Origin of the sequence: Sporosarcina sp. NCCP-2222 (genome assembly GCF_023168145.1) — a bacterium.
Taxonomy (GTDB): Bacteria; Bacillota; Bacilli; order Bacillales_A; family Planococcaceae; genus Sporosarcina.
This window is the reverse complement of sequence record NZ_BQYK01000004.1, coordinates 1-43994: the sequence shown is the minus strand read 5'-3', so window position 1 is coordinate 43994 and position 43994 is coordinate 1. Positions and strand designations below refer to the sequence as shown.

At 42.4% G+C, this 43994-nt stretch carries 46 protein-coding genes and 1 pseudogene; 35 read left to right on the top strand and 12 right to left on the bottom strand.

Features of this window, described 5'->3' with window-relative positions; genetic code table 11:
- The 6 genes from NCCP2222_RS09840 to NCCP2222_RS09815 form a co-directional block, all read left to right on the top strand.
- On the top strand, positions 1 to 568 hold a 568-nt coding region (locus NCCP2222_RS09840; RefSeq protein WP_248511915.1), incomplete at its 5' end, for a hypothetical protein.
- 19 nt (positions 569 to 587) lie between these two features.
- Positions 588 to 965 carry a hypothetical protein gene (locus NCCP2222_RS09835; RefSeq protein WP_248511913.1) on the top strand — a complete coding sequence of 126 codons (378 nt, stop codon included), beginning with the start codon at positions 588 to 590 and terminating at the stop codon, positions 963 to 965.
- Entirely contained in the window at positions 958 to 1092 is a 135-nt protein-coding gene (locus tag NCCP2222_RS09830; RefSeq protein ID WP_248511911.1) for an XkdX family protein, read from the top strand. The genes NCCP2222_RS09835 and NCCP2222_RS09830 overlap by 8 nt, the downstream gene beginning before the upstream one ends.
- 77 nt (positions 1093 to 1169) lie before the next feature.
- Positions 1170 to 1718, top strand: a complete 549-nt coding sequence (locus tag NCCP2222_RS09825) for a hypothetical protein (protein ID WP_248511909.1) — start codon at positions 1170 to 1172, stop codon at positions 1716 to 1718.
- A gap of 56 nt (positions 1719 to 1774) precedes the next feature.
- Entirely contained in the window at positions 1775 to 2170 is a 396-nt protein-coding gene (locus NCCP2222_RS09820) for a phage holin family protein (protein ID WP_248511907.1), read from the top strand.
- Between the two features lies 1 nt (position 2171).
- Complete coding sequence (locus NCCP2222_RS09815) at positions 2172 to 2909, top strand: peptidoglycan recognition protein family protein (RefSeq protein WP_248511905.1); 738 nt, start codon at positions 2172 to 2174, stop codon at positions 2907 to 2909.
- A gap of 93 nt (positions 2910 to 3002) precedes the next feature.
- On the opposite strand, the gene NCCP2222_RS09810 is transcribed toward NCCP2222_RS09815, so the two are convergent.
- Both NCCP2222_RS09810 and NCCP2222_RS09805 read right to left on the bottom strand, forming a co-directional pair.
- Positions 3003 to 4154 (bottom strand): hypothetical protein, encoded by a 1152-nt coding sequence (locus tag NCCP2222_RS09810; protein ID WP_248511904.1) that lies wholly within the window; start codon positions 4152 to 4154, stop codon positions 3003 to 3005.
- Positions 4151 to 4594, bottom strand: coding sequence for a Panacea domain-containing protein (locus tag NCCP2222_RS09805; RefSeq protein ID WP_248511903.1), 444 nt, complete (start codon positions 4592 to 4594; stop codon positions 4151 to 4153). The genes NCCP2222_RS09810 and NCCP2222_RS09805 overlap by 4 nt, the downstream gene beginning before the upstream one ends.
- Before the next feature lie 256 nt (positions 4595 to 4850).
- On the opposite strand from NCCP2222_RS09805, the gene NCCP2222_RS09800 reads away from it, so the two are divergent.
- Together NCCP2222_RS09800 and NCCP2222_RS09795 are read left to right on the top strand one after the other, a co-directional pair.
- Positions 4851 to 5192 (top strand): YolD-like family protein, encoded by a 342-nt coding sequence (locus NCCP2222_RS09800; RefSeq protein WP_248511902.1) that lies wholly within the window; start codon positions 4851 to 4853, stop codon positions 5190 to 5192.
- Positions 5193 to 5260: 68 nt separating this feature from the next.
- Positions 5261 to 5563, top strand: a complete 303-nt coding sequence (locus NCCP2222_RS09795) for a hypothetical protein (protein ID WP_248511900.1) — start codon at positions 5261 to 5263, stop codon at positions 5561 to 5563.
- Positions 5564 to 5970: 407 nt separating this feature from the next.
- Here the strand turns inward: NCCP2222_RS09795 and NCCP2222_RS09790 are convergent, their stop codons facing one another.
- Positions 5971 to 6474 carry a hypothetical protein gene (locus tag NCCP2222_RS09790; protein ID WP_248511899.1) on the bottom strand — a complete coding sequence of 168 codons (504 nt, stop codon included), beginning with the start codon at positions 6472 to 6474 and terminating at the stop codon, positions 5971 to 5973.
- Between the two features lie 186 nt (positions 6475 to 6660).
- Here NCCP2222_RS09790 and NCCP2222_RS09785 point away from each other — a divergent pair, with 186 nt between their 5' ends.
- The 5 genes from NCCP2222_RS09785 (at position 6661) to NCCP2222_RS20870 (ending at position 9834) form a co-directional block, all read left to right on the top strand.
- On the top strand, positions 6661 to 6804 hold the full coding sequence (locus NCCP2222_RS09785; protein WP_371811577.1) for an XtrA/YqaO family protein: 144 nt from the start codon (positions 6661 to 6663) through the stop codon (positions 6802 to 6804).
- On the top strand, positions 6801 to 7505 hold the full coding sequence (locus tag NCCP2222_RS09780) for a hypothetical protein (RefSeq protein ID WP_248511898.1): 705 nt from the start codon (positions 6801 to 6803) through the stop codon (positions 7503 to 7505). The genes NCCP2222_RS09785 and NCCP2222_RS09780 overlap by 4 nt, the downstream gene beginning before the upstream one ends.
- Positions 7506 to 7648: 143 nt before the next feature.
- Positions 7649 to 8170 (top strand): hypothetical protein, encoded by a 522-nt coding sequence (locus tag NCCP2222_RS09775; protein WP_248511897.1) that lies wholly within the window; start codon positions 7649 to 7651, stop codon positions 8168 to 8170.
- A 1309-nt stretch (positions 8171 to 9479) separates the two neighbouring features.
- On the top strand, positions 9480 to 9719 hold the full coding sequence (locus NCCP2222_RS20875; RefSeq protein ID WP_375709182.1) for a DUF5052 family protein: 240 nt from the start codon (positions 9480 to 9482) through the stop codon (positions 9717 to 9719).
- Positions 9691 to 9834 carry a DUF5052 family protein gene (locus tag NCCP2222_RS20870; RefSeq protein WP_375709179.1) on the top strand — a complete coding sequence of 48 codons (144 nt, stop codon included), beginning with the start codon at positions 9691 to 9693 and terminating at the stop codon, positions 9832 to 9834. The genes NCCP2222_RS20875 and NCCP2222_RS20870 overlap by 29 nt, the downstream gene beginning before the upstream one ends.
- Before the next feature lie 211 nt (positions 9835 to 10045).
- On the opposite strand, the gene NCCP2222_RS09770 is transcribed toward NCCP2222_RS20870, so the two are convergent.
- On the bottom strand, positions 10046 to 10573 hold the full coding sequence (locus NCCP2222_RS09770; protein WP_248511896.1) for a GNAT family N-acetyltransferase: 528 nt from the start codon (positions 10571 to 10573) through the stop codon (positions 10046 to 10048).
- Between the two features lie 320 nt (positions 10574 to 10893).
- Here NCCP2222_RS09770 and NCCP2222_RS09765 point away from each other — a divergent pair, with 320 nt between their 5' ends.
- The 3 genes and pseudogenes from NCCP2222_RS09765 to NCCP2222_RS09760 all read left to right on the top strand — a co-directional run bounded on the left by NCCP2222_RS09765 (position 10894) and on the right by NCCP2222_RS09760 (position 14623).
- The gene (locus NCCP2222_RS09765) at positions 10894 to 12492 is read left to right on the top strand and encodes an SIR2 family protein (RefSeq protein ID WP_248512541.1); all 1599 of its coding nucleotides are present in this window, start codon (positions 10894 to 10896) and stop codon (positions 12490 to 12492) included.
- Between the two features lie 461 nt (positions 12493 to 12953).
- Positions 12954 to 13190: pseudogene (locus tag NCCP2222_RS20865) on the top strand (YolD-like family protein); the annotation flags it as partial.
- 407 nt (positions 13191 to 13597) lie between these two features.
- Positions 13598 to 14623: a Gfo/Idh/MocA family protein gene (locus tag NCCP2222_RS09760; protein WP_248511895.1), complete on the top strand. Its 1026-nt coding sequence runs from the start codon at positions 13598 to 13600 to the stop codon at positions 14621 to 14623.
- Between the two features lie 548 nt (positions 14624 to 15171).
- On the opposite strand, the gene NCCP2222_RS09755 is transcribed toward NCCP2222_RS09760, so the two are convergent.
- Complete coding sequence (locus NCCP2222_RS09755; protein WP_248511894.1) at positions 15172 to 15450, bottom strand: hypothetical protein; 279 nt, start codon at positions 15448 to 15450, stop codon at positions 15172 to 15174.
- Between the two features lie 436 nt (positions 15451 to 15886).
- Between NCCP2222_RS09755 and NCCP2222_RS09750 the strand changes: the two genes are divergently transcribed.
- From NCCP2222_RS09750 to NCCP2222_RS09740, 3 genes are all read left to right on the top strand, one after another.
- Entirely contained in the window at positions 15887 to 16639 is a 753-nt protein-coding gene (locus NCCP2222_RS09750; protein WP_248511892.1) for a polysaccharide deacetylase family protein, read from the top strand.
- An 89-nt stretch (positions 16640 to 16728) separates the two neighbouring features.
- Positions 16729 to 16971 carry a hypothetical protein gene (locus tag NCCP2222_RS09745; RefSeq protein ID WP_248511890.1) on the top strand — a complete coding sequence of 81 codons (243 nt, stop codon included), beginning with the start codon at positions 16729 to 16731 and terminating at the stop codon, positions 16969 to 16971.
- Positions 16972 to 17083: 112 nt separating this feature from the next.
- A complete protein-coding gene (locus NCCP2222_RS09740; RefSeq protein ID WP_248511888.1) occupies positions 17084 to 17569 on the top strand; it encodes an amidase domain-containing protein in 486 nt (161 codons plus the stop codon).
- A 38-nt stretch (positions 17570 to 17607) separates the two neighbouring features.
- On the opposite strand, the gene NCCP2222_RS09735 is transcribed toward NCCP2222_RS09740, so the two are convergent.
- Complete coding sequence (locus tag NCCP2222_RS09735; protein ID WP_248511886.1) at positions 17608 to 18444, bottom strand: DegV family protein; 837 nt, start codon at positions 18442 to 18444, stop codon at positions 17608 to 17610.
- 169 nt (positions 18445 to 18613) lie between these two features.
- Between NCCP2222_RS09735 and NCCP2222_RS09730 the strand changes: the two genes are divergently transcribed.
- Positions 18614 to 19192, top strand: coding sequence for a nitroreductase family protein (locus NCCP2222_RS09730; RefSeq protein ID WP_248511884.1), 579 nt, complete (start codon positions 18614 to 18616; stop codon positions 19190 to 19192).
- A gap of 677 nt (positions 19193 to 19869) precedes the next feature.
- On the opposite strand, the gene NCCP2222_RS09725 is transcribed toward NCCP2222_RS09730, so the two are convergent.
- Positions 19870 to 21270, bottom strand: coding sequence for a dipeptidase (locus NCCP2222_RS09725; protein WP_248511883.1), 1401 nt, complete (start codon positions 21268 to 21270; stop codon positions 19870 to 19872).
- Positions 21271 to 21432: 162 nt separating this feature from the next.
- Between NCCP2222_RS09725 and NCCP2222_RS09720 the strand changes: the two genes are divergently transcribed.
- The 3 genes from NCCP2222_RS09720 (at position 21433) to NCCP2222_RS09710 (ending at position 24986) form a co-directional block, all read left to right on the top strand.
- The gene (locus NCCP2222_RS09720; protein WP_248511882.1) at positions 21433 to 22686 is read left to right on the top strand and encodes a hemolysin family protein; all 1254 of its coding nucleotides are present in this window, start codon (positions 21433 to 21435) and stop codon (positions 22684 to 22686) included.
- A gap of 164 nt (positions 22687 to 22850) precedes the next feature.
- Positions 22851 to 23396, top strand: a complete 546-nt coding sequence (locus NCCP2222_RS09715; RefSeq protein ID WP_248511878.1) for an RNA polymerase sigma factor — start codon at positions 22851 to 22853, stop codon at positions 23394 to 23396.
- 138 nt (positions 23397 to 23534) lie between these two features.
- Positions 23535 to 24986, top strand: coding sequence for a phospholipase D family protein (locus NCCP2222_RS09710; protein ID WP_248511876.1), 1452 nt, complete (start codon positions 23535 to 23537; stop codon positions 24984 to 24986).
- A gap of 48 nt (positions 24987 to 25034) precedes the next feature.
- Here NCCP2222_RS09710 and NCCP2222_RS09705 read toward each other — a convergent pair whose 3' ends face one another.
- Both NCCP2222_RS09705 and NCCP2222_RS09700 read right to left on the bottom strand, forming a co-directional pair.
- Positions 25035 to 25220 (bottom strand): SE1832 family protein, encoded by a 186-nt coding sequence (locus tag NCCP2222_RS09705; protein ID WP_248511874.1) that lies wholly within the window; start codon positions 25218 to 25220, stop codon positions 25035 to 25037.
- A gap of 24 nt (positions 25221 to 25244) precedes the next feature.
- Positions 25245 to 26291 (bottom strand): CMP-N-acetylneuraminic acid synthetase, encoded by a 1047-nt coding sequence (locus NCCP2222_RS09700; RefSeq protein WP_248511871.1) that lies wholly within the window; start codon positions 26289 to 26291, stop codon positions 25245 to 25247.
- Between the two features lie 265 nt (positions 26292 to 26556).
- Here NCCP2222_RS09700 and NCCP2222_RS09695 point away from each other — a divergent pair, with 265 nt between their 5' ends.
- The 4 genes from NCCP2222_RS09695 to NCCP2222_RS09680 all read left to right on the top strand — a co-directional run bounded on the left by NCCP2222_RS09695 (position 26557) and on the right by NCCP2222_RS09680 (position 32228).
- Positions 26557 to 28488 carry a cation:proton antiporter gene (locus NCCP2222_RS09695; RefSeq protein WP_248511869.1) on the top strand — a complete coding sequence of 644 codons (1932 nt, stop codon included), beginning with the start codon at positions 26557 to 26559 and terminating at the stop codon, positions 28486 to 28488.
- A 90-nt stretch (positions 28489 to 28578) separates the two neighbouring features.
- Positions 28579 to 29142, top strand: coding sequence for an NADPH-dependent FMN reductase (locus NCCP2222_RS09690; RefSeq protein WP_248511867.1), 564 nt, complete (start codon positions 28579 to 28581; stop codon positions 29140 to 29142).
- A 215-nt stretch (positions 29143 to 29357) separates the two neighbouring features.
- Positions 29358 to 30926, top strand: a complete 1569-nt coding sequence (locus NCCP2222_RS09685) for a putative bifunctional diguanylate cyclase/phosphodiesterase (RefSeq protein WP_248511866.1) — start codon at positions 29358 to 29360, stop codon at positions 30924 to 30926.
- A 15-nt stretch (positions 30927 to 30941) separates the two neighbouring features.
- Positions 30942 to 32228, top strand: a complete 1287-nt coding sequence (locus tag NCCP2222_RS09680) for a diguanylate cyclase domain-containing protein (RefSeq protein WP_248511865.1) — start codon at positions 30942 to 30944, stop codon at positions 32226 to 32228.
- A 26-nt stretch (positions 32229 to 32254) separates the two neighbouring features.
- Here the strand turns inward: NCCP2222_RS09680 and NCCP2222_RS09675 are convergent, their stop codons facing one another.
- A complete protein-coding gene (locus NCCP2222_RS09675) occupies positions 32255 to 33613 on the bottom strand; it encodes an MATE family efflux transporter (RefSeq protein ID WP_248511858.1) in 1359 nt (452 codons plus the stop codon).
- Positions 33591 to 34061, bottom strand: a complete 471-nt coding sequence (locus NCCP2222_RS09670; protein WP_248512540.1) for a GNAT family N-acetyltransferase — start codon at positions 34059 to 34061, stop codon at positions 33591 to 33593. The genes NCCP2222_RS09675 and NCCP2222_RS09670 overlap by 23 nt, the downstream gene beginning before the upstream one ends.
- A gap of 84 nt (positions 34062 to 34145) precedes the next feature.
- Here NCCP2222_RS09670 and NCCP2222_RS09665 point away from each other — a divergent pair, with 84 nt between their 5' ends.
- Complete coding sequence (locus tag NCCP2222_RS09665; RefSeq protein WP_248511856.1) at positions 34146 to 34982, top strand: MerR family transcriptional regulator; 837 nt, start codon at positions 34146 to 34148, stop codon at positions 34980 to 34982.
- A gap of 75 nt (positions 34983 to 35057) precedes the next feature.
- On the opposite strand, the gene NCCP2222_RS09660 is transcribed toward NCCP2222_RS09665, so the two are convergent.
- Positions 35058 to 35570, bottom strand: coding sequence for a GNAT family N-acetyltransferase (locus NCCP2222_RS09660; RefSeq protein ID WP_248511854.1), 513 nt, complete (start codon positions 35568 to 35570; stop codon positions 35058 to 35060).
- Between the two features lie 204 nt (positions 35571 to 35774).
- Here NCCP2222_RS09660 and NCCP2222_RS09655 point away from each other — a divergent pair, with 204 nt between their 5' ends.
- The 7 genes from NCCP2222_RS09655 to NCCP2222_RS09625 all read left to right on the top strand — a co-directional run bounded on the left by NCCP2222_RS09655 (position 35775) and on the right by NCCP2222_RS09625 (position 43836).
- Positions 35775 to 37940 carry a DNA topoisomerase III gene (locus NCCP2222_RS09655; RefSeq protein ID WP_248511853.1) on the top strand — a complete coding sequence of 722 codons (2166 nt, stop codon included), beginning with the start codon at positions 35775 to 35777 and terminating at the stop codon, positions 37938 to 37940.
- 142 nt (positions 37941 to 38082) lie between these two features.
- Positions 38083 to 38664, top strand: a complete 582-nt coding sequence (locus NCCP2222_RS09650; protein WP_248511852.1) for a hypothetical protein — start codon at positions 38083 to 38085, stop codon at positions 38662 to 38664.
- A 799-nt stretch (positions 38665 to 39463) separates the two neighbouring features.
- Positions 39464 to 39952, top strand: coding sequence for a Cys-tRNA(Pro) deacylase (gene ybaK, locus NCCP2222_RS09645; RefSeq protein WP_248511851.1), 489 nt, complete (start codon positions 39464 to 39466; stop codon positions 39950 to 39952).
- A 282-nt stretch (positions 39953 to 40234) separates the two neighbouring features.
- On the top strand, positions 40235 to 40873 hold the full coding sequence (locus NCCP2222_RS09640) for a YczE/YyaS/YitT family protein (RefSeq protein ID WP_248511850.1): 639 nt from the start codon (positions 40235 to 40237) through the stop codon (positions 40871 to 40873).
- 130 nt (positions 40874 to 41003) lie between these two features.
- Positions 41004 to 42086 carry a hypothetical protein gene (locus NCCP2222_RS09635; RefSeq protein WP_248511848.1) on the top strand — a complete coding sequence of 361 codons (1083 nt, stop codon included), beginning with the start codon at positions 41004 to 41006 and terminating at the stop codon, positions 42084 to 42086.
- A 72-nt stretch (positions 42087 to 42158) separates the two neighbouring features.
- Positions 42159 to 43349 carry a glycine C-acetyltransferase gene (locus tag NCCP2222_RS09630; RefSeq protein WP_248511846.1) on the top strand — a complete coding sequence of 397 codons (1191 nt, stop codon included), beginning with the start codon at positions 42159 to 42161 and terminating at the stop codon, positions 43347 to 43349.
- 202 nt (positions 43350 to 43551) lie between these two features.
- On the top strand, positions 43552 to 43836 hold the full coding sequence (locus NCCP2222_RS09625; protein WP_248511844.1) for a DUF6958 family protein: 285 nt from the start codon (positions 43552 to 43554) through the stop codon (positions 43834 to 43836).
- Positions 43837 to 43994 lie beyond the last annotated feature (158 nt).

Here is a 43994-nt window from a genome sequence, read left to right as displayed (position 1 = left end):
GGGTACAGTACTGACTATCAGAGGGGCGTCACCATCAGGAGCACTTCAGATATTCACCCCACACGACTTAAGCTATGGCTCAAGCCCCCTGATTAGGAGAGGCAATGGCAATATTAATCAATGGCTGCCATGGCAATCAATAGTGAATGTTGCTGCGAAAGCATCCATGACTGCTATTCAGAGTATAGCACCAACCAATATTTCAGTTATGGCATTAGACACAAAATTATTCGACACATCTAGGCTATGGGATGCCTCAGTTAGTGGATTCAGGATCAGAGAAGCAGGGAGATATGCGGTAGTAGGAACTGGACTGCTTAGTACTGCCAATTGTTCTAAAACCCTACGGGTGTACGCTTATCAGTCAGGTACGGGTACATCTAAGGGTAACGTCATTAATTCGTCTTATGACTCTGCTGACCCATCCCTTCGTCTCTCGCTAAACGTAGTGGGGGTTTTCGACTTGGAGGAGAACGACTTTGTAAGACTTCTAATGTCTCATACATCTACCACCACTCTTAATACCGTATTTGCGGGCAGCTGTGAACTTGCAATTTATAAAGTATGATGGAAGGAGGCAAGTAGCCATGCAAACGTGTAAGTTAGAAAATGTAAACCCCGACAGACTATCTGATGATCTATTGAGGGAAGGTATTATTCCTATCAGCATCACATCTGATTTGGAGGAGGGTAAGCACATTGCCACAAATGCTACTCTAGTACTCGATGACGATGTAGATATGGCTGTCGTGAAGGCAATAGTCGACGTGCATAACACCGACCCTACTCCAATTCCACCAACAGACGATGAGATTCTTGGACGGCAAATGACCGAGCGCGAACTTGAAGCGATGGAGCAGGGTCAACAAATCACGGACCTAGAAATTGAGACGATGCTGCAGGGTCAGCAATTGACCGATTTTGAATTACGCTTATTTGAAATGGAGGCGACTCGTAATGTTTGAATCACTGAAAGAACGCTATGAAAAGAATTGGTGCCGCAAGGACCAACTGGCTCGGTTTGTTCAATTGGCAGCAATAACGCCGGAGCAATATGAGGAGATTACAGGGGAACCTTATAGCGCTATATAGAGGGGCATGAGACCAAAAGAAGGGAAACAGTACAATGTCATTGAATATTACTCTTAACAGGAACAGGAGTGATTAATTTGATGACTGAGGAGGAAGCAAAAAAGGACTTTTCCGATCCGTTAAGAAGACTAGCAAATAATCATTATGCTATGGAAAAGGCGAGAGAGAGATTACGTGTCGCTATTGAAGCAAAAGATAATAAGGAAATATATACAGCGATAGGGGAATTACTATTATGGGTTTTGACTACGGAGGAATGGCATTGGAATCATGATAAGCCTTTCAAGAAAAGACGGAATATAGATGACAGAGGACAGCTTCTTTTTGGATTAAGATTTGCCTACAATGCAATGAAACATAATATGAATTTCTATGAGATTCATTTCGGTCGTTCATCTGGATTTACTTTTCCTTTTTCGTTTCCAGTCCGTTTCGCTATCAAAAATATTCTTTGGATTAAAGCTGACGAAAAGTTTGAGCTAAGCAAAGAAGATCGGATATTTAATGAAAAGAGTTATAAAGAACAATTGTTAAATTACAAAAGATATATAGAGGGGAAAGATGTATCTATAACCTTTGACAAAGCTATGGAATTTCTGCATGAAGAATATGAACGAATCAAGTAAGAACGTCCATCCCGGGCGTTTTTTATATTTACCAAAAAACATGAAGGGTGAGATATATGCAAATGATTGAATGGCTATCGAGGTTTTTGGAGACGGATAATACAAAGTTGATTTACATTCTAGCTCTGATCATGGGAGCGAATATCATTGATTTTACAATCGGCTGGCTCAATGCCAAGCTGAATCCGAGAATGAAGTTTTCAAGCGCAAAAGCGATTTACGGCATTGCCCGTAAGTTGCTTTTATTTATTTTGCTTGTCTATTCGATCCCGGTTGCGTTGCTTATGCCGGACCCATTGGGTATTAGTGCATTGTATGTCCTGTACATTGGATATTTGGCGAGTGAGATTAATTCGATTCTAAACCATTTTAAACTGGCCGAAGATGACAAGACGATGGATCCGTTTATTGATTTCTTCAAGGCATTCTTAGCCAAGAAGGGTGGGAAGTGAGGTGGTTGCCCTTAATTATGAAACGAAGCATATTGGTAAGAACAAATTTAGTCGGCCAGGCTATAAGCTGTTTCCTGTTAAAGCATTCGTTCTGCATTACACGGCAAATCATGGGGGTACAGCAGAAAATCATTTCTCCTATTTTAACAATTTGAAAGGACGTTATGCATCAGCACATATTTTTGTGGATCGAACCAAGTCGCTTGAAATCATTCCGCTAAGTGAAGTGGCTTTCCATGCCAATGAACGTAAGGAGGGGCCGTTAATTCCTTCACTGAAAGCAACGGCCGGATATTATCCCGGAGGTAATGCTAACCTAAACACCATTGGCATTGAGATGTGTATGGAGAAAGACGGTACAATCCATCCGGATACAATTGCACGGACCATTCTGGTCATCCAAAAGCTACAGAAGCAATTCGGCGTGCTGCCGATCTATCGTCATTATGATATTACTGGCAAGAGATGCCCGGCACCTTTTGTATCGGATGAAAAGCTATGGACGAAGTTTTTTGTTGATGTGAAAAAGGAGGATGACGAATTGAAATTCTCTAGTGGTACACTAAAAAAGGAATGGGAAACGTTTCTTGGTAGCAAGGCACAGCGCGAAATAGCAGTGAAAGCCGCAGTCGAAGCAGGGTACTCTGCAAATTGGATCAAGAATTTTGAAGAGGGCAAAGCGGAAAATGGCGATGTGGCAGCCCTTGCTATCGGCGCCCTGATTAAAGCTAACAAGTAATGATTTGAAGCATTGCATTAAATTTGATAAGATGAACCCACATCGAAAGATGACTGTAAAAGGCGCTCCGTCCATTATGGATAGGGGCGCCTTTTATTGTGACTTGTCCTCTTTTTTCTTATGAATTAATTCGTGTATTTCAGCTGAAATGGATACAATGTTTTCTTGTTCATCCTCCTTAAGGAAGGCTGAAAATGACGGCAAAAGTTTTTGGGTAGAAAAAGCAAAAAACATATAAACAGCCCATAATGCAGGCAACAGCCACCAGAGTCCAGACCAAGAAAATGTAATATGCAGATTACTAAGCTTCATAGAAAAGCCTATTAAGGCAATAAAAATTAAAATCGCGTGGGAAATTACCAGAGAAGGATGTTTTTCAAGCAAGTTTCCATCTTTTTTAGAACTGCTACTTAGACTACGTTCAGTTAATTTAGAAACTCCATTCAATAAGAAGAACAAAATTAATAACACTGAAGAAGCGCCAATAGAACTTATTATTAGTATTGTAGAAAGTGGTAGAGCATATGCATTATCAAAGATATTTGCAAATCCTTGTATAGCTCCAAATGCTCCCATTAGAATGGCGGCAAAAATACCTAAGATAGTGATGAATTGCGTTAACATACTACGGGATTGTGTATCAGCCTCTGATTTTAATTTTTCGTAACGCTCTATTAACTGACGTTGTTCTCTTCTTAATACGTCAATCTCTTTCATCTGAATACGCATTAATGTATACTTCTGGATCAATGCCAAATTGATATGGCGCAATATTTTAAAATACATCTTCTCTAAATCGTGTTTGGCTTCATCGGTAAGCTCGGGACTTTCTTGAGCAGTTTTCTCTTTAGTTGTACCTACTTTTTTTGCAAAATACTCAGCACCACGTATATAAAGGTCTTCAGTAAATTCATCCAAATCTTCCGGTTGAGTATGTTCAAATACACTTTCTGTAATTTTGTCATAAGGAATAATAAAATGATCGAACGTTGTACTCTCTAATGTAGACATGAATTGCTCAAATTTATGATCTAGTCGTTTTGATTGCAGGCCATCCTTATTGATAGAACTTGCCGCAGTTTCTAAGTCCTGTAGAGTTTGAATATTCAAGCCCTCGAATTGCGCAATAAATACTTTGGAAATACCTTGCCTGTCGTTTTTAGGTAACTTCCTATCGTTAGAAAACGTTTTAATCAAATCTTCAAAAACAATGAAGAAACGTTCTTCAGTATTCGTATTTTTCATATGGCAAAATCATTGGCGATTTCCGGTAGAGTGTAACTGTCCACATAGTTTCTACTGAGAATATCGTCTTCATAATCAGCCCAAGAAGGCAAATCATGCGAAATTTTAACTAAATCAAAAACATCAATTTGCAAAAGTTTAGCTATGTTATCATCCCATTCTATATACTCCGGGCTGTATACACCCTCAATCTCATTTGTAATGTCCTGATCCCTAAATCTGTTATAAGTATAATACAACGATTCCACCACAGGTCCATATTTCCACTTTTCGAATGGTATATCATACGTTTCTTCAGCCAAATCATCGATACCGTGATTCCTCATATGAAAACCTAATGTAAAAAACATTACTTTTTGCAGTTGCAGATGTGTAACTGCAAAACCACGTCTGTTAGCTACAGCAATAATATGATTGGCCAACTCTCTCATGCTAGCCATAACAAACTCTCCTTTCAGATAATTCTGTTATATATCTTACTCTCTTAACTATACAATATTTCAATAGAAATTAGTATAGATTTAAATGAAGTGTCATAAATCAATGTTTGCTTTCTATTTCTTATATACACATATTACTAGAGAAATAAGCATTAAGTCAAGAACATTTGTTCCTATTTTGGTTTTAAGAATCCTTTTATTGTCTTTGATAAAGGAATGTATGTTCCGTAAAATGTGTGTAAGGAGGATGAAATATATGAAGCGATACGGGAAGATTAAAGACCGAGGTGAAATTAAATGGACTGCCATGATGCTGCCGGAACACATTGCCCAGTTGCGTGACTGGCAAGCGGAGGACGACAAGGTTGAGCGGCCAGAATTAACCGAATGGGACTTGGTAGCCCTGCAGGAAGAACTTGAACTGGCATTCAAACGTAAATTCCAGGCCAGGATCCAAACATGGAGGGACGGCCGAATAATTCCACATCGTGGCATCGTAGAGGAAATCGACATACATAAACAAGTAATTATTCTGGCTGATCCGTTTGGGGACGTCCGAATAGATGTAAAAGACATTATTTCAGTTCAATGTATATAATAATCTGAAAATAAAGAAGGATATCCTCTGATGTTGTCGAATGTAGGCACAAAGGGGGTGTGTTCAAAATGTACGCAGAAATCATTAAACACTTAGATGGTGAATTTGTAACTCTTTTTGAAAGTGAGGATGAAGACTTAAATCATGCAACCATCTTAGTCACTAGTAATGAGATGAGAAAAAAAGACGAGCTTGTATTCTTAAATTTTTACATGCTTGCTGATGGTGATTTGTCACATGGCCTAGCTACATTCGGTTTTGATAATGCATCTGAAGCGTGGGAGTTTCTTAAGAAAGTTCCTGATATGTCAGCGATTGATTTTATGTCACAAGCACTGGGCATGGTTCCTCGTTTTGAGATGGTCGATTAATCGAGATAAGTATGTATAAAAAAGAGGGGGCAAATGCCTCCTCTTTTTCGCCGACAGTACGCCGACCATTTGCCGACCATTCTAATGGCGTATAACTTTTTACAATATGGTACAATACACTTAAGATATTGTTAAATCAATGGTTCTTGTCCATAAACCATTATGAAAAATAACACGTTTGGACTCTGGCAGTGTGAAGGTCACCGGTTCGAACCCGGTATGCTCCATAATTAAAGGAACCTTGTCAAACTAACGTTTGATGGGGTTTCTTTTTTTATGTTCAATTGGTTTTGGGCTGACTTGTGGTTGTCGCATGTCCAGAGTGTGCCTGATTGATAAAATTTCGGGAAAATACCTCAAGGTTGATATCTCTAACTCTAATTATGTCAAACAACAAACAAAAGAATTTATTCATTCCATCTGTACACTTGATAGTCAAAGGAATCCAATTTACTAGTCCATCTATTACCAGAGAGCTCAGGTAATAGATCTCTGTGATGTCCCCAATTAAGAATGTGAAGATTTTGTATTCCAACATCACGAATTGTACTTACACCGCTTGCGTTATATGCAGGTTTGTGAACATATATCAATAAACGTTCAGCCAAATCAATTTCTAAGGACCATTCATTACCACAAGGAGTTTTAGAACCATGCATTCTTCCAATATAAACTTTCGTGTTATTAGAATCATTGGTGTCTATCCAATTCTCCTGGGGGATTCTTATTCCAAATGTTTGACGGTCTGCCTTACCGATATACAACAAAACATCATTTCCATAGGTCGTATGTTTGCCATAGATCTGATATACACCGTAATCAGTTTCTGTGTTCATTAAGGAAGGAAGATCAGATAACTTAAATGGACCATCCCAATGAATTTGGATTAATTTAATTTCTATAGAATCCATTCAAATCCCAGCTTTCAAGTAGTTTTGAAAATTAACCTATAATTGTTTAGTTTACCGTTCGATTCGTTAAAAAAAGACCAGGACTGTCCCTCCTGATCCGACCAAATTAATTATAGCATGGAGGGACATTTTATTAAAATGGCAGATGTGCAAATAGACTTACTAGGTAAACTAATTCTTGATACAATGGTATTGCCTGCTAACTGTGTTGTGGTAATTTCGGAGGGTAAGGCAAAGGTGAGAGAATTACCAGAGCATGGTGAATATAAGATTGTGACGCATCAGGGGAAGGTAAAGAGGATGCGGAGGGAAGAAGGCGAGGAATTTTGAAAGATGAACATGATTTAAACATTTTTTTCTATGTTATTATAGGTTCTTTGATTTTAATTATATTGTGCTTGGCACTTTTTATTAATATAAATAGTTTTTCAATTGAAACTATATTTATAAATGGAAAAATATTTGGTTTGAGTGATGGGTTTTGGGGTGCTTTATTCGGAGCGTTAATAACTGGATTAATGGCTATTAAGGTTAGCAACGGCGAGCATAAAAGAAGAATTGCCGACAAAGATGCAGATTCGAAAAAAGTCCTCTTAGTATTAAAAGAATATGCGGAAGATTTGCGTAGCGACACTGTCAAAATTTTTGATGTATATAATAAAGCTAAGGACGTATTTGATCCTTATCAATATATTGAGTTTGAATACGATGAAGAGGGAAGGGAACACGTAATAAACTTTCCTCCCCCGCAAATAGAAGATGAATATGCGGAAAATATAAAACCGTATAAAAATGAATTGCTTAAACTGAGTAAAAATATTCAATCTTTAATAGAAGAGATACAAAAAATTGATATTCAACAACTTGATATTGATTCATATAAGGATGTATTGGCATTTAAACAAAACAGTCGGAAAATAATTGAGCCATGGATAGAATACACCCATTCGATAGGCGGCAGCATAAACACTTTTGAAGAATTCGAAGTAATAGAAAAGATGATTTCTGACTTTTATGACTCGGTTTCTTGAATATTAGTCCTCTAGCCAACCTGGAGGATAAAGATTATTACAGCATTAAGCCGTGTCATTTGTTGTCCTCAGGAACACGGGGGTTATCATATTGTTACGTTTCATAAAAAGATAAGCGGATGGTGAGGGGGGAGGAAAAAGTTTTGAAATACATTACACAGGCTTTTTTATATGTATTTGAATTGTTTCTTGCAATATCTATAATGTTCTGTATCGGTAATTTAATAGCTCAAAATAAAGTATTTGCATGGACTGAAAATATAATCAGCTATGATTTCTTAGGGAAATTTTTGTTGCTTTATGGAATTTACCAAATAGCCATTTTCGTATTAATAAGCCTTTTTGATTCAGCAAGAAGAGATGCGACACTCAATAAAATAAAAATTATAAAACTAGGCATAGTTAGAAGTGAGTTTAAAAGGACTTACGATGAAATGAATGTGTTCTATTATAATTATAAAAACAACAATTCAATATTAATAAATAAAACTGACAAAAATGATATTGAGGAAATTTATCAGATTTATCGGCAATATATTGAAGGCACTATTGATAAAGAGGTATATGACTTTTACTTGAAAAATAAATTAGTTTTACTGGAAGATAAATATGAATTTTATAATTTAGCTTGGAGACTATCCTTAATTTTGAGGTTATGTAAATAATATGACCCTCTGGCTAACCAGAGGACAACGATTGATTACAGCATTACGCTGTGTCATTTGTTGTGTTTATTAGTATGGGGATATCAAATTGTAACACATCTGCAGAAGGTTAACCGGATGCGGAGGGAGGAGGGGAAGAATTTTGATTGAAGAAACCGCGGGCAAAGAAAAAAATTTAAGTACCAAGGAAGAAAGGGTGAAAAAAGTTTTCTAAAGCGGTTATATCCTATATTTGAAGACAATTTCGTTTTATCATCCGAAATTTGCGAATGTCATGTAAAAAAAATTTCAAATGAGTATAGTGAAGAACAATTAGAGTTAATTGTTCAGATGCTAGAAAGAGAAGTAAAAGTAAAGGAATTTAACAGAACTTTCTTCTTGTCTACACTAACTGCTATGTTTGCTTTATCAACTGTGATGTTCACACTGTTAAGTAATGCTATTACAGCTAGATCCGAAATAGATCCATCGGTAGCATCAGTTTTAGGATTAGCGGCATTCGTACTAAGTCCGATTATAATTATAATCTCATATAACAGTTTTGTTAGTGATAAATCTTATAGAAGAACTAACAGATTGTTACTTTTTGTTAGTATAGCAAAGAAATATAAACAAGATACCAATATCTTATAAGTCCCCCTGTCCAACCAGAGGACAGCATTTGATTACAGCATTGCGCTGTGTCATTTGTTGTCCTCTTTTTTTCATAAAAAGGTAGTGAGGATATGAGGACGTTTCAGGACCAACTGATTGAAAAAGGGCTCTCACAGCCCGCAGGACAGAAAGAAAGCAGAGTACCATGAGACAATGGGCAAGCAGGAGGAACAGTTCACATCGATGGAGTGGGCTGAATTAATGGGTACAAATCGCCCGACATACGGACGGAAAAAGGGCGGAGCATTTAGACAGAGATAGGAGGGGCTTTCATGTTAAGTTGGGCGGATAAATTGATTCAAGAGTACAACGGGGCGTCAAGAGTTGATCCGAAGAGCGGATACCATAAACAGGACTAATCCTATTGAGAGGGAAGACTTGAAACATATTAATAACATGATTGAATCAAAGACGTTTTCACTTGATTGGATGAAGACCGGACGGCAGCCAGGAACATATAGAGGAGCAGATGAGAGGGCGGTTTATCAATGACGTTCCTATGAAAACATCGATTTGATTCCGGATATGGCGGAGCATTTGGAAAGTGATCAACCGAAGGAACTGTACATGTCGAAAGAGAAAAGGGTCATTCTTGCTGATATCCCCTCTTCCTTTTCGCAGCGTGAGCGGATCTGTTATTTGTTGCACGTAGGCCATAAAAAATCATGCTCAAAAGGACAGTGAAGGAAACACGACAAAGAAATCATCTGTACTTAGCTTAACCGTTGGAGGAGAGTCGGTCCTTCATGTTGGAAGTAGCTTAATCCTACATGAAACTGGTTTAACAGATGTCTTTGAAGAATATGCAAAAACGGTTGACGTGCAAAATATGGATCGCTTTATTTCCTTTGTGAATCGCATGGTCAATGATATGGAAGAACATAACATCCGGTAAAAGTAAGGTTATCCTAATCCGGTCACAATTAGGAAAACCATTGGCGACATTCCTAGGTGTCCTAGGTGATGATTTTTCGTATTTTGCAACGGATATCGACAAATCAACCGGGTGACGACGGCCAATTGGATTAAGAACTTGGAAGAGGGTAAAGTTGAAAATTGCGATGTGGCTGCCCTTGCTATTGGCACTCTGATTAGCGCTAATAAGTAATAATTTGAAGCATTGCTTTAAATTTGATAAGATGAACCCACATCGAAAGATGACTGTAAAAGGCGCTATGTCTTTGGTGTAGCGCCTATTTCAACTTAATAATTTACGCTATTTCACTTTTCTAGCATTGATAAAACACAATCAACATCCCGCCATTCGTAAGTCAACTCATTTAATACGACTCCACCAATTTTTATTGGTTTTGTTCTATGCAACTTAGCTCCATAATGCTCATAAAAATAACGTGTGTTATTCTCTTCAAGTACATCTACATATGCGTTTTTTATCCCCAATTGCTTTAAATGAATAAAAAGCTGTAGTAGTAATCTCTTACCAATCCCTTTTCCTTGATACTGATCAAGTAAGTAAATAGACGTTATGTCGCTAGAAAAGGGAACGGGATTTGTCTCTCTTTTCCAACAATCTGCAAAACCAACAATCTTCCCATCAGCATTTTCTGCTATAGCAATATAATTATCTTTCCTTAACACATTTTGAGTCCACAATTTTGTCCTTTGTTCATATGACAGGTTGTTCAAAAAGTCATTTGGGATAATGTCTTTGTATGTTGTTTTCCAACTATCGACATGAACTTTTGCTATTCCCTTCACATCACTAAGAACCGCTTTTCTAATTCTCATAAAGTTTGCATCCCCCTTACTGCGTTAAATATATAGTTCAACAAATAATTCAGTACACCTTTTATAACTGTGTTTATTTTTAATTACCTTTAATTTAATAGTGGATAAATCACCAACTTCGTATAACGCCCTGTCCTTAATTGGATGGGGTTTCACAATAAAATATATATCTGAATTTCTGAATTTCTGCTATATTATAGGTGATTATAGACCTATACTAGATAATTAAATAGAACATATTTTCTGATTGGGTAGGTCTATTAATGAATACATGGTATTCTATTACAAATAACAAATAGATTGGAGGTATTTCAGTGACTATGATTCTCGACAAGTTAATGAGTGAAAATGAATTTCCTGTTGTTTTTATTGGAGCGGGATTATCAAAAAGATTTTTAGAAAAATTTCCAGATTGGACAAGTTTGCTTGAGGAATTTTGGAATCAATTGGGATATGAAAACTTTTATGGCGAGTATAATAATATTAGAGATGAAATGGCGGAAGAAAATCCGAGCTATTCAGAAAAAGAAATAAATCATTACTCTAATATTCGAATGGGGACAATTTTGGAAGCGAATTACAACAAAGCTTTTAATAGAAACGAAGTATCAATTAAGGGGTTTACACCAAAAGATGCATTCCAAACTAGAATCTCTCCATTTAAAAAAGCTATCTCCGAAAGATTCGGGAATTACACAGTCAAGCAGGACGCTCATGGTGAATTAGAGGCTTTTAGAAAGATGTTGCTCAAAACTCAAATTATATTAACTACTAATTATGATGAGTTTATTGAGAATACGTATAATTCAGCGAGCAAGTATAATATAACCAAATATATTGGTCAAAAGGGATTTTTTCAAGAAACCTTTGGATTTGCTGAATTATATAAATTACACGGATGTGTCGAGAGCCCTAATGATATAGTCATTACAGAAAATGACTATAGTAATTTTGATAAAAATTCCGTATTGATAAGTGCAAAAATTATTTCGATGATGCTGCATTCACCTATTATTTTTATTGGGTATTCATTAACGGATATTAATGTAAGAAATATCATTAGTGAATTTACTCGATCTTTAAATGAAGAGGAAATTCAAATACTGGAAAATCGATTGGTCTTAATTGAAAGATTAGAGGGAGAAAAAGGATTTATTGAAGAGAATATCAACGATAAGGATTTGGGTTGTAAATTAAAAGTAGTTAAAACTGATAACTTCGAAGAAGTATTTAAGAAGATCAGCAAAATAAATCAAGGGATAGCCCCAACTGAAGTAAGAAAATATCAGCATGTGATTAAAGAGTTAATAATTGATCGTGGTAAAAAAGGAACATTAAATTCTTTACTCCTCTCTCCGGAAGAATTAGATGTGTTAGAGGAAGATATATTAAATAAAAACATTACTGTTGCATTAGGAGATTCTAAGTATATTTTCCAAATCCCCGATTTAATTAGCTATACAATTGATTACATTTCAGACAAAGATGAAATCAGCACAGAAATAAGAATGAGATTTGCAATTTTACAAAATGCAACCGCACGTTTTCCGATAAATAAAATACTAGATACTAATCTAATCAACGGTAGTAGCTTACATCCAACCGAAAAAGAAAAGCTTATTCAAAAAATCAATACATTTTCTGATTTCGATAAACAATATGGCACCATAGTAACTGCCTCTGTTTTCAACAGAAATACAGATCAGTTGCAGAATATTATTGGAAAAGGTTTCAAAAAAGAAAATGAATATGAAACAATATCTTATAATATTCAACGTTTAGACTTGGCTGAAGTGAAAGACTACTTACTTGAAGAACTAACCGAATTAAAAGAGGTCGGAGAAATTAAAATTAATACCCAATTAAGACGGTTGCTCCTATTGTATGACATTTTAAAAAACAAAAGAGGCAACGCCTAACCACTAAGTGTGATTGCCATTGCCTCTCTGCACTTACTATAATATTATACGCTTATTGTATATATTGTGCTTGGGCGTGTCAATAGAAATGTTTATTTTGCACCTCAAGAGAGGTGCTTTTTTTATTTGTCTTCACACAGAACGTTAGTTCTCTTATATTATATGTTAGGAGCGAACTAATGTACGTTAATTAATGTCGACGGAATTATTAGCAGACGCCGGATCAAAGTGCTGAGAGTAGGTGAAGAGTCCGTTAGAGCCTACTGTAATTTGTGCGAAACTAGACGGCCGTTTACTTCGGAATTTTTTAGTGCTCATTAGGGGACAAGAGAGAAGAGTAATTTAATGAATATAGACATGTATTGCACGGAAGCATGAAAGAGCGTGGAAACATTAAATGAACATCATTAATGCTGCCGGAACATATTGCTCAATTGCGTGACTAGCAAGCGGAGGACGATCGTGTTGCACGCCAAGAATTAACTGATTGGGACTTGGTTTCTTTGCAAGAGGAACTTGATCTCGCTCATAAGAGGAAATGCCAGGCGCGAATCCAAACATGGAGGGACGGTCGAATAATTCCTCATCGCGGCATAGTAGAGAAAATCGACATACATAAACAAGCAATCATTCTAGCTGATCCATTTGGAGACGTGCAAATAGATGTGAAAGACATTGTTTCAGTGCAATGTATATAATAGTATGAAAATAAAGAAGGATATCCTCTGATGTTGTCGAATGTAGGCACAAAGGGGGTGTGTTCAAAATGCATGCAGAAATCATTAAGCACTTAGATGGTGATTTTGTAACTCTTTTTGAAAGTGAGGATGAAGACATAAATCATGCAACCATCTTAGTCACTAGTAATGAGATGAGAAAAAAGACGAGCTTGTATTCTTAAATTTTTACATGCTCGCTGATGGTGATTTGTCACATGGCCTGGCTACATTCGGTTTTGATAATGCATCTGAAGCGTGGGAGTTTCTAAAGAAAGTCCCTGACATGTCTGCGATTGATTTTTTGTCACAGGCACTGAGCATTGTTCCTCGTTTTGAGATGGTTGATTAATCGAGATAAGTATGTATTAGAAAAGAGGGGACCAAGTGTGAGAGTAGGGATAATAGGTGGTGGTTTTGGATTGAACGTTCAAGCCCCAATAATCAAAATGCACCCTATGTTGAATTTAGTTGCTGTCAGCACAATGTTCCGTCATGAGCTACCTCTAGAATTGATTGGGGAGGATAATTCTCCTACTCATTATAGAAATTGGACTGAGATGCTGAATAATGAGGAACTTGACCTTCTTTTTATAAGCAGCATGCCAATTTATCATTTTCAAATGGTTGAATATGCTTTAAAAAATGGAATAAAAAATATTGTATGCGAAAAGCCCTTTACATTGAATAGCAATGAATCCAGGCAACTGTTAAATCTATCTGAACAATATAAAGCAAAAGTAATAATAGATTTTGAATGGCGATACCTCCCTATACGACAAAAAGCCAAAGAACTAATAACGAACAACAATGTAGGGAAGCTCCTTCATATTGACTATAATATCTCACATGCTCAATATCAGGTGCTACAAACATCCAAAAGAGGCTGGATGGGGGAAAAACAAAAATTTGGCGGTATGTTAGGTGCATTAGGAACGCATATGATTGATTGTTTAAGATGGTTGGCCCAGGATGAAATAGTATCTATCAACGGATTAGTGCATACTCACGTTCCAATAGGTGCAGGAGAACAAAGAGATGCAGACGACGCATTTTTTATTAACGGAAAGATGAAAAAAAATTCTACTTTCTCTGTACAACTATTAACTGGGATTAATCATGGGTTCGGTTCTCATTTAAAGGTTTTTGGAGATGAAGGAACAGTAAGTTTAATAAATGATAAACAGATTTTTTATGGGAAAGCAAAAGAACAATTAGAAGAAATAGTTGTTCCAAATCCAAGTGAAGCCCCCTTGCATTTTTCTTTGGAGGCAAAAGCGTATTATCCCTCATTTTATCCATTTATAGAAAAGGTATATGAGTATATTGTCTATAATAAACCAGATAAAGACTTACCATTAATTGAAGATGGACATGAAAATCAAGTGGTAATTAAAAAAATATTAGAAATCTAAAAAAGTGCTCGTTAGTTTATTTTTAGAGGATGCCTTGTTAAACGTGTGCTTTACTAAAAGAAAAAAGGGTTTTACATATTAGATACGACTAATATGTAAAACCCTTTAATTTTTCTATCTTTTAAAATCAGTTGTTCATGATAAATTTTACCCTCTCTTTTTAATTGCAATGTTTGCCATGTGTTTCACATATGTGTCCAACAGGAGAACATTGTTAATAATTATGTGTCCTTGATGATAGTACGTGATACCTGAAAGGTAAATAATAGCTGTCATAGAGCCATTTTGATATAAGCTGATTTTTACTGGCAGCGAAGAGATTAACGCTGGCAGTGTGAAGGTCACCGGTTCGAACCCGGTATGCTCCATTGTTAAAGGAACCTTGTCAAACTAACGTTTAATGGGGTTTCTTTTTTTATGCTCATTTGGTTTCCGGCTGATTTGCGGCTGCCGTATGCCCGATTGATAATGTTTTTTGGGATAGACTTTACTTGGTAGTTCGTTATCCTTTGCCATATTTGATTCACCGTTTTTAAACGTATTTTTACTTAGACTTTCTTTGGCTTTATTAATTCTTGCATGTACTCCATGAGGAAGCCTTTAAGGTTGCGATACTCCCGTGTCTGAGAATAGAAAGGTGTCATATCAAATTCATCGAACTCAACAATTATACCGGAATCAGTTGCACGTACAGATACTGAAGTAATATAGCCCAGTGAGTATCCTTCATTATCATCACCGAACATAACGACAGTATACGGCTTGTCGGCCTTTAAAAAGTCGTCAGCCATCTCCAAGCTAAATAAAAAGTGAGGTTTATTCTTCATTCTTCTTGATAGACTATTGCGATCCTCTGCATTATGAAATAATTGCAGTTCGTGTATTGTTTCGTCGTATAAGTATTTTTTTATTTTTATCGTATTTCCTCCTATATGGATACGGTAATCAATCGGCCAAGTCAGTTAAATGTACCCTGTTAATACTCATAAGGTCAGACGTGTGTCTGAGAAATCAAATATATTTTTCATCGGATATTAGAGTTCTAGACCTGAAATTGTGTGGACTAGTTATTAAAAATCCTATTTAGATCAACAAATGTATTTTTGATTTCCCTATATTATACAGTCCTCTTTATACAGGCATGAAAGGATTTTACTAAAACCGTGATAAAAGAATAAATGTCTAACAATACAAGTTGCATGCATCGTTTCTCCACAAAGACGAATACTAACCACAAAATAACTTTTGTTTGGGAGTGGGGTCTTGAAACGATTTGTATTGCCACTAATCATCCTCATTATCGTTTTCGGAGTATATGGCAGAACGTTTGCGGACAAAGGAAGGAAGCATTATGAAGAGGCCGGACAAATTATATGGGAAATTAACACCGAAGAAAAAGTGATCGCATTAACGTTTGATGACGGACCCCATCGGAAACATACAAGGGAAATATTAGATCTTTTGAAAAAATACGAAGCGAAAGCAACGTTCTTTATTGTGGGTGCCAATGCCGAGAAGAATCCGGATGTAGTGCTGCGGATGTATGAAGAGGGACATGAGCTTGCCAATCATACGTATTCCCATAAAAGTCGAATGAATGTGTCGCAATTAATACAGGAATTGAAAAGAACGGATGACGTTATTTATTCCATAACGGGACAATCCTCCACATTATTCCGCCCAGTCGAAGGACAGTATACCGATGAGATTGTCCAGGCCGTTTCTAGAGAAGGCTACAAAATGGTCATGTGGTCTTGGCACTTGGATACATTGGATTGGAAAGATCCGGGGGTCGATAAAATTGTCGGCTTTGTATTAAACGGTGCCAAAGAGGGCAATGTTGTGCTGTTCCATGATGGAGGAGGTAACCGTAGACAGACAGTGGCAGCATTAGAGAAGATTCTCCCCGCTCTCGCAGAACAGGGATATACGTTTATAACAATTTCGGACATGATGAAAATTAAAGAAAATAATATGGAAGAGAAAGAAGACCGTCAAATTGAAAACACCAAATAAATACCTCTCCTTCCTTCCAGGATTGAAAATTGAAAAAGGGGTAATAATGAAATAGGCACAATAATTGTTCCAAGAAAAGAGGGTATCGTATGAGTCGGAAAATGACGAGTGAGGACCAAGCGGTTTTGGAAAATGCCCCGATAACGTACTATTTCACGATGATTTTCGCTGCCTTTGGAACAATGTTGGCCTTCTACTACTTACTCCAGGTGATGGAGAAGGTCAACGTTTTCCTCTTTTTCCTTTCAGTTTGTGGAGGTGGCATCCCGGTCGGTTTCATCGGGGTGTTCATTGACTATAAGATGTTGCAAAATCGTTTGAAAAAAAGATGATTGCGCAACGAATGAGAAGGAGCCTCCTGTCAGAAGGCTTCTTTTTAATTACCTTGAATAAATCGCATTCCAAGCCTTTTCAGTTCATAAGATGGGCTGAGGGGGCGTTTTTATGTATAACAGGGAAGCGGCTGTCGCCTATGCGAATAAATGGTGGAATGGCCGAAATCCGGATTTCCATTCATTCGACGTGGACTGCACCAATTATATCTCTCAATGTCTGCTGGCAGGCGGAGCGCCGATGTATGGATATCCCAATCGTGAACGTGGCTGGTGGATGCAAGGAGGGACATGGAGTTTCAGTTGGTCGGTCGCCCATTCCATGCGCTGGTTTTTAGGCGGATCGAAGAAGGGACTGACTGCCAGGCAAGTCGGTTCGCCCGAAGAATTGGATTTGGGTGATCTAATTTGTTATGACTTTCAAGGCGACGGGCGTTATGATCATACGACGATTGTGACGGCGAAGGATGGCGAAATGCCGCTCGTCAATGCCCATACGTACGACGCTTATCAGCGGTCATGGGATTACAAGGATTCCTATGCGTATTCTCCGAATGCAAAGTACTTATTTTTTAAAGTGAACGATCATTTTTCCTAAAGTGAAAGGGAGCTCTCCAGCTAGGAGGCTCCTCTTTTTTAATCAAACCATAAAATGGCCAGTGTGCCTTCTCCTGCGTGAACGGCGAGAGTGGAACTTATATCACCAATTTCTACAGTAAGCTGAGGATTGCTTTGTAGAAGCATTTGCTTCAGCTGATCCGCTTGATCTGGAACATTGCCGTGCATCAAATAAATGTGGGAAGGTTGGCTTGCGGACGCTTTATCCACAAGATATTGAAGCGCTTTCTTTTCAGATCGAACTTTATCGAACACTTCAAGTGTACCAATGTCCGATAGTTGAATGATCGGCTTTACTTTTAACAGGCTGCCCAGGAAAAATTGCACGCCGCTCATCCGGCCGCCTTTATACAGCTGATCGAGCTGACCAATGAGAATATAATTGTTCATCGTTCCGGCCATGGATTCGAGCTGTTGCTTTATTTCTTCCACTGATGCACCAGAGTCATGCATCGCCATCCCTTTTTGAATCAAGCCTGTAATTCCGTAAGAAAGGGATAGAGAGTCAATGAAAGTGATTGGGAAATTCGCCATCTCGGCACCTGCCATTGAAGAGGCGAGGGTGCCGCTCAATTTCCCTGAAATATGAACGGCGATCGCTTGTTCATAATCATTTGCCAGCTGTTTAAACTGTTCAGCAAACTCACCAGCTGACGGCTGGGACGTTTTTGGGAATTCAACCGCACCTTTAATGTTTTCATACAGCTCGGAAGGCGACAAATCAATTCCATCCACAAATTGTTTGTCCCCGAAATGTATATTAAGCGGAATCCAATAGAAATCCGGATGTTCTTTTAATTCTTTTGGAATGTAAGCAGTACTGTCCACAATCCAAGCTAATGGTTTTTTTGCCATAGGGGCCATCCTTTTTTAGTTTATTTACGAACGTAGGAATATTATATCATCGAAAGTAATTTGTTTGAATAGTAATAGTTTTAGAGAGAGGAGACAGTACGTTGTTTTCCTCGGAAAGCGGCAATAGTGTATAATGGTCGCTAGTATGGTAAAAAGGGGAGTTCAATAGATGAATGAACAAGCGCTATCAGTCAGAGATGCAATCGTTAATCGCCGGTCGGTTAAAAATTTCAATGGTCAACCGGTCGATGTCGATGATATATTGGCGGTACTTGAGGACGCACGGTGGGCGCCGAATCACGGCAACCGAAATCCTTGGAGAGTGATTGTGGCGGCCAATCAGGAGCACGTGAAATTGCAAGAACTGTTGAAGGAGTACGGAGTTCCGAAATGGAAAGAGCTATCCGAGGAAGACTTAGAAAAACAGATGAAGAAATTCACTACTCCGGGTGCTGTCGTATTCGTCGTCGTGCCGGAGGATGTCCGCCAAAAAGAGAGGTTGGAAGACTTTGCAGCAGCCAGCACGTTTATTCAAAACGTGATGTTGCTCGCATGGGATAAAGGCATCGGCACTTGTTGGAAAACACCGCCTTTCATCGACAATCCGAAATTCAGAGAAGCACTTGGTGTCAAGCCAGAGGAGCGCATCATCAGCATGTTGCAATTTGGTTATTTCGACGACATTCCAAAAAATCGCGTACGCAAACCGTTGGAAGATATCGTAACCTTCTTCGGAAAAGAAGAGTAATAAGAGGAGCATCCAGGCGACTGGATGCTTTTTTGAATGTGGAAAAGAAGAGAGTGTGATGGAGGGGGAATGGGAAAAGGGGATGCTCGGTGATGAACCGATTGGGCATAGGGGTGCGACGATTAAGTTATTGACGTTCAATTCGACTTAATGGCGTTCAGCGGGAGTTATTGGCGTTCAATTCGACTTAATGGCGTTCAGCGAGTTATTGGCGTTCAATTCGACTTAATGGCGTTCAGCGGGAGTTGGCGTTCAATTCGACTTAATGGTGTTCAGCGGGAGTTAATGGCGTTCAATTCGACTTAATGGTGTTCAGCGGGAGTTAATGACGTTCAATTCGATTTAATGGCGTTCACCCGAAGATATGCTAGGGTGTGCAGCGGTTATGTGCAGTTACAGTGGAAGTAGACTTGCTATATCTGGAAAATCTCCGTGCTAACCAGTATCTTCCGTGGCGCCAAATAAACGTTCCCCCGTGCCAAAAACCCGTTCTGCTGCGCCAAATCCGCTCGCCTCCGCGCCAAATCACCAGTCCAACCCGCCAAATCCTCACCTCGCTTCGCCAAATACAACAGACAAATAATACTCTCAAACTTTACTGCATCAAATGCCCACCACCATGACCAACAAACCCATAGAAAAACCGGGTTCGGCAAGTGTGCCAAACCCGGTATCGGTTATTTCTTTAATTCATCGACAGGCAGTTCAGCGAGTTCGTAGTAATAGTCGCCGATGACGCGAAGCCCTTTGTCGAAGTTTTCAAGATGGAAGTGTTCGTTTGGTGCATGGAAGTTTTCGCTCGAAAGGCCGAATCCCATGAGGACGACTGGCAATCCGAGGATTTCATCGAATGCGGCGACGATAGGGATCGAGCCGCCCATGCGTGTGTAGGCAGTCGGCACGTTGTACACTTTTTCGTACGAGCGGCCTGCTGCTTGGATGGCTGGGTGGTCAAATGGTGTGATGAACGGCTTGCCTTTGTCGAATTCGCTCACTTCTACCGTGACGCCTGCCGGTTTATGCTTTTCGATATGGGCTTTCAGCTTGGCGACGATATCTTCCGGGTCCTGATCCGGTACGAGACGGCACGTGATTTTTGCGCCGGCTTCGGATGGTAATACGGTCTTGATGCCTTCGCCGGAGAAACCGCCGAAGACGCCGTTCACTTCAAGAGTCGGGCGAGTCCACGTGCGCTCCAAGTAGGAGTAGCCTTTTTCGCCAAATAGTTCAGGCACGCCGATTTCCTCTTTCAATGCTGCTTCGTCAAAATTAAGTGCCGCATACGCTTCTCGTTCTTCTTCAGCCAGCGGGCGGACGTCTTCGTAGAATCCATCGACTGCAATGGTGCCTTCCTGATCATGGAAGGAGGCGAGGATTTCGGAGATGGCATGAATCGGATTTTGTACGCCGCCCCCATAAATGCCTGAATGCAGGTCGCTTTTAGCTCCGCGCACATCGATCTGTACGCCTGCCAGTCCGCGCAATCCATAGCAGATAGCCGGTTTGCCAGGTCCGTACATGCCGGTGTCGGAGATGACAATGATGTCTGCCGCAAGTTTTTCCTTATTCTCTTCAATATACTTCTCCAAGTTCGGGCTGCCGACTTCCTCTTCCCCTTCAATGATAAACTTTACATTGATGGGCAACTGTCCACCGTTTTCATGCATCAAAGCTTCTACTGCTTTCACATGCATGAATACTTGTCCTTTGTCATCGCTTGCGCCGCGGGCATACAGCTTATTGTCCCGGACTTCCGGCTCGAATGGACCGCTTTCCCATAAATGCAATGGGTCGACCGGTTGGACATCGTAATGGCCATAAATTAATAATGTTGGCTTCCCTTCGGCATGCATCCAGTCGCCATAGACGACAGGGTGGCCGTCCGTCGGCTCGATGGACACGTTCTCCAAGCCCGCTTTTTCGAATGAATCCTTTAGCCATTCAGCTGCTTTTTGCATGTCCGCCTTGTGGTCGGACAACGCGCTGATGCTTGGGATGCGCAGAAAATCCTTCAATTGGTCCAAATGGTCGTTCCGCTTTTCAGTGAAAAACGTGTCAAGCGATTCTAAATGAGTCAAAGGTATCCCTCGTTTCTAAGTATTTCGGATCTAAAAATAGTATAACAGAAAATAGAGAAATGCGAGTCAGGCAAGCAAGCGAAGACGAGGATATTATGGTATGATATGTATCATTCAACACAAGAACGGATGCATGGAAAACAAGTTCGGGAGGAACCGCTTTTGTTTATTGCACTAGGATTCTTTTTATTCATGTCGTTTTTCCTTTCAGGGAGTGAAACGGCGCTGACCGCTGTGAACCGGATGAAAGTCCAGCTGCGGGCAGAGCAAGGCGAAAAAAAATCAATCAAATTACAAAAACTGATATCGAAACCAGACCGGATGATCACCGCCATCCTCATTGGCAACAATGTGGCTAATATTATGATGCCGACCATTGTAACGATGATTGCGATCGATAAAGGGCTGAATGTTGGTCTGATGACCGGGATATTGACAGTCATCCTCATTGTGTTTGGGGAAGTGCTCCCTAAGACGATCTCAGCCACATTCGCGGATCGAATTGCGTATGCTGTGGCACCGACGATTTCTGTGGTTGTCAAAGTAATGACTCCTTTGACAGCGTTGCTTGCTTTGTTTACGAACATCTTTATCCGTATCATTTCCAAAGGCGCTGTTACAGAGGCGACATTGACTAAGGAAGAGCTTCGTTCAATGGTGGATATCGCATCGACGGAAGGGACGTTTGAGCAAGACGAATCACTGCGTTTAAAAGGTATTCTGGATTTTCCGGATAAAGACGTTTCGGATGTCCTGGAGACACATCGTACGGATGTAATCGGGCTTCCGATCGAAGCGAACTATGAAGAAGTGCGGGATACAATTTTAGAATACTTCTATACGAGATATCCTGTTTATGAGGAAAGCATTGATAAGGTGATTGGGGTCTTTTATTCCAAATCGCTGATAGAATGGTCCATGCATCCAGAGAAGAAGCTTTCTGAACTCATCGACCACAATCCGTTGTTTGTTGTGCAGACGGCCAGTGTCGAGAAAGTATTTAAATTGATGTTAGCGAAGAAGAAGCATTTAGCCATCGTGTTGGATGAGTACGGCGGCACGCTCGGTATTGTGACGCATGAAGACATTATTGAGGAAATGATCGGGCAGGACATTGAAGACGAAACCGACATTGACGAGGAAGTTCTGGTCTATGAATCAGATCATCACCAGTTGATCTGTCACGGCCGGCTTGAAATTGTCGAGGTCATGGAGCTGCTTCACGTCGGGTTGCCGACAGATCATGAAACCATTGGCGGCTTCGTTATGCAGGAGCTCGGTCATGTACCAGAGCCTGGCGAGAGATTTACATATGAAAATCTATTTTTTGAAATTGAAGAAATGGATCGAAGTCGTATCGTGAAGATGAAAATAACGAAACGACAGGAAGAGCATGATATGAGTCCGGACGATTGAGTGTCCGGGCTTTTCTTTGTCGAAAAGTCAGGAGAGGGCTTGCTGTCACATTTCTGTCACGACGCCTTACACATTTGTAAGTGTGTTGAAAGGGAAAGCGATAGTTTGTAAGACGAAAATATTTGATAATGGTTCCAAGAGATACAACACGGAGGGCGTTATCAATGAAAATCGACTTAGCTGAACTACACGATCAATATGGAAAATACATATATCACTTATGCTTGAAACTGACACGCAATAAAGAAGAAGCGGAAGACTTGATGCAGGATGTCTGGCTGAAAGTCGTTCGTTACAGCGGCAAGATGGACAGTGTCGACCGCATGAAAGCATGGCTTACGACGATTTGCATGAACACATTTCGGGATCGTTACCGGAAAGATGTGCGTCGCAGTAAACACGTAATGAACCAGCCTGATACATTGGACGTTCCGATCTTGGATTTGGTTCCAAGCGACAACATGACTCCTGTGGAAGTAGTGGAGCAATCCGATATTCAAAAAATCGTTCAATCGAAAATTGGTGAGCTGGATGCCATTTACCGAAAAACAATCGAGTATTTCTATGTGCATCAGTATTCGTTGATTGAGATTGCCGATATGATGAAAGTGTCGATCGGTACGGTGAAATCCCGTTTGTTCCGCGCGAAGAAATACTTGAAGGAATTAATGATGGACGACTCCGCAGCACGTGAGTACGTCATGGCGTAAGAATATATAACGAGTGCAGACCTGGTAAAAGGGTCTGCACTCGTTTTTTATCTTCCTCGGGAGATTATGCTAGTTTGCAAGCGCCTGCTAACGGGAACTTGATAGTCATAGTTCGTTAGTTGGGACGGGGAGGATCAGATGAAAAGTTGGAAGAAACGGAGCAAGTGGAAAAGCCCCTTGTTCTTACTAATATTACTATTTGTCATGCTTTATGTAGCGGTGATCGCTTGGCATACATATAAGCCGCTGCCGAAAGGGATTCCCTATGAAGGGGAACTGCACCGGACGGATGATGTAGAAATGTTCACCGACCTGACGTATGCTCAAAACAAGAAGGGCGATGGCATGGTGCATGAGCTGTCCATCTTCGATGAAGTATACAAAATGATTGATGAGGCAGAGTCCTTTATTGTTTTGGATTTCTTTCTGATGGATCATTATTCGGATGAAAAAGTGGAGTTTCCTAAAATCGCGGAAACCTTGACGGCGAAATTGATTCAAAAAAAGCAGGAGAATCCTAATATGGATATTGTGTTCATTACCGATCCGCTTAACACGGGATACGGTTCCTACGATTCTAAGTGGTTCACAAAGCTCGAAGATGCGGGCATCGAAGTCGTCTATTCTGATTTGGATAAACTGCGGGATTCCACACCGATTTATTCTGGTCTCTACCGGACAATTTTTCGCTGGATCCATGTGGAGAAAAAGGGGTGGATCCCGAATGCCATGGCGAGTGAGGCCCCTAAGATGACGCTCGCTTCCTATATGAAATTATTGAACGTCAAAGCGAATCATCGAAAAACGATGGTGACGGATAAGGCGGCTCTCGTCACGTCCGGAAATCCGCATGATGCAAGTGGGTTCCACGGCAATGTGGCATTGAAAGTGAGCGGTGCGGTGATCAATGACATCCTTGAATCGGAAGAAGCTGTCGTGCGGTATACAAATGGCGGTTCATTGCCGAGGGCGGAGGCCGTTGAATCAAAGGAAGGCCAATATGCAGTCCAATATGTAACGGAAAGAAAGATACTCGATGCATTGCTTCAAGATATCGGCCGCACGAAAAAAGGAGACCGGATACGGATGGGAATGTTTTTCGTTGCCATGCCGGAAGTTGTTGAAGCTATCGAGGATGCAGTCGATCGCGGTGTGGAAGTGCAGATGATTCTGGATCCGAACGAAAACTCATTTGGTAATGAAAAATCTGGATTGCCCAACCGCCCTGTGATGCAAAAGATGATGGATGAAACAGATAAGAAGATTCAAGTACGCTGGTACAACACAGTGATCGGTCAATATCATACAAAATTAGTCTTTGTGGAAACAAAGCAGGGCACGTATATTACGAACGGTTCTGCCAATTTGACGGACCGAACACTGAATAATTATAACCTGGAAGGGAATTTGCGGGTCATCGCTCCGAATGATAGTCAGCTTGTCCGCCAGTTAAATGCATATTTTGACCGGCTGTGGAGCAATGAAGATGCCTTGTACACCCTCGATTTTGAAGAATATCAAAATGAATTCACGTTCTTCCAACGAGGTATTTATCGTTTGCAAGAATTGTTAAAGCTGACGACGTACTAAGAGTTTCCAGATTAAAAAGGAAAAACCGTCCACGGACGGTTTTCTTTTTTACGAAATACTCTCCAATTGCTTGTTCAATTCGGCTAATCGGGTTTCCATAGTAGCAAGGCGCTGTTCTGCTTTGTACACGGAGTCAGCGTGGCCGGTTGATTCCAGTTTTTCGATATCACCTTGAAGGCTGATGTAATCCATTTTTAGTTCGGCGATGGCTGCTTCGAGTTGTCGTTTGTCCATTCGGCTCACTCCCAATCTTTTTCTTTAGTGTAGCATATCGGACATCGCTTTTCCGCGTTTCGGATATTCCAACAAGTAACGGATCGCTTCCAGAACGGTATCTTTCCCGTTTCCTAAATTGAGGTTCGTTTGCCTGCGGATTGCGCGTTTGCGGAGCGGTTCGTGAAGGAGCGGTTCCATGATGGCATTCAGCAGATTGGATTGTTTCACTTTGCGTCCAAGGCCCAGGTGGATGAAACCGTGGTGCTCTTTTGGGAAGCCGAGTCCAAGCTCGAATTCATTTTGTGCTAAGACGATGCACGGAATGCCCATGACAGCCACTTCGTATGGCATATAGCCGGAGCCGCAGAGAATGACGTCCGCAGTTGAATAAAGCTCGGCCGTATCATAGGGGGGCTGTACAATATTCGTGTTCCGCCGTCCAAGCGCCATCATTCGCAGCGTGCTGACATCATGGGGGTATAGTTCACCGACCAACACAGACACTTTAAGCGGGATCTGCAACTGCAGGACATGACGTAAAGCCCGGTAGCTCAGATTGCCTGGATCTTCTTCTCCGAATGAAATGACAAGATGCGGCAATGGGGCAGGCCGGTCTTTCTGCAGGCCAATCTTTCGATACGAGTCAAATGGGTCATCCGCCATGTACAAATTACGTTCCATAACGTAATGCTCCATTACATTTTCGCTTTCTTCTTCATACAATGTTTGCAAGACAAGATCCGCCAATCGGCCGCCGTCTCCAAAATCGTCAAAATGAATGAGGGAAGAAACGGATTCTCTGATTTTGTCAACTTCCTCCTGGATTGTGGAACCGCTGTCGCGTAAAAGTAAAGCTGGTTTGATGACTGAAACGGTATCAGCAAGTGTCGTATTCCGACCGATTGTGATTTCCTGGAAGCCTTCAGGCGCAGCTGGTGATGTGGGACCCGTCAGGAATAGGACATTCGCTTCTTCTGACAGGATTTTAGCCAGGATGGCCGCTCTGCGTGCGGGATAGGTCCCTTTAGCATCTGTTCGGGCTACATGAATGGCAATGGTTTTCTTTTCGCGTGTTTCTATTGGAATCACCCTTTCTATGACCTATGAATCCATTACTCTCCCTTTCACCCTATGATTTGAAAAAAGCAGTTATGTGCAGATTCCTGAACCTGAATGGAACGGCTAGGAATGATTTCGCTGAATTGTCCAGTTAGAACGGACGATTTCCAATTACAAATTGAAGATACAGTTCAAGAAGTGCAGGGAGTGTAGATGCAAGAAGACATTCCATTCCTGATGGATGTTCCGTTGTATGGTAAACTGGTTTTTATTCTCGAAGGAGAGGGGGATTCCTTTGTTTGATTCCTTACTATTCGATTTGCTGCTTGTCATATTGATTGGAATGCTCTCGCAATGGATTGCATGGCGATATCGGATGCCTGCGATTGTTGTCATGTCGGTCGCTGGATTGCTGGTAGGCCCGATTTTTGGCTGGATTGATCCTCAAGAGACGATGGGGGAACTGTTCAGTCCGATCATCACATTTGCGGTTGCCATTATTCTGTTTGAAGGCAGTTTGAACTTAGATATCCGGGAAATCCGAGGCTTTAGCAAGCCAGTTGGCCGTATTGTGACCATCGGGGCATTCATTGCCTGGATTGCCGGATCGCTGGCCGCCCATTATTTGGCTGGCCTATCATGGGAGGTCGCGTTCATTATCGGAGGGCTGTTCATTGTCACAGGGCCGACGGTAATTCTGCCACTGCTCAGGCAAGCTCGGCTGAAGCCAAGGGTGGCAGCTATTCTCAAGTGGGAAGGAATTGTTGTCGACCCGTTTGGCGCCCTCGTTGCCGTCTTCGCTTTTGAATTTATTAAATTCCTGCAGGCGGAAGTGTCTTTGAAATCGCTGTTGCTCTTCTTTACTGCTTCTGCTTTTGCCGTGTTGCTCGGTTGGGCAGCTGCCCGATTGATGGGGCGAGCATTCGAACGGGGGAGCATACCTGAATTTCTAAAAGCGCCGATCCTCTTCGTCGTTGTGCTGTTCACCTTTGTCTTTTCTGATGAAATCATGCATGAAACCGGCCTGCTCGCTGTTACGGCGATGGGGATGACAATGGCAAATCTGCGTATGACAACATTAAATGATGTCCGGCATTTTAAAGAAAATATTTCAGTTTTATTGATCTCCGGAATTTTTGTCATGTTGACTGCTTCTCTCGATACCCGGATTTTAGTCGATATTCTAAATCCGCATATCCTGTTGTATGTGGCGGCGATGCTGTTTGTCGTTCGGCCACTATCCATTTGGGTTTCGACGATTGGTACCGAATTGACATGGAAAGAAAGAACGCTTGTCGGCTGGATTGCTCCCCGGGGAATTGTCGCCCTTACGGTGTCCGGCTACTTTGCCTCCATCCTAGTGGACAATGGCTATCAGGACGCAGAAATGCTGACTGCCTTGACGTTTGCACTTGTTCTGAGCACCGTCGTGCTGCATGGTTTCTCAATCGGCTGGCTGGCAAGAAAGCTGAATTTGACGACAACGGATGAATCCGGTGTGCTACTTGTCGGCGGTTCGAAGTTTGCTTCTGCCTTTGCAAAATCGATTCAGGATAACGGTCATGAAGTCCTGATCCTCGATCAGTCCTGGGAGGCTCTGGCAGAAGCAAGAAAACGCTCCATTCCCAGCTACATAGGGGATATTTTAACCGAACAGATTGAGTACCATATTGATTTAACGCCATTCCGTTACATGGTCGCGATGACGGAAAGCGATACGTACAATGCCCATGTTTGCGCCGATTTCGCGCCGGATCTTGGGCGGCATCATCTTTTTCAAACGGCCTTCCATGCCGGGAATGAATCATCGAGCCTCAGTATTTCAGGCGGCCAGACACTATTTAGTCCGCCTGTTTCAATATATGAGTTGGACGAACGAGTGAATGAGGGGCATCTTATCCGAAAGACATTGATTACGAAGCAATATAGTTATACGCAATATTTGCGAGAACGGGATGATACATCCATTCTCCTTTATATTTTGCGTTCGGATGGAAATGTGGAATTTTTCACTGCCAAAAGGGAACTTCAGGCGACTGCCGGGGATTCCGTTCTGGCACTCACTTCTCCGGCTAAGAATATTGCACGGATCAAGGAGAGGTTGTTTGAGGAAAATGGAGAGTATCCAATTACAGACAGTGAAATTGAAGAACTGTTTAAAGAAGATATAGGGAAAGAAAAGCCGCAAATACCGGGGGAAGCTCCGCGTTCTTCTCAAAAAGAGTAGAGCCGGGCGGTCAGTAAGCTCAATTTCGGGAAACCTCCCCTATTCTTTGGTACGATGGGTAATGGAGAACAGCTAAGGAGGATATGCCTAGTGAAAGTTTTGTTTGTGGACGGGACCATTATCGGCAGCAAAACAGGAGCGGTGCTTGAAACCGTACGATCGTATATCGACGGTACGGGATGCGGCTATGAGCTTGAACTGATAAGGTTTGCGGATTATGACCACCAATTTGTCGACGGTCGTCCGTTCGATCAATATAATGATGATATGAAAAAACTGGTCCGGAAATTTGAAGAGGCGGATGCCTATATTATTGCAACGCCAATCTTCCAAGGTTCGATTCCAGGCGTCCTGAAAAATGCGTTTGATATGCTTCATCCGCATGCCATGCGGTATAAACCGGTATCCATTGTGGCAAATGGCGGCACCTTCCAGCATCATCTTGTCGTTGAGAACCAGCTGAAGCCGATTTTGGATTACTTCCGGTGCATGGTGACACCGAATTATGTGTATACTCATACGAGCCATTTTGATAATGAAAACAATATTATCGATGTAGACGTGCAAGAACGTTTGCAAGAGCTTGCGCGTGTATTTATCCAGTACGCAGAAATGAGCCGGCATCTATCGAAAGACGCTTTGGATCAAGACTAAGAAAATCCCGCTATTCCATTTAGGATAGCGGGATTTTTTTGAGAAATACAATTGATACATTAGTCCTTGTTTTTCCAAAATTTATTTAGGAAAAATATACTGATTTTATTTATTTTATATAGTATTATATTAACTATATATTGAAAGAATCCGTTTTTTAATCCTTTGTTTGGATATTGTAGCATTGTATAATAATAGAAATGGAGCAGCGGGGTATGGGAATAAAAACTAAGGGCTTTTTGGATGGCAGGCTATGGATTTTCATTTTGGCGGTCATTATCGTGCCAAACATGCTGGAAGAGTTGCTAAGTCAAATCTTTAAATGGAAATTTGATAATGACCTCTGGTATGAAATTGTGGATACTACTGTGTTTCTCATCTTTGCCACTCCGATTTTTATCTATTTGATTAATCGGATGGATGTATATGCGCGAAGGCTGGAATACCAATTGGTCGTTAACTCGCGGGTAAGTGACCAATTGAGAAGGATGAATGATGAGCTTAGTTATAATGCGAACCATGATGATTTGACTATGCTGCCAAACCGAAGACAGCTCTTTCGCAAATTGGATCAAATTACAAATGAAGATCGAGTGAATGCCGTCTTATTCCTGGACTTGGACCGCTTTAAAGTCATCAATGACACGATGGGCCATTTATATGGCGATATCTTTATTCGGCAAGTGGCAAAGCGCCTTCGCGAGCATTTGCCTCAAACGTTTGAAGTGTTTCGTCATGGCGGAGATGAATTTGTCGTACTTCTGAATCATACGAATCAGTATGAAGCGGAAGGGATATCAGCAGATCTTCTCTCCATATTCAGCGAACCGTTCATTATTAATGGAGAAGAAATTTTCACAACAGCAAGTATCGGCGTGAGTCTGTTCCCTAAAGACGGACGAGATGCAGAGACGTTACTGAAAAATGCGGACAAGGCGATGTATGAGTCCAAAGAAAAAGGAGGCAATACATACAGCTTTTATTCCGCCCAGACGGCTGTCGGCGATGTCCGGAAGATGAAACTAGAAAATGGCTTGCGAACTGCAGTTGACTCAGGCCGGCTAGAGCTTCATTTTCAACCAATAGTGAAGCTGTCCACTGAACGGATGGAAGGGGTGGAAGCGTTAATTCGCTGGAATCATCCAGAACTTGGATTTATTCCACCCAATGAGTTTATTTCAATCGCCGAAAAAACAGGAGCAATCATTCCAATCGGCAAATGGGTTCTTGAAGCTGCATGCAGTCAAGTGAAAGCTTGGCAACTCGCAGGACACCCTCATTTGAGTGTGGCAGTGAATGTATCAATCCGCCAAATCAATGAACCGGGATTTGTAGAATTCATTGAAGATGTCTTAAAGAGGACAGGCTTGTCGCCAGATCACTTGGATATTGAAATAACAGAATCACTCATGCAAAATGACGAGTCGATTACGATATTAAATGAGTTGAAAAAGATCGGAATCAATATTTCCATGGATGACTTTGGGACCGGCTATTCTTCGCTGAGCATCTTGGGTTATCTGCCGATAGACCGATTAAAGATCGATCAATCATTCACCCAGGATATGCTTCAGCATCCGCATACAAAATCCATTGTAAAAACAATCATCGATATGGGGCGGAATTTGGGGTTAACCCTTGTCGCAGAGGGGATTGAAGAGGAGACACAGGCTCAAGCGCTGCGAGAATTCGGATGCGATTATGGGCAAGGCTACTTTTACAATAGGCCGCTGACAGCAGATCAGATGGAGGCCTGGCTTCAAGGGGAATATTTGGCACAGTAAAGGGGGGAGGTTCCGTTGACAGAAACGGACAATCAATTGTTGAATAGGATCTTATTTGAAGGCATAAAGGAAATGGTGATGGTAATCGGGGTACGGGATAATGAAGAGCTATATTACGAATACATAAACCGTGCCGCGATGGAGAGAACATGGCTGACTGCAGAAGCGATCGGCAGACCGCTAAGGGAAGTAGAATCACCAGAAAAATTCGAGTTCTTTCGTTTGAACCATCTGCACGTAATCCATACGAAGCGTGAGTTCCATTATGAAGATTCCTACGAAATGGAGAATGGGGAGATGTACTATTCCTCTGTCCGTCTCGTCCCGATGTTGAATGAGGAAGGACAGGTCACTCATATTGTAATCCATGCCCATGATATGACCGCAATGAAAAAAGCGGAACGCGACCTGGCCAAGTCACAGGAGAAGCTGCATGAAACGGAAGACCAGTTCCGGATCATCGCGAATCATTCACGGGATTTGATTGTCATCCTCGATATCTACGGCAAAGTTGAATATATTTCGCCATCCTGCACCGAGGCGCTCGGATTCAGTGAGGAAGAGATCATGGCAAGGCCGTTTCCTTATTTTATACACCCCGAAGATCGATCGGGTCTAGTGAATGCGTTCACCGATTCGCTTCGGAAGCAAAGGCATTTTAAAGTGAAATTTCGGATGCGCAATAAATGGAATGAATGGATATGGTTCGAGATTTACGGCTCCCCCGTGTTCAATGAACAGCATCGCATCAACCGTATTGTGGCGATTGCACGGGACATTTCGGTGGATAAGCGGTCGGAGGAACAATTGCGTTATTTCGCCTACCATGACATGCTGTCTGATCTTTGGAACCGCCGTGCATTCTATGAACATCTTGCTGATGCATTGCAGCGGGAACAGTATCGGCGAGAGGGACTGGCACTTTTGTTGCTCGATATCGACCGGTTTAAATGGATAAATGATCAGAATGGCCATGATATTGGGGATCAGGTCATTGCTGAATTCAGCAAACGATTGAAAGGTGCGGTCCGCCGGATGGACACGGTGGCGCGATTTGGCGGCGATGAATTTGCTGTGCTTCTGCCGTCGGTCGGTTCACGCGAGGATGCTTATGCAGTCGCGGAATCAATCCAGAGAGCCATCGCGAAGCCATGGGTATTCACCGACCGATGTCTTTTAGTCACTACGAGTATTGGACTCGCTGTGGCGGAGGGTAATATGACAGACGATGAATTGATCAAACAGGCAGATTTGGCTTTGTATGAAGCGAAGGAATCTGGCCGGAATTGCTGCATAGGTTAAGCTCGAATAAACAGGCGATTGCTGAATTAGGAGCAATCGCCTGTTTTTTGTGCTTGCATCTTGCGAGAAACGATGTTCATTTTGCTGATTAGATAAGTGATTAATGCTGTTATGCCTTCTACTAACGGAAATACCCACCAAATAGCCTGGCCTCCAAGGAACTTCGGTAAAAGAATGAGGACCGGAACGAAAAGTATAATGCTCCGCAATAAGACAATTCCGGTTGCTAAACGAATTCGCTCAATGGATTGGAAAAACTCCGCATAGACCAGATTAACTCCGAGGAATAGATAACCGATCGCGAAATGGGCAAATCCTTGTGTGGCAATTTGCTGAATCTCCACTGTACTGTCTCCGAACAACGAGATGATTTGGCTCGGAAACAGCATGATCAAGGTAGCTGTAACGACACCGAAAAGCACAGAAGTCATAATGCCGATTTTCAATAGGGCTTTTAATCTGCCTGTCAAACCAGCGCCATAGTGGTAGCTGACGAGTGGCTGTAAGGCCATTCCGATACCATAGAACACCATCAAAAGGACAGCGTGGACATAATTGACCATCGCATAGGCTGTCACGCCATTGGCACCCATGTAGTGTAAATAGGTCACATTATAGAAGATGATGATGACGGCCATAGAGGCTTCAACAACAAAGCTGGGCAGGCCGATGGAAATGATTTTCATCGTATCGTGCCAGTTTAGAAATCCTGGAACAAATTTCAGGTTGGCCCGTTTCCAAAAGAAATGAAGGGACAACACCATCAGGCCTGCAACTGTGGACAGTGCAGTAGCAAAAGCCACGCCTGTTACCCCGTAATCAAATACAAAAACGAATAGATAATTCAATAGGATATTGAGAATAGAAGTTGTAATCAAGCCCATCATCGCAAGCTTCGGATTCCCGTCATTTCGAATAAAGATGCTTAACAGGTTTTCGGTCGTGTAAAATACACCAAATAGTAAAATGACACGCAGGTATTCATGAACATAAGGATAGGTTAGGTCGCTTGCTCCGAATAAATAGGAGATGTCCTTTAAGTTAATCAGCAGCACGCTCACTAAAGACAAAACGATAAGGAGCATTAGGCCGAATGATAATGTAAATATTTTTAATGCGCGTTTTGTCTGTCCCTCGCCGAGCGAGATGGAATAGAGGGTCGCGCCCCCCATACCGATCCAAAGAGATATGGAGAGTAAGATAGAGAAAATGGGAACGGCTATATTGACTCCTGCGAGCGCTGTTGGACCCACGCCATGACTGACAAAAATACCGTCAATTAAAATATTGACCGACATAAGCGTCATTCCGATTAGCGAGGGAATCAGATAGGATAAAAACAATGGCCGGAGTGGCCGGCTTTCAATGTGATTCATCGTTGTCATGTTTGTGTATCTCCTTCACCATTACCTTCTCGCCATTTTCATCCAGCTCACCATTAAAAGCGAAGCCGAATTTCTTGTATAAATGAATAGCGGCTGTATTCGTCTCATACACACTTAAAAATAGCTGGCGACAATCATACAGATCGGTTAAATAGCGTAAAAGGAACTCTAAAAAGTGTTTACCTAGCCCTTGATGCTGATAGCGTTCATCAATCAAAAAGCGGTCCAACCAAACACGCTGCTCATTCTCTGCATGCGGGAACATGCCGTACATGGCGAATCCGACAGCCCTATCCTCCATGTACAGGCCGACCGGAATAAACCGACGGTCGTGTTCTGCTTCTTGCAAGCATTCCAGCGTACTCTCAATAAAGCCCTCCTGCTCATCTGCAATACGTAATGCTAAAATTTCTTCTTCGTTAAAATCGTCACGAATTTCCGTGAACATAATGTCAAAACCTTTCTCTTTCAATGGGGCTACCTACAATGTAGGGTATATAGTAACTATATAGTCAAGAGGAGACGTTGAAAATTGAGTATTCGAAAAGAAAAACTGTTTACCACTGGTGAATTTGCTGACCTTTGCAAGGTCAATAAGCAAACGTTGATCTACTATGACCAAATCGGATTATTGGCTCCGATCATGAAAGATGAAAAGGGGTATCGGTATTATTCAATTGCCCAATATGAATTTTTTAGTGTCATTGAACTGTTAAAAGCAGTCGGAATGACATTAAAGGAGATTCAAGAATACATGGCAAATAAATCGCCCGAGAACTTTTCGGACTTAATGCGTCTGCAAAAAGAGGTCGTATCAAAGAAGCGCCAGGAACTCGAGATGATTGAAAATATGATTCTTGTGAAATCAAAACTAATCGAAGAGGCATTGGATATTGAATTCGATAAAACCTCGTTAGAATACTTGCCAGAATGCACAATGTATTTAAGTGATACGATAGAAAATTCGACGGAGGAGCAATTTGTTGCAGCCGTCTCGGATTTTATTGAGGAATTGTATCGTGCCCAGCTGGATTCGGGTTACCCAATTGGCGGAATGACAAAAAAGGAGAATGTCCTAAAAGGGGATTATTCAAATTACAGTTATTTGTATATGGAGCAGCCGAATCCAAGGGAGGGCCATCCCTATTTCAAAGCGGTCGGAGGCAGCTTTCTAGTCGGCTATCATATCGGGACGGCTGACACCATATCGTCCACCTATGAACGATTATTGAGTTACATGCAGCAACATGGATACTGTCTTGGACAATACGTGTACGAGGAATATATCTATGATGCGGTACTGAAAAACCGGGAGGAAGAGTATGTAACAAAAATTATGATGGAGGTCACGACAAATGAAAAAGGATAGATTGGTTGAAAATCATCCCAATCTGTCCTTTTTTAAGTCGGTTTATTCCAGTTATCCGCGAAATCCTCTAGGGGCTTACAGTGCAACCTTGTAAACATTGGCATATAGAATTTCTCTGATCTGGCTAAACTCCTCTTCGGTAATCAGACGGGGATAGCTCATAATGTACAGGGGCAGGTCTGCTTGCCCTTTCTGCAGTGGCGGCTGTACATAGTCGAAAGGATTGAGATGAAACCCTAATCGCTCGTAAAAGCCTATTCTACGTTTGGCAAGCTCCGTATCTGGAAGCTCAACCTCCAAAATCACGGGTTTTAATGACTCTTCTAGATAGCTGGCCATCAGTTTTCCGCCTGTACCGCTTCCACGCATGAAAGGGTCGACTGCGATATGTTCTACAAAGCGGAATGCTGTAAATTCCCATGAGGCAATAAATGCGATGATTTGGTTATTAGTATCCGATTTCGTCACAAGTCGGTAATGCGGATCAGTTAATAATGCTTTCTGTCCCTCATATGTCCTCCGCTCGCTAATCGGAAAAGATTCCTCCATCAATGCGTATAGTTGATCAAACTCTCTCCCATCAAACATTCCATTCACTCCTTCGCATCTACTTAAGGATAAGCTGTACCCTACAGATTACTACGAAATTCGATCAATTTCTGCATAGCCGTTTTCTTAAGTCGATTTTCGTCATTTTTACACAGGAAGCATGTTTCCATACTTGCATTCCCTTCGGATGCAACATCAGGCATTCTCCCGTATAATCGGGTTATGAAGAAAGGGGATTTTTTTATGTCCAAATCAGTCGTATTAGCCGAAAAACCATCCGTGGCACGGGATATTGCGCGGGTGCTTGGCTGCAATAATAAAGGGAACGGCTTCTTGGAGGGGCCGCAATATATTGTTACTTGGGCGCTGGGCCATCTTGTAACGCACGCAGATCCAGAAAGGTATGGCAATGAATATAAGGAGTGGAAGTTGGAGCTTCTTCCGATCATTCCGGAGCCTTTCAAATTAACGCCGATCCGTCAAACATCAAAACAATTCAATGCGGTAAAGGCGGTATTAAAACGAAATGATGTGAAAGAGGTCATCATCGCAACGGATGCCGGCCGGGAAGGGGAGCTGGTGGCCCGCTGGATTTTGGAGATGGCCAAAAACCGCAAGCCAGTCAAGCGTCTTTGGATTTCTTCGGTCACGGACAAGGCGATTAAAGATGGCTTCCGGAACTTGAAGGACGGTAAACAATACGAAAATCTGTATGAAGCGGCAGTTGCCCGTGCGGAAGCCGACTGGGTTGTAGGAATCAATGCAACGCGCGCGTTAACCGTGAAATATAACGCGCAGTTATCCACGGGGCGTGTTCAGACACCGACCCTTGCAATGATCGCGGAACGGGAAAAACAGATTCGGGATTTTAAACCGAAATCTTATTACGGCTTGCAGGCTTTAACGGAGTCGACCCGCTTCACATGGCATGATCAAGCAGGGCAGACGCAATCCTTCCAAAAGGAAGCTGTGGAAAAGGTGCTTGCACGTCTTGATAGCATTCATTCTGGAAAAGTGAAGGACGTAAAAACCACGCCGAAGCAGCAGCCGGCCCCTTCCTTGTTCGACCTGACGGAGTTACAGAAAGAAGCACATCGCCGCTGGTCTTGGTCTGCAAAGGAAACCTTATCAACGCTCCAAAATCTTTATGAGCGTCACAAAGCGGTAACTTATCCACGGACAGACTCCAAGCATTTGACTTCCGATATGGCGGGTACGTTGAAAGAACGGATCAAAGCGGTTGATATTGGTCCTTACCGGAAATCAGTGAATACTTTGTTGCGCAGTGGCCAAGTAAAGCCGCAAAAAGGGGTCATTGATGACAAAAAGGTCTCCGATCACCATGCGATTATCCCGACAGAGGAAACGCCGGTTTATCAGGACTTATCCGACAAGGAACAGCGTCTGTATGATTTGATCGTCAAACGGTTTTTGGCTGTGTTCTTCGGCCCGTTCCGCTATGACCAAATGACAGTGGAAGTCGAAATTGGTGGAGAAATGTTCAAGGCAAAAGGCCGGACGGTGACCGACGAAGGATGGAAGGCCGTTTATTCAACGGATGAAGACGAAGAGGATACAGACCGGCTTCCGGCATATAAAAAAGGTGATGAAATCAAGGTCAGAGCGGTTGTTATGACAGACGGACAGACAAAACCGCCTGCGCGTTTCAACGAAGGGACATTGCTTGCCGCAATGGAGAACCCGGCGCAATTCATGGCAGGGGAATCAAAGGATTTGATTAAAACGCTTGGTGAAACAGGCGGTCTTGGAACAGTCGCAACAAGAGCCGACATTATCGAAAAGCTATTCAGTTCGTTCGTCATCGAGAAAAAAGGCAATGACATCTATACAACTTCCAAAGGAAGACAGCTGCTCGAGCTCGTTCCGGATGATTTGAAATCGGCGGCGTTAACAGCCGAATGGGAACAGAGTTTGACGAAAATAGCTGCCGGCAAGATGAAGAAAGACGTGTTCATGAAGGACATGATTGATTTCTCGAAAAAGACCGTTAAGGAAATCAAAACGGATGATAAGAAATTCCGCCATGATAACGTAACGGGGAAAATGTGCCCGGATTGCGGCAAACCGTTATTGGAAGTGAACGGGAAGCGCGGCAAGATGCTCGTCTGCCAAGACCGGGAATGCGGCCATCGCCGGAATGTCTCTACATTGACGAATGCGAGATGCCCGAATTGTAAAAAGAAATTGGAGCTGCGGGGAGAGGGCGACGGCAGGATCTTTGTCTGTAAATGCGGACACCGGGAGAAGCTGTCCGCTTTTGAAAAACGACGCAACCAGTCAGGCGGGAAGAAAGCCGACAAGCGGGATGTGCAAAAGTATTTGAAAAAGCAGGAAGAACCGGAAAATACAGCAATGGCAGATGCGCTAAAGAAACTATTTGAAAAGTAAATTTTAGCTCTTTTGTCTGATAGTTCGCTAAGTGAATAATGGATATAATTTCTTTATTACGAAGTGGAGGGAGATTTCCTCTACTTCAACAGATCGTGTAAAAGGAGCGGCCTTGTAAGAGGCCGGCAGGAGGTGAAGGAACATGAACGCCATTATGACGTTCGCTTCAGCAGCAGACCAGATGCAGCGGTACGACGCAGCGCGCAGACGAAACGCCGAACACGCTTATGACAGACAATCCGAATACAACGGCCGGCATCAAAAGACGCTGGCCGATTTGGAAGCGCTGCTGCTCGGAAAAAAAGAGGCGGAAGCACAGCAGTTTGTAAAATTGGGTGCTGGACAGATGAAACAAATCACCCCGCCACTCGGAAAGACACTGGAAGAAACGATCGACCTGTGGCGAGAAGTCCGGAGGGAAGCAAATTCGGTCTCTGAACCAACAACCGCCGATCACCAGCTCGCCGCCACAGCATCCGCAAAAATCCGGGAAACCGAAGCCCGTCTCGCGATGCAAAAGAAAGCCAAAGTGAAATTAACAGAACTAACCAAGCAGCAGGAACGCAACTCGGTCATCATGCCCCAGCCTTCTGCCGACCACCGTTCATTCAAAATCACGGCGGAAAAACAATTCGCCAAAGCCATCTCCGCCTACACCATCCAGGTCGAAGCGAAATCGAGAGGCTACGGACTCGAAGGACCGCAATACTACGTAAGTGCATAAATGGAAAAAGGCTGTCCTACTAGCAGGACAGCCTTTTTCCATAGACAATAATGAGGGAAGCAATAAACACGAGCCCCCCTCGGAGAGAAAACTAGGAGTCCTGGGGTTTACGAGCGGTTATAGAAATGAGCATTCGAGGAGATATACGAGCGGTTGTAGAAATATATGAGCACTCCAGGTATACGAGCGGTTGCAGAAATATACGAGCACTCCAGGAGATATACGAGCGGTTGTAGAAATATACGAGCACTTCTGGAGATATACGAGCGGTTATAGAAATATACGAGCACTCCAGGAGATATACGAGGGTTGCAGAAATATACGAGCTGTTGAAGCGAAGATACGAGCGGTCTTGGAAGAGTTGATGTGTCCAACGGATATACGAGCAACCAGGGGGAAACATTTTAAACAGTCTTCATGTTGTAAGCTTTGGCTTATGCATAGACTTTGGGTGTTTAATTAGGCGTGTTCCTTGGAAAGCCGCCAATTCGCGGGGAAGTGATACGTCGTCTATACTTCATGGCGCGCTGAATGCTTTTAACCAATCAAAGAATTGATGGGATGGTTGAAATTATGCCATTCTGGAAAATATACGAGCTGTTTGGAAGCATATACGAGCGGTTGGAAACCAGATACGAGCTGTTCCAGGATTATACGAGCGGTTGAGTCAAGATACGAGCTGTCCCAAGATTATACGAGCGGTTGAGCCGAGATACGAGCTGTTCTAGAAATATTCGAGCGGTTGGGTCACCAGATATTAATTGTCATTCAAATAAGCAACTATAAAGGAGGGTGCCGGATGGCGAAGAAGAAAGCGGTTAAGACCAATGCAGTGCGATTGTTGGAAAATGAAGGTGTTCTGTTCGAGGTAATTGAATATGATATGAGCGATGGCCAGCTGGACGGGGTGTCGGTTGCAGAGAAGACCGGACAGCAGGCGGACTTGGTGTATAAGACACTCGTTACGATTGCTGCCCCTTCTGAGTTGTTTGTTTTTATCATACCGGTTGCGGAAGAGCTGGATCTAAAGAAGGCGGCCAAGGCGGCGGGCGTGAAGAAGTTGGAGATGCTGCCGCTGAAGGATTTGACGAAGGAGACGGGGTATGTGCGTGGCGGCTGTACGGCCATCGGGATGAAGAAGCCGCTGCCTGTCATCATTGATCAGTCTGCGGAGCCGCTTCCGACTTTTATCGTAAGTGCGGGAAAGCCCGGTTTGCAAATGAAGGTGGCGCCGGCGGATTTTGCCCGGGTGGCCAGTGCTTCTTTTGCTGCAATAGTGAAAGGGTAATTGTGTTTCATCCGTTTGGCCGGCATCCCCTTTGTGGCGATTGTAGAAGTGTAATTGCTTCACTTCAAAGAAGTGTGCCATGGCATATCTGTAGCGCTGCATCAAATGGGATCTCATATTTGCTAGAGTGCACTTGCATGTTACTATTAAAGAAATGGAAACGCTGCTATTTGTGATGGCTGCGTGAATAATGTAGTTCGGTGGTGTTCTGCCGCGAAGCGTATGGCAGTCGACATAGATAAACAAGTAGCCCTGCGAACGGGCTTGGAAAGAAGAATGCGAATGAGAAGGATATTTGTGTGGCGCTGGGTGTTTTTTCTGGTGGGCATGATGATTATGTCGCTTGGGATCTCGATGACCATTAAAGGGAATCGGCTGGGCATTGGGCCATGGGATGTGCTGCATGTCGGGTTGTACCGGAATTTGGGGTTATCGATCGGTTCCTGGAGTATTATAACGGGTTTTATTATCATCGTCAGTACGGCGATTGTTCTCCGGCAATGGCCGAGACTTGGGACGTGGTTGAATATGTTCATGATCGGCCTGTTCATCGACTTATTCAATTGGCTGCTCCCGGATTTCGCCTCGCTTGGAGGGCAGGTGGTCATTTTTACGCTTGGTGTAATTGTGACGGCCTATGGGGTAGGGGTCTATGTTTCGCCAAATGTTGGGGCGGGTCCCCGGGACAGTTTAATGCTGATATTTGTGGAAAAGCTGGGGGTCAGTGTGAAGGTCGTACGGACCAGTATTGAGGTCGTCGTCGCCATCATCGGATGGATGCTCGGGGGACCAGTTGGAGTGGGTACTGTTCTGATCGCGCTGTTGATCGGACAAATTGTCCATTATGCTTTGCCCCAATGTCGTAAACTGTTATTAAAAATTGCCCGTGAAGAGGACGAGGAAGTTTTATTCAGAAGATAATATACATAGCTGCAAAGACGCTCTCCAAAGGGTGTCTTTTCTTTTTGTGAATCAATCTAGTACAAGCCGTGCATTTTTTCAAACCTTGGGCATAAGTTAGATTTAGGTTATTCAGATCGATTTGGAAAGGATGGTTACGATATACGGGACAATTACGGAATATATGGGGACGGCCTACACGGGGCATGGAATCTCACATAAATATGACAAGTTGATTGACACGGCAAAGCATGTGATCTTTTTAAAGAGTGCACCGACGAATGCATTATCCCCGCTTTTGCAGGATATCGCATCTCATTTTATCAAGCGGGGCTTGTTTGTTGATCGTTTTATGAATCCGATTCAACCCGATAAGACAGACGCTGTGTATGTCAGAGGGGAGAATTTGCTTATTTTGCAGGCATCCCATCCGGTGGCGGTGGAGCCGGTTGAACTCGGCGGGCGGCATAAAGTCGTTAGTTTTTATGACGTGTATGATGACAGGAAGTTAAAAGAGCTGAACGACCGGGTCGTGGCCACGAAGGCGGAAGCAGAGGAAGCCTTGCAAAAAACGTTATCCTCGCTTTCGGAGGCGAAGCATATCCATGATGATTGGGAAGCGGTCAATATTGTGCGGATGATGTGGAGGGAACATGAGCAGCTGATCGAATCCCTGAAGCAGGAATTGTTCGGTTCCATGAAGCTGCATAAGGAATCGGGCGTGGCCCACCGAATCATCGGATCATTGTCGGCAGGAGGAGCAAAGGATTTCATTCCGTCGATTACGTCTCGCGCAAAACGGCGGCTCCTGATCAAAGGATTGTCCGGTTCGGGAAAATCAACGTTAATGAAAGCACTTGGCAAAGAAGCAGAGCGGCGGGGCATCGATGTGCTGTACGGCTGGTGCGGGTTAGATCCGGCGAGTGTAGATCTAGTGTTATTCCCGGAACTTTCCGTTTGTCTATTTGATGCGACCAAACCGCATGAATATGAGCCGGAATTAAAAGGTGATGAAATATTGGATCTCCTATCTCTGTGTGCGGAAGATCCCGAGGCTGAAGAGAAAGTCGCGCCGATCGAGGAAGCGTATAAAGAAAAAATACTGGATGCTTCCGGTTATATGCATGCTTATGCAAACGCAATGCGAGAAGTAAAGACGTCCCTTGACTCAGCGATTGACCAGAAAGTCTTCGCTGAACGGGAAGCTGCCGTTTGGGATCTCCTGCCTTCCTAAGATGTATCTTTCAGCGAAACGCCCACAACTATGCTAAAATGAGGGCACCACTCGTTTGAAAGGAAGATCACATTGTCGAAAGCATTGCATTCATTTTTAGAAGAAAACTTAAAAGAATTACGCGATCAAGGCCTATATAACGAAATTGACCCAGTTGAAGGTCCAAACGGTCCTGTCATAACAATTAATGGCAAACAACTGATCAACTTATCATCCAATAACTACCTCGGTCTGGCAACAAACGAGGATTTGAAAAAGCTTGCCATTGCGGCAACTGAAAAATACGGTGTCGGAGCAGGAGCGGTCCGGACGATCAATGGAACGCTTGATATCCATGTGGCGCTTGAAAAGAAATTGGCGGAATTCAAAGGAACGGAAGCGGCCATTTCCTACCAATCCGGCTTTAACTGTAACATGGCAGCCATTTCTGCTGTTATGAATAAAAACGACGCGATTCTTTCTGATGAATTGAACCATGCTTCTATCATTGATGGATGCCGTCTTTCCGGGGCGAAAATTATCCGTGTCAAACACCAAGACATGGATGATCTCCGCGCGAAAGCAAAAGAAGCGACTGAATCCGGCCAATACGGTAAAGTGATGTACATTACGGATGGGGTATTCTCCATGGACGGGGATATTGCCAACCTGCCGGAAGCGGTTAAAATTGCTAAGGAATTTGACTTGATCACCTATGTGGATGATGCGCATGGATCAGGTGTAACTGGTAAAGGAAAAGGAACGGTGAAGCATTTCGGTTTGGAGAAAGAAATTGATTTCCAAATCGGAACACTTTCCAAAGCAATTGGTGTTGTCGGTGGTTATGTGGCCGGTACGCAGCAATTGATCGACTGGTTGAAAGTCCGTTCCCGTCCGTTCTTGTTCTCTACAGCACTTCCTGCAGGCGATGTGGCCGCTATCATGGGAGCGCTTGATAAAATCATGGAATCCACGGAGCTTCATGACAAGCTTTGGGATAATGGCAACTACTTAAAAGCGGGATTGAAGAAGCTCGGATTTAACATCGGAGCGTCCGAAACGCCGATCACTCCTTGTATTATCGGAGAGGAAAAATTGACGCAGCAATTTTCTAAGCGGTTGATTGAAGAAGGCGTCTACGCTAAATCGATCGTGTTCCCCACAGTACCAAAAGGCACAGGACGAGTGCGTAACATGCCGACTGCAGCCCATACAAAGGAAATGCTTGATGACGCGCTGGCTATTTACGAGAAAGTCGGAAAAGAACTAGGTGTCATTCAATAATAAAACGGATGGGCTCACGCCTGTCCGTTTTTTATTTTGGCTTCATGTCAATTAATGCCTAAGCCTATATAGGAAGGTAGATAGGGGTTGTAACAAGATTGAAATAATACGTGAATAGTTCTTCCTAAAAAAATTCTGCAATCTATGCATATATTAATAGAAAGAGGGTAATAACTTAGTATAAATGCGTGAGGTGAATTCTTTGAGATATAACGAACACGTACAACTGCTGCAACGGAATGGCAGAAAAGGCCCTTCCATTGTCAGATTCAGATATGACAAAATAAAAAAAGCGATGTTGCATATAGCCGGTGAAAAAGACTGGATTTCATTTGATGAATTATCGAAAAAGACGTTGAGACGGCTGACGCCGTTTGACGGGAACAATCAATGGTACATGGAAGCGCTCGTGACTGATTTAGAGGCACGCGGGTTATTTGAATGCTCGCAAGTCAATGGTGATCTCTTTATCCGAAAACTGGGCTAAATGAAAACCCGCCAGAGTGAACTGCACCCCAATTGTTAGACACCATCTAACAATTGGAGGTGCATTTTTTCTATGGCTAAATTTACTGCAGAAGATAAGTTACAAGCAGTTAATCGTTATTTAAATGGCAGGGAAAGTTCAATTGAAATAGCTAAGTC

Bases quoted from the DNA above. Each gene is read 5' to 3' on its own strand.
- NCCP2222_RS09755 (WP_248511894.1), bottom strand. From the start codon at position 15,450: ATGAAGAATAAACCTCACTTTTTATTTAGCTTGGAGATGGCTGACGAC.
- NCCP2222_RS09810 (WP_248511904.1), bottom strand. From the start codon at position 4,154: ATGAAAAATACGAATACTGAAGAACGTTTCTTCATTGTTTTTGAAGAT.
- NCCP2222_RS09650 (WP_248511852.1), top strand. From the start codon at position 38,083: ATGAACGCCATTATGACGTTCGCTTCAGCAGCAGACCAGATGCAGCGG.
- NCCP2222_RS09765 (WP_248512541.1), top strand. From the start codon at position 10,894: ATGATTCTCGACAAGTTAATGAGTGAAAATGAATTTCCTGTTGTTTTT.
- NCCP2222_RS09805 (WP_248511903.1), bottom strand. From the start codon at position 4,594: ATGGCTAGCATGAGAGAGTTGGCCAATCATATTATTGCTGTAGCTAAC.
- NCCP2222_RS09710 (WP_248511876.1), top strand. From the start codon at position 23,535: ATGAAAAGTTGGAAGAAACGGAGCAAGTGGAAAAGCCCCTTGTTCTTA.
- NCCP2222_RS09635 (WP_248511848.1), top strand. From the start codon at position 41,004: ATGGTTACGATATACGGGACAATTACGGAATATATGGGGACGGCCTAC.
- NCCP2222_RS09745 (WP_248511890.1), top strand. From the start codon at position 16,729: ATGAGTCGGAAAATGACGAGTGAGGACCAAGCGGTTTTGGAAAATGCC.
- NCCP2222_RS09740 (WP_248511888.1), top strand. From the start codon at position 17,084: ATGTATAACAGGGAAGCGGCTGTCGCCTATGCGAATAAATGGTGGAAT.
- NCCP2222_RS09790 (WP_248511899.1), bottom strand. From the start codon at position 6,474: ATGGATTCTATAGAAATTAAATTAATCCAAATTCATTGGGATGGTCCA.
- NCCP2222_RS09835 (WP_248511913.1), top strand. From the start codon at position 588: ATGCAAACGTGTAAGTTAGAAAATGTAAACCCCGACAGACTATCTGAT.
- NCCP2222_RS20870 (WP_375709179.1), top strand. From the start codon at position 9,691: ATGATATGGAAGAACATAACATCCGGTAAAAGTAAGGTTATCCTAATC.
- NCCP2222_RS09770 (WP_248511896.1), bottom strand. From the start codon at position 10,573: ATGAGAATTAGAAAAGCGGTTCTTAGTGATGTGAAGGGAATAGCAAAA.
- NCCP2222_RS09820 (WP_248511907.1), top strand. From the start codon at position 1,775: ATGCAAATGATTGAATGGCTATCGAGGTTTTTGGAGACGGATAATACA.
- NCCP2222_RS09655 (WP_248511853.1), top strand. From the start codon at position 35,775: ATGTCCAAATCAGTCGTATTAGCCGAAAAACCATCCGTGGCACGGGAT.
- NCCP2222_RS09785 (WP_371811577.1), top strand. From the start codon at position 6,661: ATGGTATTGCCTGCTAACTGTGTTGTGGTAATTTCGGAGGGTAAGGCA.
- NCCP2222_RS09640 (WP_248511850.1), top strand. From the start codon at position 40,235: ATGAGAAGGATATTTGTGTGGCGCTGGGTGTTTTTTCTGGTGGGCATG.
- NCCP2222_RS09685 (WP_248511866.1), top strand. From the start codon at position 29,358: ATGGGAATAAAAACTAAGGGCTTTTTGGATGGCAGGCTATGGATTTTC.
- NCCP2222_RS09660 (WP_248511854.1), bottom strand. From the start codon at position 35,570: ATGTTTGATGGGAGAGAGTTTGATCAACTATACGCATTGATGGAGGAA.
- NCCP2222_RS09800 (WP_248511902.1), top strand. From the start codon at position 4,851: ATGAAGCGATACGGGAAGATTAAAGACCGAGGTGAAATTAAATGGACT.
- NCCP2222_RS09670 (WP_248512540.1), bottom strand. From the start codon at position 34,061: ATGTTCACGGAAATTCGTGACGATTTTAACGAAGAAGAAATTTTAGCA.
- NCCP2222_RS09795 (WP_248511900.1), top strand. From the start codon at position 5,261: ATGTACGCAGAAATCATTAAACACTTAGATGGTGAATTTGTAACTCTT.
- NCCP2222_RS09735 (WP_248511886.1), bottom strand. From the start codon at position 18,444: ATGGCAAAAAAACCATTAGCTTGGATTGTGGACAGTACTGCTTACATT.
- ybaK (WP_248511851.1), top strand. From the start codon at position 39,464: ATGGCGAAGAAGAAAGCGGTTAAGACCAATGCAGTGCGATTGTTGGAA.
- NCCP2222_RS09705 (WP_248511874.1), bottom strand. From the start codon at position 25,220: ATGGACAAACGACAACTCGAAGCAGCCATCGCCGAACTAAAAATGGAT.
- NCCP2222_RS09675 (WP_248511858.1), bottom strand. From the start codon at position 33,613: ATGACAACGATGAATCACATTGAAAGCCGGCCACTCCGGCCATTGTTT.
- NCCP2222_RS09730 (WP_248511884.1), top strand. From the start codon at position 18,614: ATGAATGAACAAGCGCTATCAGTCAGAGATGCAATCGTTAATCGCCGG.
- NCCP2222_RS09715 (WP_248511878.1), top strand. From the start codon at position 22,851: ATGAAAATCGACTTAGCTGAACTACACGATCAATATGGAAAATACATA.
- NCCP2222_RS09830 (WP_248511911.1), top strand. From the start codon at position 958: ATGTTTGAATCACTGAAAGAACGCTATGAAAAGAATTGGTGCCGCAAG.